Origin of the sequence: Nocardioides endophyticus (genome assembly GCF_039543845.1) — a bacterium.
GTDB classification, from domain to species: domain Bacteria; phylum Actinomycetota; class Actinomycetes; order Propionibacteriales; family Nocardioidaceae; genus Nocardioides; species Nocardioides endophyticus.
The window spans coordinates 283,807-339,038 of record NZ_BAABKN010000019.1; the positions used below are offsets into that span (position 1 = coordinate 283,807).

The 55,232-nt window shown below is 69.8% G+C and carries 61 protein-coding genes (2 of these 61 only partly in view); 36 read left to right on the plus strand and 25 right to left on the minus strand.

All coding sequences use genetic code 11. From position 1 onward, the window contains the following. The 4 genes in view from ABEA33_RS15940 to ABEA33_RS15955 are tightly spaced (at most 54 nt apart) and all read left to right on the plus strand, a layout consistent with a single transcriptional unit that may run on beyond the window. Positions 1-207: the final stretch of a phosphoglycerate kinase gene (locus tag ABEA33_RS15940; RefSeq protein WP_345527810.1), read on the plus strand. It extends 993 nt beyond the left edge of the window; 207 of the gene's 1,200 nt are visible here — the last part of the coding sequence; its start codon lies beyond the left edge, outside the window; its stop codon occupies positions 205-207. Then, a complete protein-coding gene (gene tpiA, locus ABEA33_RS15945; RefSeq protein ID WP_345527811.1) occupies positions 207-1,004 on the plus strand; it encodes a triose-phosphate isomerase in 798 nt (265 codons plus the stop codon). The genes ABEA33_RS15940 and tpiA overlap by 1 nt, the downstream gene beginning before the upstream one ends. Before the next feature lie 30 nt (positions 1,005-1,034). Next, positions 1,035-1,268 (plus strand): preprotein translocase subunit SecG, encoded by a 234-nt coding sequence (gene secG, locus ABEA33_RS15950; RefSeq protein WP_345527812.1) that lies wholly within the window; start codon positions 1,035-1,037, stop codon positions 1,266-1,268. A 54-nt stretch (positions 1,269-1,322) separates the two neighbouring features. Beyond that, a complete protein-coding gene (locus ABEA33_RS15955) occupies positions 1,323-1,682 on the plus strand; it encodes an RNA polymerase-binding protein RbpA (RefSeq protein WP_345527813.1) in 360 nt (119 codons plus the stop codon). A gap of 210 nt (positions 1,683-1,892) precedes the next feature. Here ABEA33_RS15955 and pgl read toward each other — a convergent pair whose 3' ends face one another. The 6 genes from pgl to tkt all read right to left on the minus strand — a co-directional run bounded on the left by pgl (position 1,893) and on the right by tkt (position 10,087). Further along, the gene (gene pgl, locus ABEA33_RS15960) at positions 1,893-2,615 is read right to left on the minus strand and encodes a 6-phosphogluconolactonase (RefSeq protein ID WP_345527814.1); all 723 of its coding nucleotides are present in this window, start codon (positions 2,613-2,615) and stop codon (positions 1,893-1,895) included. After that, positions 2,612-3,523, minus strand: coding sequence for a glucose-6-phosphate dehydrogenase assembly protein OpcA (locus tag ABEA33_RS15965; RefSeq protein WP_345527815.1), 912 nt, complete (start codon positions 3,521-3,523; stop codon positions 2,612-2,614). The genes pgl and ABEA33_RS15965 overlap by 4 nt, the downstream gene beginning before the upstream one ends. Positions 3,524-3,602: 79 nt before the next feature. Next, positions 3,603-5,144 (minus strand): glucose-6-phosphate dehydrogenase, encoded by a 1,542-nt coding sequence (zwf, locus tag ABEA33_RS15970; RefSeq protein ID WP_425577434.1) that lies wholly within the window; start codon positions 5,142-5,144, stop codon positions 3,603-3,605. Positions 5,145-5,152: 8 nt separating this feature from the next. Then, complete coding sequence (pgi, locus tag ABEA33_RS15975) at positions 5,153-6,832, minus strand: glucose-6-phosphate isomerase (protein WP_345527818.1); 1,680 nt, start codon at positions 6,830-6,832, stop codon at positions 5,153-5,155. Then, on the minus strand, positions 6,829-7,935 hold the full coding sequence (gene tal / locus ABEA33_RS15980; protein ID WP_345527819.1) for a transaldolase: 1,107 nt from the start codon (positions 7,933-7,935) through the stop codon (positions 6,829-6,831). Before tal ends, pgi begins: the two co-directional genes overlap by 4 nt. A gap of 49 nt (positions 7,936-7,984) precedes the next feature. Continuing rightward, positions 7,985-10,087 (minus strand): transketolase, encoded by a 2,103-nt coding sequence (gene tkt, locus ABEA33_RS15985; RefSeq protein ID WP_345527820.1) that lies wholly within the window; start codon positions 10,085-10,087, stop codon positions 7,985-7,987. Positions 10,088-10,198: 111 nt separating this feature from the next. Here tkt and ABEA33_RS15990 point away from each other — a divergent pair, with 111 nt between their 5' ends. Further along, positions 10,199-11,143 (plus strand): heme o synthase, encoded by a 945-nt coding sequence (locus ABEA33_RS15990; protein ID WP_345527821.1) that lies wholly within the window; start codon positions 10,199-10,201, stop codon positions 11,141-11,143. A gap of 266 nt (positions 11,144-11,409) precedes the next feature. Here ABEA33_RS15990 and ABEA33_RS15995 read toward each other — a convergent pair whose 3' ends face one another. From ABEA33_RS15995 to ABEA33_RS16005, 3 genes are read right to left on the minus strand one after another with little or no spacing between them, the layout of a single operon-like run. Then, positions 11,410-12,309 (minus strand): COX15/CtaA family protein, encoded by a 900-nt coding sequence (locus ABEA33_RS15995; protein ID WP_345527822.1) that lies wholly within the window; start codon positions 12,307-12,309, stop codon positions 11,410-11,412. Continuing rightward, on the minus strand, positions 12,300-13,067 hold the full coding sequence (locus ABEA33_RS16000; RefSeq protein WP_345527823.1) for an ABC transporter permease: 768 nt from the start codon (positions 13,065-13,067) through the stop codon (positions 12,300-12,302). The genes ABEA33_RS15995 and ABEA33_RS16000 overlap by 10 nt, the downstream gene beginning before the upstream one ends. Further along, positions 13,064-13,915, minus strand: a complete 852-nt coding sequence (locus ABEA33_RS16005) for an ABC transporter ATP-binding protein (RefSeq protein WP_425577435.1) — start codon at positions 13,913-13,915, stop codon at positions 13,064-13,066. The genes ABEA33_RS16000 and ABEA33_RS16005 overlap by 4 nt, the downstream gene beginning before the upstream one ends. Before the next feature lie 117 nt (positions 13,916-14,032). On the opposite strand from ABEA33_RS16005, the gene ABEA33_RS16010 reads away from it, so the two are divergent. From ABEA33_RS16010 to ABEA33_RS16050, 9 genes are all read left to right on the plus strand, one after another. Further along, positions 14,033-14,731 carry a helix-turn-helix transcriptional regulator gene (locus ABEA33_RS16010; RefSeq protein ID WP_345527824.1) on the plus strand — a complete coding sequence of 233 codons (699 nt, stop codon included), beginning with the start codon at positions 14,033-14,035 and terminating at the stop codon, positions 14,729-14,731. Beyond that, a complete protein-coding gene (sufB, locus tag ABEA33_RS16015; RefSeq protein ID WP_345527825.1) occupies positions 14,731-16,149 on the plus strand; it encodes a Fe-S cluster assembly protein SufB in 1,419 nt (472 codons plus the stop codon). Before ABEA33_RS16010 ends, sufB begins: the two co-directional genes overlap by 1 nt. Positions 16,150-16,246: 97 nt before the next feature. Then, positions 16,247-17,428: a Fe-S cluster assembly protein SufD gene (gene sufD, locus ABEA33_RS16020; RefSeq protein WP_345527826.1), complete on the plus strand. Its 1,182-nt coding sequence runs from the start codon at positions 16,247-16,249 to the stop codon at positions 17,426-17,428. After that, complete coding sequence (locus ABEA33_RS16025; RefSeq protein ID WP_345527827.1) at positions 17,425-17,760, plus strand: non-heme iron oxygenase ferredoxin subunit; 336 nt, start codon at positions 17,425-17,427, stop codon at positions 17,758-17,760. The genes sufD and ABEA33_RS16025 overlap by 4 nt, the downstream gene beginning before the upstream one ends. After that, a complete protein-coding gene (gene sufC, locus ABEA33_RS16030; RefSeq protein WP_345527828.1) occupies positions 17,757-18,518 on the plus strand; it encodes a Fe-S cluster assembly ATPase SufC in 762 nt (253 codons plus the stop codon). Before ABEA33_RS16025 ends, sufC begins: the two co-directional genes overlap by 4 nt. A gap of 1 nt (position 18,519) precedes the next feature. After that, positions 18,520-19,791 (plus strand): cysteine desulfurase, encoded by a 1,272-nt coding sequence (locus tag ABEA33_RS16035; RefSeq protein ID WP_345527829.1) that lies wholly within the window; start codon positions 18,520-18,522, stop codon positions 19,789-19,791. Positions 19,792-19,794: 3 nt separating this feature from the next. Then, a complete protein-coding gene (gene sufU / locus ABEA33_RS16040) occupies positions 19,795-20,247 on the plus strand; it encodes a Fe-S cluster assembly sulfur transfer protein SufU (RefSeq protein WP_345527830.1) in 453 nt (150 codons plus the stop codon). After that, the gene (locus ABEA33_RS16045; protein ID WP_345527831.1) at positions 20,240-20,623 is read left to right on the plus strand and encodes a metal-sulfur cluster assembly factor; all 384 of its coding nucleotides are present in this window, start codon (positions 20,240-20,242) and stop codon (positions 20,621-20,623) included. Before sufU ends, ABEA33_RS16045 begins: the two co-directional genes overlap by 8 nt. A 171-nt stretch (positions 20,624-20,794) precedes the next feature. Then, on the plus strand, positions 20,795-21,403 hold the full coding sequence (locus tag ABEA33_RS16050) for an acVLRF1 family peptidyl-tRNA hydrolase (RefSeq protein WP_345527832.1): 609 nt from the start codon (positions 20,795-20,797) through the stop codon (positions 21,401-21,403). Positions 21,404-21,419: 16 nt separating this feature from the next. Here the strand turns inward: ABEA33_RS16050 and ABEA33_RS16055 are convergent, their stop codons facing one another. Continuing rightward, positions 21,420-22,148: a metallopeptidase family protein gene (locus tag ABEA33_RS16055; RefSeq protein WP_345527833.1), complete on the minus strand. Its 729-nt coding sequence runs from the start codon at positions 22,146-22,148 to the stop codon at positions 21,420-21,422. Positions 22,149-22,279: 131 nt separating this feature from the next. Between ABEA33_RS16055 and ABEA33_RS16060 the strand changes: the two genes are divergently transcribed. Then, on the plus strand, positions 22,280-22,642 hold the full coding sequence (locus tag ABEA33_RS16060) for a YciI family protein (RefSeq protein ID WP_345527834.1): 363 nt from the start codon (positions 22,280-22,282) through the stop codon (positions 22,640-22,642). 29 nt (positions 22,643-22,671) lie between these two features. Here the strand turns inward: ABEA33_RS16060 and ABEA33_RS16065 are convergent, their stop codons facing one another. Further along, positions 22,672-22,947, minus strand: a complete 276-nt coding sequence (locus ABEA33_RS16065) for a hypothetical protein (protein WP_345527835.1) — start codon at positions 22,945-22,947, stop codon at positions 22,672-22,674. Positions 22,948-22,983: 36 nt separating this feature from the next. Here ABEA33_RS16065 and ABEA33_RS16070 point away from each other — a divergent pair, with 36 nt between their 5' ends. Genes ABEA33_RS16070 through ABEA33_RS16080 form a run of 3 tightly spaced genes read left to right on the plus strand, consistent with a single transcriptional unit; the run spans position 22,984 to position 26,388 of the window. After that, positions 22,984-23,895, plus strand: a complete 912-nt coding sequence (locus ABEA33_RS16070; protein ID WP_345527836.1) for an ABC transporter ATP-binding protein — start codon at positions 22,984-22,986, stop codon at positions 23,893-23,895. Then, positions 23,892-25,463: an ABC transporter permease gene (locus ABEA33_RS16075; protein WP_345527837.1), complete on the plus strand. Its 1,572-nt coding sequence runs from the start codon at positions 23,892-23,894 to the stop codon at positions 25,461-25,463. Before ABEA33_RS16070 ends, ABEA33_RS16075 begins: the two co-directional genes overlap by 4 nt. Positions 25,464-25,473: 10 nt before the next feature. Next, positions 25,474-26,388 (plus strand): phosphotransferase, encoded by a 915-nt coding sequence (locus ABEA33_RS16080; protein ID WP_345527839.1) that lies wholly within the window; start codon positions 25,474-25,476, stop codon positions 26,386-26,388. A gap of 44 nt (positions 26,389-26,432) precedes the next feature. On the opposite strand, the gene ypfJ is transcribed toward ABEA33_RS16080, so the two are convergent. Continuing rightward, positions 26,433-27,362 carry a KPN_02809 family neutral zinc metallopeptidase gene (gene ypfJ, locus ABEA33_RS16085; RefSeq protein ID WP_345527840.1) on the minus strand — a complete coding sequence of 310 codons (930 nt, stop codon included), beginning with the start codon at positions 27,360-27,362 and terminating at the stop codon, positions 26,433-26,435. Positions 27,363-27,449: 87 nt separating this feature from the next. Between ypfJ and ABEA33_RS16090 the strand changes: the two genes are divergently transcribed. The 4 genes from ABEA33_RS16090 (at position 27,450) to ABEA33_RS16105 (ending at position 32,608) form a co-directional block, all read left to right on the plus strand. Next, on the plus strand, positions 27,450-29,048 hold the full coding sequence (locus ABEA33_RS16090; protein ID WP_345527841.1) for an ABC-F family ATP-binding cassette domain-containing protein: 1,599 nt from the start codon (positions 27,450-27,452) through the stop codon (positions 29,046-29,048). Positions 29,049-29,063: 15 nt separating this feature from the next. Then, positions 29,064-29,849 (plus strand): enoyl-CoA hydratase/isomerase family protein, encoded by a 786-nt coding sequence (locus ABEA33_RS16095; protein ID WP_345527843.1) that lies wholly within the window; start codon positions 29,064-29,066, stop codon positions 29,847-29,849. 9 nt (positions 29,850-29,858) lie between these two features. Continuing rightward, positions 29,859-31,742 carry an ABC transporter ATP-binding protein gene (locus ABEA33_RS16100; protein ID WP_345527844.1) on the plus strand — a complete coding sequence of 628 codons (1,884 nt, stop codon included), beginning with the start codon at positions 29,859-29,861 and terminating at the stop codon, positions 31,740-31,742. A 110-nt stretch (positions 31,743-31,852) separates the two neighbouring features. Continuing rightward, positions 31,853-32,608 (plus strand): SDR family oxidoreductase, encoded by a 756-nt coding sequence (locus ABEA33_RS16105; protein WP_345527846.1) that lies wholly within the window; start codon positions 31,853-31,855, stop codon positions 32,606-32,608. Here the strand turns inward: ABEA33_RS16105 and ABEA33_RS16110 are convergent. Next, on the minus strand, positions 32,494-33,468 hold the full coding sequence (locus ABEA33_RS16110; RefSeq protein WP_345527847.1) for an SURF1 family cytochrome oxidase biogenesis protein: 975 nt from the start codon (positions 33,466-33,468) through the stop codon (positions 32,494-32,496). The two genes, ABEA33_RS16105 and ABEA33_RS16110, sit on opposite strands and share 115 nt — an antisense overlap. A 69-nt stretch (positions 33,469-33,537) precedes the next feature. On the opposite strand from ABEA33_RS16110, the gene moaA reads away from it, so the two are divergent. Further along, positions 33,538-34,530, plus strand: a complete 993-nt coding sequence (gene moaA / locus ABEA33_RS16115) for a GTP 3',8-cyclase MoaA (RefSeq protein ID WP_345527848.1) — start codon at positions 33,538-33,540, stop codon at positions 34,528-34,530. A 149-nt stretch (positions 34,531-34,679) separates the two neighbouring features. On the opposite strand, the gene ABEA33_RS16120 is transcribed toward moaA, so the two are convergent. Both ABEA33_RS16120 and ABEA33_RS16125 read right to left on the minus strand, forming a co-directional pair. Next, positions 34,680-34,898 carry an acetone carboxylase gene (locus tag ABEA33_RS16120; protein WP_345527849.1) on the minus strand — a complete coding sequence of 73 codons (219 nt, stop codon included), beginning with the start codon at positions 34,896-34,898 and terminating at the stop codon, positions 34,680-34,682. A gap of 123 nt (positions 34,899-35,021) precedes the next feature. Next, positions 35,022-35,348 (minus strand): DUF3099 domain-containing protein, encoded by a 327-nt coding sequence (locus tag ABEA33_RS16125; protein ID WP_345527850.1) that lies wholly within the window; start codon positions 35,346-35,348, stop codon positions 35,022-35,024. A gap of 129 nt (positions 35,349-35,477) precedes the next feature. Here ABEA33_RS16125 and ABEA33_RS16130 point away from each other — a divergent pair, with 129 nt between their 5' ends. The 4 genes from ABEA33_RS16130 to ABEA33_RS16145 all read left to right on the plus strand — a co-directional run bounded on the left by ABEA33_RS16130 (position 35,478) and on the right by ABEA33_RS16145 (position 37,839). Beyond that, positions 35,478-35,690 (plus strand): dodecin, encoded by a 213-nt coding sequence (locus ABEA33_RS16130; protein WP_345527851.1) that lies wholly within the window; start codon positions 35,478-35,480, stop codon positions 35,688-35,690. A 140-nt stretch (positions 35,691-35,830) separates the two neighbouring features. Further along, a complete protein-coding gene (fabG, locus tag ABEA33_RS16135; RefSeq protein WP_345527852.1) occupies positions 35,831-36,556 on the plus strand; it encodes a 3-oxoacyl-ACP reductase FabG in 726 nt (241 codons plus the stop codon). A 1-nt stretch (position 36,557) separates the two neighbouring features. Further along, positions 36,558-37,328, plus strand: a complete 771-nt coding sequence (fabI, locus tag ABEA33_RS16140; RefSeq protein WP_345527853.1) for an enoyl-ACP reductase FabI — start codon at positions 36,558-36,560, stop codon at positions 37,326-37,328. A 1-nt stretch (position 37,329) separates the two neighbouring features. Continuing rightward, positions 37,330-37,839 (plus strand): SixA phosphatase family protein, encoded by a 510-nt coding sequence (locus tag ABEA33_RS16145; protein WP_345527854.1) that lies wholly within the window; start codon positions 37,330-37,332, stop codon positions 37,837-37,839. Positions 37,840-37,932: 93 nt separating this feature from the next. Here the strand turns inward: ABEA33_RS16145 and serB are convergent, their stop codons facing one another. Next, complete coding sequence (serB, locus tag ABEA33_RS16150; RefSeq protein ID WP_345527855.1) at positions 37,933-39,159, minus strand: phosphoserine phosphatase SerB; 1,227 nt, start codon at positions 39,157-39,159, stop codon at positions 37,933-37,935. 81 nt (positions 39,160-39,240) lie between these two features. On the opposite strand from serB, the gene ABEA33_RS16155 reads away from it, so the two are divergent. Then, positions 39,241-39,600: a VOC family protein gene (locus tag ABEA33_RS16155; RefSeq protein ID WP_345527856.1), complete on the plus strand. Its 360-nt coding sequence runs from the start codon at positions 39,241-39,243 to the stop codon at positions 39,598-39,600. An 8-nt stretch (positions 39,601-39,608) separates the two neighbouring features. Here ABEA33_RS16155 and ABEA33_RS16160 read toward each other — a convergent pair whose 3' ends face one another. Further along, positions 39,609-40,343 carry a hypothetical protein gene (locus tag ABEA33_RS16160; RefSeq protein WP_345527857.1) on the minus strand — a complete coding sequence of 245 codons (735 nt, stop codon included), beginning with the start codon at positions 40,341-40,343 and terminating at the stop codon, positions 39,609-39,611. Between the two features lie 54 nt (positions 40,344-40,397). On the opposite strand from ABEA33_RS16160, the gene ABEA33_RS16165 reads away from it, so the two are divergent. The 4 genes from ABEA33_RS16165 (at position 40,398) to ABEA33_RS16180 (ending at position 43,674) form a co-directional block, all read left to right on the plus strand. Continuing rightward, on the plus strand, positions 40,398-41,192 hold the full coding sequence (locus tag ABEA33_RS16165) for an ABC transporter ATP-binding protein (protein WP_345527858.1): 795 nt from the start codon (positions 40,398-40,400) through the stop codon (positions 41,190-41,192). 74 nt (positions 41,193-41,266) lie between these two features. Beyond that, a complete protein-coding gene (locus ABEA33_RS16170; RefSeq protein WP_345527859.1) occupies positions 41,267-41,728 on the plus strand; it encodes an NfeD family protein in 462 nt (153 codons plus the stop codon). Between the two features lie 27 nt (positions 41,729-41,755). Beyond that, positions 41,756-42,913: an SPFH domain-containing protein gene (locus ABEA33_RS16175; protein WP_345527860.1), complete on the plus strand. Its 1,158-nt coding sequence runs from the start codon at positions 41,756-41,758 to the stop codon at positions 42,911-42,913. Continuing rightward, on the plus strand, positions 42,910-43,674 hold the full coding sequence (locus ABEA33_RS16180; protein ID WP_345527861.1) for a sulfite exporter TauE/SafE family protein: 765 nt from the start codon (positions 42,910-42,912) through the stop codon (positions 43,672-43,674). Before ABEA33_RS16175 ends, ABEA33_RS16180 begins: the two co-directional genes overlap by 4 nt. A 49-nt stretch (positions 43,675-43,723) precedes the next feature. Here the strand turns inward: ABEA33_RS16180 and ABEA33_RS16185 are convergent, their stop codons facing one another. Further along, positions 43,724-44,080: a DUF4267 domain-containing protein gene (locus ABEA33_RS16185; RefSeq protein ID WP_345527862.1), complete on the minus strand. Its 357-nt coding sequence runs from the start codon at positions 44,078-44,080 to the stop codon at positions 43,724-43,726. A 52-nt stretch (positions 44,081-44,132) separates the two neighbouring features. Between ABEA33_RS16185 and ABEA33_RS16190 the strand changes: the two genes are divergently transcribed. Then, a complete protein-coding gene (locus ABEA33_RS16190) occupies positions 44,133-44,792 on the plus strand; it encodes a nitroreductase family protein (protein WP_345527863.1) in 660 nt (219 codons plus the stop codon). 134 nt (positions 44,793-44,926) lie between these two features. Here the strand turns inward: ABEA33_RS16190 and ABEA33_RS16195 are convergent, their stop codons facing one another. The 7 genes from ABEA33_RS16195 to ABEA33_RS16225 form a co-directional block, all read right to left on the minus strand. Continuing rightward, entirely contained in the window at positions 44,927-45,889 is a 963-nt protein-coding gene (locus ABEA33_RS16195) for an alpha/beta hydrolase (protein ID WP_345527864.1), read from the minus strand. Beyond that, positions 45,886-46,587: a glycerophosphodiester phosphodiesterase gene (locus ABEA33_RS16200; protein WP_345527865.1), complete on the minus strand. Its 702-nt coding sequence runs from the start codon at positions 46,585-46,587 to the stop codon at positions 45,886-45,888. The genes ABEA33_RS16195 and ABEA33_RS16200 overlap by 4 nt, the downstream gene beginning before the upstream one ends. Continuing rightward, positions 46,584-47,297 carry a gamma-glutamyl-gamma-aminobutyrate hydrolase family protein gene (locus tag ABEA33_RS16205; RefSeq protein ID WP_345527866.1) on the minus strand — a complete coding sequence of 238 codons (714 nt, stop codon included), beginning with the start codon at positions 47,295-47,297 and terminating at the stop codon, positions 46,584-46,586. The genes ABEA33_RS16200 and ABEA33_RS16205 overlap by 4 nt, the downstream gene beginning before the upstream one ends. Before the next feature lies 1 nt (position 47,298). Further along, a complete protein-coding gene (locus ABEA33_RS16210) occupies positions 47,299-48,078 on the minus strand; it encodes a 3-oxoacyl-ACP reductase (RefSeq protein ID WP_345527867.1) in 780 nt (259 codons plus the stop codon). Between the two features lie 81 nt (positions 48,079-48,159). Beyond that, positions 48,160-49,518 (minus strand): aldehyde dehydrogenase family protein, encoded by a 1,359-nt coding sequence (locus tag ABEA33_RS16215; RefSeq protein ID WP_345527868.1) that lies wholly within the window; start codon positions 49,516-49,518, stop codon positions 48,160-48,162. Next, complete coding sequence (locus ABEA33_RS16220) at positions 49,518-50,888, minus strand: glutamine synthetase family protein (RefSeq protein ID WP_345527869.1); 1,371 nt, start codon at positions 50,886-50,888, stop codon at positions 49,518-49,520. The genes ABEA33_RS16215 and ABEA33_RS16220 overlap by 1 nt, the downstream gene beginning before the upstream one ends. Positions 50,889-50,918: 30 nt before the next feature. Next, positions 50,919-51,665 (minus strand): FadR/GntR family transcriptional regulator, encoded by a 747-nt coding sequence (locus ABEA33_RS16225; RefSeq protein WP_345527870.1) that lies wholly within the window; start codon positions 51,663-51,665, stop codon positions 50,919-50,921. A 149-nt stretch (positions 51,666-51,814) separates the two neighbouring features. Between ABEA33_RS16225 and ABEA33_RS16230 the strand changes: the two genes are divergently transcribed. The 3 genes in view from ABEA33_RS16230 to ABEA33_RS16240 are tightly spaced (at most 1 nt apart) and all read left to right on the plus strand, a layout consistent with a single transcriptional unit that may run on beyond the window. Next, positions 51,815-53,437, plus strand: a complete 1,623-nt coding sequence (locus ABEA33_RS16230; protein ID WP_345527871.1) for an amino acid permease — start codon at positions 51,815-51,817, stop codon at positions 53,435-53,437. A gap of 1 nt (position 53,438) precedes the next feature. Beyond that, a complete protein-coding gene (locus ABEA33_RS16235; RefSeq protein ID WP_345527872.1) occupies positions 53,439-54,380 on the plus strand; it encodes an LPS biosynthesis choline kinase in 942 nt (313 codons plus the stop codon). Continuing rightward, positions 54,377-55,232 carry the 5' portion of a GcvT family protein gene (locus ABEA33_RS16240; protein ID WP_345527873.1) on the plus strand. 1,559 nt of this gene lie beyond the right edge of the window, so only the first 856 of its 2,415 coding nucleotides appear in the window; its start codon is at positions 54,377-54,379; its stop codon lies off the right edge, out of view. The genes ABEA33_RS16235 and ABEA33_RS16240 overlap by 4 nt, the downstream gene beginning before the upstream one ends.

Sequence of the window (55,232 nt, forward strand, 5' to 3'; positions counted from 1 at the left end):
GCGTTCGCGGCCGGCACCCGGGCCGTCGCCGAGGCGCTGACCAAGATCGACGGCCTCTCCGTGGTCGGTGGTGGCGACTCAGCGGCCGCGGTGCGCGCCCTCGGCTTCGACGAGGCTGCGTTCGGACACATCTCCACCGGTGGAGGTGCCAGCCTCGAGTACCTCGAGGGCAAGACGCTCCCCGGCATCCAGGTCCTGGAGGACTGATGGTCAAGGCAAGCCGCACCCCGCTGATGGCGGGGAACTGGAAGATGAACCTCAACCACCAGGAGGCTCTCGTCCTGGTGCAGAAGCTCGCGGTGACGCTGGCGGACAAGAAGCACGACTACGGCAAGGCCGAGGTCGTCGTGGTACCGCCGTTCACCGACCTGAGGTCCGTGCAGACGCTGGTCGACGGCGATCGGCTGCAGATCCGGTACGGCGCGCAGGACGTCTCGACGCACGACTCCGGTGCTTACACCGGCGAGATCTCGGCGGGAATGCTGGCCAAGCTCGGCTGCTCGTACGTCGTGGTCGGTCACAGCGAGCGCCGGGAGTACCACGCCGAGTCCGACGCGGTCGTCAATGCGAAGGCCCACAAGGCCCTGGCCGCCGGCATGGTGCCGATCGTCTGCGTGGGTGAGGGCCTGGGGGTCCGGCAGGCCGGCGAGCACGTCTCGCACTGCCTGACGCAGGTGGACGGCTCGCTCGACGGCTTCACCGCCGAGCAGGTGGCCGGCCTGGTCGTGGCGTACGAGCCGGTCTGGGCGATCGGGACCGGCGAGGTCGCGACGCCTGAGGACGCTCAGGAGGTCTGTGCCGCCATTCGGGCGCGGATCCGGGAAGTCCACGGGGACGGCGCGGCCGACGCCGTACGCGTCCTGTACGGGGGTTCGGTGAAGGCCGCCAACGTCGGCGGGATCATGGTCCAGGCCGACGTCGACGGCTGTCTGGTCGGCGGCGCGAGCCTTCAGGCCGACGAGTTCGGCGGGATCTGCCGCTTTTATGACATGCCGGTCCTGTGATGACCGCGGACCTGACGTAGGCTCTGCGTCGTGGAACTGACCTTCACCATCGTGCTCATGCTCACCAGTGCTCTCATGATCATCCTGGTGCTTCTTCACAAGGGTCGCGGCGGCGGCATGTCCGACATGTTCGGCGGCGGCGTCTCGAGCTCTCTCGGCGGCTCCTCCGTGGCGGAGCGCAACCTCGATCGCCTGACGATCGGGATCGGCGTCATCTGGTTCGCCTGCGTGGTAGCCCTCGGACTCATCAAGGCCTACGCCTAACTCTCATCGTTCTGACGTCTCGGAGACTCGTAAGACTCGAAAGGGATCACGCTGGTGGCTGGTGGAGGAAACGCGATTCGCGGAAGTCGGGTCGGTGCTGGCCCGATGGGCGAAGCGGAGCGGGGCGACGCTGCACCGCGGCAGGCCGTGACGTACTTCTGCGCTCGCGAGCACCGCTCGGTCGTGCCGTTCTCGACGGAGGCACAGGTCCCGGACTCGTGGGACTGCCCGAAGTGCGGCCTGCCGGCCAGCCTGGACTCGGACAACCCGCCGCCGGCACCCAAGATCGAGCCCTACAAGACGCACCTCGCCTACGTGAAGGAGCGTCGCTCCGACAAGGAGGCCGAGGACATCCTCGACGAGGCCCTCAGCCTGCTGCGCACCCGCCGCAAGTCCGGCGACATCATCTTCTAGCGCCCGTGGTCCGAGCTTGCGAGGGCCAGGACCCAGAAGCAAAGGTTGAGGAGCCGCGCGGGTGAGGAACGACCTCGCGACCGGCGTCTGGAAACCAGAGGAGTCGTGTGCGCAGACGACTCACCCCGTGCGGCGGACGTCGGCCTTGTAGCCGCGTCGGGTAGTCACAGACCGCTCCGGAAATCTGCGGTTGGTGACCACACCGCATGTCTACAACGCCGACGCGGCCTCGCGGTCGAGGAACCAGATCGTCTCCTCGCGGCCGGTGACGCCCGCGGCGGGGATCTCGTGCAGGTCGGCACCGCCGAGGGCGGCGGCGACCGCGGGAGCCTTGCCGGAACCACTGACGAGGAACCACACCGAGCGGGAGCGGTTGAGCGCAGCGAAGGTCAGGCTGATCCGTTCGGGCGGAGGCTTCGGTGAGCCGGTGACGCCCACGGCGATGGCGTCGCTGTCGAGCTGCGGGAAGCCGGGGAAGAGCGAGGCGATGTGGCCGTCGGGGCCGATACCGAGCATCACGATGTCGAACTCGCCGGCACCGTGCTCCCGCAACGTCGAGGCATACGCCGTCGCGCCGGCGTCGACATCGGCCGCGTCGGTGGTCGACGGCATCGCGTGCACCTTGGCGGGGTCGGCACCGACGGCGTCGAGGAAGGCCGCCTGGGCCTGCGCACTGTTGCGGTCGGGGGAGTCGGGTGCGACGAAGCGTTCATCTCCCCACCAGACGACGACCTGCGACCAGTCGACGCCGGAGTCCGAGCTCAGCCGGGCGATCTCGCGGTGGATGCCCTCGGCGATGGTCCCGCCGGTCAGGGCGATCTGCGGGACGGCCCCGGAGGCCTGCGCATCGGCGAGCCGGCTGAGCAGCTCTCCGGCGACGGCGGTGGAGAGGTTCGCGGCGTCCTCGTGGACCTCGATGCGGGGTTCGGTCATGCCTGGCGTCCCATCTTCAGCAGTCGCTTGGCGGTCTCGGCGTAGACGTCGTCCTCGTCGAGGCGGCGCAGCTCCTCGGCGAGCAGCTCGGGCAGGTCCCGGCGCTTGAGCGCGACGGGTCGGTCCGGGTGCCCCGGGGACCTGTACGTCGCGAGCTTGCCGTCCGCGCGTGAGATGGTGATCGGCCCCTCCTTGGTCTCGAGCACGACCTCGGTGATGCCCGGACCAGAAGAGTTCTTGCGGGTGACGGAGACCTTCAGGCGGTCGCCGAGCCAAGCGCCGAGCAGGTCGGCGCTGGGGCTGATCCGCTCTGCGGTGACCGACGCGCCGGTGACCTTGAGGTGGTGCTGGTCGAGCGCGGCGGCGAGCAGGGCGCGCCACGGCGTGATCCGGGTCCAGGCCAGGTCGGTGTTGCCCTTGGTGTACGACGCACACTGCGTGTGGATCGCCTTGCCCTTGCCGCGCTTGGCGCCGGCGGCGTCCGTGATGCGCCGCTGGGCGAGCGCACCGAGAGGATCGTGGGCGGTGTCCTCCGGTGGATCCGTCGGCCAGTAGATCGCGACGGGGGAGTCCGGCAGCAGCAGGGGCAGCACGACCGACTCAGGGTGCTTCACGACCTCGCCCTGGAGGCGGATCAGTGCGGTCTCTCCCGACCAGCCGGCGCCCGCGCCGACCTGGGCGTTGACCTGGGCGGCCCCGCGGGCGTCCCCGAGGATCACGCCGAGCACCCGAGCGGGGTGCTCGTGCGACGCGTGCCGGGCGACGGCCATCACGTCACTGGCGATGTCCTCGTCGACCACGACGACCATCGTCATCACCATGCCCATGGCCGGGCTGCCCGCCTTCTTGCGGGCTCGGACGAACTCGGTGGCGATCGCCGCTGCGTTGGTGCTCGTCAACTCGATCATCAGCGCCTTCTCTCGGGAGTCTCGTCATCGAAGCGGCTACGACCGGGTCGACTGTCGGTGGCTGAGTTCCTAGACATGGCTACGGACGTCTCCAGACTCGGCCGTCTCGGGCCAGCATCGCGTCGGCGGACTTCGGTCCCCAGGTCCCGGAGCCGTAGGTGTCCGGCTTGCCGTTGCCTGCGGCGTCCTGCTTGGCCCAGTGCTCGAGGATCGGGTCCAGGATCTTCCAGGACAGCTCGACCTCTTCGTGCCGGGGGAAGAGCGGCGGGTCTCCGAGCAGTACGTCGAGGATCAGCCGCTCGTAGGCCTCGGGCGAGGACTCGGTGAAGGAGCCGCCGTACGCGAAGTCCATGTTGACGTCGCGGATCTCCATCGCGGTGCCGGGCACCTTCGACCCGAACCTCAGGGTCACACCCTCGTCGGGCTGGATCCGGATCACGAGAGCGTTCTCGGTGAGGTCCTCGGTCGACGACGCGCTGAAGAGCTGGTGCGGTGCCTTCTTGAACACGATCGCGACCTCGGTGACGCGCCGCCCCAGCCGCTTGCCGGTGCGCAGGTAGAAGGGCACACCGGCCCATCGACGCGTGTCGATGTTGAGCGTCACGGCCGCGTATGTCTCGGTCGTGGAGGACTTCTTGATGCCGTCCTCGTCCAGGAAGCCGGCGACCTTCTGCCCGCCGGCCCAGCCCTCGGCGTACTGCGCCCGGGCGGTCGTGAGGTCGAGGCGCCGGGGGAGTACGACGCTCGAGAGCACCTTCTGCTTCTCGATCCGCAGGCTCTCGGCGTCGAACGACGTCGGCTCCTCCATCGCGACCAGCGACATCAGCTGGAGCAGGTGGTTCTGGATGACGTCGCGCGCGGCGCCGATGCCGTCGTAGTAGCCGGCGCGGCCGCCGATGCCGCCGTCCTCGGCCATGGTGATCTGCACGTGGTCGACGTAGTTGGAGTTCCAGATCGGCTCGAACATGGTGTTGGCGAAGCGCATCGCCAGGATGTTCTGCACCGTCTCCTTGCCGAGGTAGTGGTCGATGCGGAAGATCGAGCCGGAGCTGAACACGCCGGCCAGCACGTTGTTGAGCTCCTGCGCGGACGCGAGGTCGTGCCCGAACGGCTTCTCGACGACGACCCGGCGCCACGAGTCGGGGCCGCCGCCGTCGGCGAGCCCGTGCTCCTTGAGCTGCCCGACGACGTTGCCGAAGAAGCCCGGCGGGATCGCGAGGTAGAACGCGTGGTTGCCGTCCGTGCCGCGGGCGAGGTCGAGCTCTTCGATCGTCCGGCGGAGCTGGTCGAACGCGACGTCGTCGTCGAAGTCGCCTGGGACGAACCGGAAGCCCTCGGCGAGCTGCTGCCAGACCTCCTCGCGGAACTCCGTGCGCGCGTACGCCTTCACCGAGTCGTGCACGACCTGGGCGAAGTCCTGGTCGGCCCAGTCGCGACGCGCGAAGCCGACGAGACTGAACCCGGGCGGCAGCAGTCCGCGGTTCGCGAGGTCGTAGATGGCCGGCATGATCTTCTTGCGCGACAGGTCGCCGGTGACGCCGAAGAGCACCAGGCCGCAGGGCCCTGCAATCCGCGGAAGCCGTCGGTCTTGCGGGTCGCGCAGCGGATTGACGTACGTCATTGGGGTGATCATCGGGTGCGGTGCCTCCAGTAGTAGGCGAGCAGGGCTTGGGTGGATGCATCCTGCGCTCCGGCTGCTGCGGTGTCGCCCGCGACCGCGGCCTGGACCTGCTGGGCGAGCTGCTTGCCGAGCTCGACGCCCCACTGATCGAAGGAGTCGATGCCCCAGACCACGCCCTGGGTGAAGGTGAGGTGCTCGTAGAGCGCGATCAGCTGGCCGAGGACGGACGGCGACAGCTCCGGCGCCATGATCGACGTCGTCGGCCGGTTGCCCGTGAAGACCCGGGCTGGCACCACGGCCTCCGCCGTACCCTCGGCCCGGACTTCGTCGGCAGTCTTGCCGAACGCCAACGCCCGGGTCTGGGCAAGGAAGTTGGCCAGGAACAGCTGGTGGACGTCGGTGTCCCCGTCGCGCAGCGGGTACGCCGGATTGACGAACGCGATGAAGTCGGCAGGGATCAGCCGGGTCCCCTGGTGGATCAGCTGGTAGAACGCGTGCTGCCCGTTGGTGCCGGGCTCGCCCCAGTAGATCTCCCCGGTCTCCGTCGTCACCGGGCTGCCGTCCCAGCGGACGCCCTTGCCGTTGGACTCCATGGTGAGCTGTTGGAGGTACGCCGGGAAGCGGTGCAGCAGCTGGGCGTACGGGAGTACGGCGTGGCTCTCGGCACCCAGGAAGTTGGTGTACCAGACGTTGAGCAGCCCCATCAGCAACGGCACGTTCTCGGCCGGCGGCGCCGTCCGGAAGTGCTCGTCGATCGTGTGGAAGCCACCCAGGAGCTCGGCGAACCGCTCCGGCCCGATCGCGATGACCAGCGACGTGCCGATCGCCGAGTCGACGGAGTAGCGCCCGCCGACCCAGTCCCAGAAGCCGAACGCGTTGGCGGGGTCGATCCCGAAATCGGCCACCTTGTCGAGCGCGGTGGAGACCGCCACGAAGTGCTTTGCGACCGCGCTCCGCTGATCGAGGCTGGCATCGCTCGCGGCGAGGCCGTCGAGCAGCCAGGCCTTGCACAGCCGGGCGTTGGTGAGCGTCTCGAGCGTCCCGAACGTCTTGCTGGACACGATGAACAGCGTCGTCGCCGGGTCGAGCCCGGCCAGCGTCGTCGCGGCGTCGGTCGGGTCGATGTTGCTGATGAACCGGCACTCGAGGCCCTCCTGGCGGTACGCCGCCAGCGCCTCGTAGGCCATCACCGGCCCCAGGTCGGAGCCGCCGATGCCGATGTTGACGACCGTGCGGATCCGCTCACCGGTGACCCCGGTCCACGCGCCGCTGCGGACCTGGTCGGCGAAGTCGTAGACCCGGCGCAGCACGTCGTGCACGTCCGCCACGACGTCCTGCCCGTCCACGTTCGGCCGTTCACGTGGCGGCGCGTCAGCCGGCAGCCGCAGCGCGGTGTGCAGCACCGCCCGGTCCTCGGTGACGTTGATGTGCTCCCCGGCGAACATCGCGTCCCGGCGCCCGGCGACCCCGACCTCCTCGGCCAGAGCGAGCAGCGCGGCCAGGACGGAGTCGTCGAGCAGCGACTTCGAGAGGTCGACGTGGAGGTCGCCCGCGTCGAAGGTGAGCCGGTCGACCCGGCCGGGGTCCTGGGCGAACCACCGGCGCAGGTCGGGCTCGAAGTCCGCGGCAAGCGCGGTGAGCTGCCCCCACGCCGCCGTCGAGGTCGAGTCGACCGGCGCGTCGGTCACTTGGCGGCCGCCGCCATCTGGCCCTTCACCGTCTCGACCAGCTCGTCCCACGACTTCTTGAACTTGTCGACGCCCTCGGTCTCGAGCACCAGGAACACGTCGTCGAAGTCGATGCCGACAGCCGCCAGCTGGTCGAAGACGTGCTGCGCTCCGGCGGCCCGGCCGGTCACCTGGTCGCCGTTGATCTCACCGTGGTCGGCGAAGGCGTCCATGGTCTTCTCGGGCATCGTGTTCACGGTGTGCGCGACGACGAGGTCGGTCACGTACATGGTGTCCGAGTAGTCCGGGTTCTTGACGCCCGTCGACGCCCACAGCGGCCGCTGCGGGTTGGCGCCGTCCTTCTCGAGCACGGCCCAGCGGTCGCTGGCTACGACCTCCTCGTACGCCGCGTAGGCCAGGCGGGCGTTCGCCACGGCGGCCTTGCCGCGCAGGGCCAGCGCTTCGTCGGTCCCGATCTTGTCGAGGCGGGCGTCGATCTCGGTGTCGACCCGGGATACGAAGAACGAGGCGACAGACTGGATCCGCCTGAGGTCGAGGCCGTTGTCGCGCGCCGCCTCGAGGCCGGTTACGTACGCGTCCATCACCGCGCGGTAGCGCTCGATGCTGAAGATCAGCGTGACATTGACGCTGATCCCCTCGGCGATCGCCGCGGTGATCGCCGGCAGACCCTCCTTGGTGGCAGGGATCTTGATCAGCACGTTGGACCGGTCGACCGCGGACCACAGCGCGCGCGCCGAGGCGATGGTGCCCTCGGTGTCGTTGGCCAGGTCCGGCTCGACCTCGATGGAGACCCGGCCGTCGGCTGACTCCTCACCTGCGAGCGGGGCGAAGATGTCGCACGCGTTGCGCACGTCCCCGGTGGTGACCTCGAAGATCACCCGGTCGACGGACTCACCCTTCTCGACGAGCTGGGCGACCTGCTCGTCGTACCGCTCGCCGTTGGCGATCGCCGCGGCGAAGATCGTGGGGTTGGTGGTCACCCCGACGACGGCCTTGTCCTTGATCAGGTCGGCGAGGTTGCCGGTCTCGATGCGCTCGCGTGACAGGTCGTCCAGCCAGATGGACACCCCCGCGTCTGCAAGCTTCTTCAAACGATCACTCATGGTGCGTTCCTCCCTTGGAAGACTGTGGGGTACCCGGGTCGACGTGCGTTCAGACGGAGGCCGCCAGGATCGAGTCGTGCGCCGCGGAGACGACGGCCTCTGCCGTCACGCCGAACTCCTGATAGATCCGGGCGAAGTCTGCCGAGGCGCCGTAGTGGTCGATCGAGACGATCCGGCCGCGGTCGCCGACGTACTCGCGCCAGCCCTGCTTCACGCCGGCCTCGACCGAGACGCGGGCCTTGACGATCGGTGGGATCACGCTGTCACGGTAGGACTGGTCCTGGTCCTCGAACCACTCCATGCACGGCATCGACACCACTCGGGCCTGGATGCCCTTCTCAGCGAGTTGGCTGCGTGCCTCGACCGCCAGCTGCACCTCCGAGCCAGTGGCGATGAGCACCACGTCGGGCGCGCCGCCCTCGGCGTCCAGGAGGACGTAGCCGCCGCGGTGCACCTCGCTGGTCTCGGCGAACCCGTCCTCGCCGCGCGGGAAGACCGGCACGTTCTGCCGGGTCAGCGCGAGCGCGGCCGGTCGGTCGTTGTGGGTGAGGATCGTGTGCCAGCAGGCTGCCGTCTCGTTGGCATCGGCCGGTCGTACGACGTCCAGGCCCGGCATGGCGCGCAGGGCGGCCAGGTGCTCGATCGGCTGGTGGGTCGGGCCGTCCTCGCCCAGTCCGATCGAGTCATGCGTCCAGACGTAGGTGACCGGCAGCTGGCTCAGCGCCGCGACCCGCACCGCTCCGCGCATGTAGTCGGAGAACGTGAGGAACGTCCCACCGAAGACGCGGGTCAGGCCGTCGGCCGCGATGCCGTTCATGATCGCGCCCATGCCGTGCTCGCGGATGCCGAAGTGGAGCACCCGGCCCTGGTAGGGGTCGGCCGTCCACTCCTCGACGCCGCCGCCTTCCGGCAGGAACGAGGGTGCCGACTTGATCGTCGTGTTGTTGGAGCCGGCGAGGTCGGCCGAACCGCCCCACAGCTCGGGCATCAGCGGCGCGACCGCGTTGATCACGTCGCTCGAGGCGACCCGGGTCGCGACGCCCTTGGTGCTCGCCTCGAAGGTGGGCAGCGCGTCGCCGAGCCCCTCGGGAAGCGTGCGGTCCTTGAGCCGGTGCAGCAATGTGGCCTTGTCAGGATTGGCCTTCGCCCAGGCGTCGTACCGCTCGTCCCACTCGGCACCCCACGCGGCGCCACGCTGGCTCAGCGCCCGGGTGTGCGCGATGACCTCGTCGGGGACCTCGAACGTCTTCTCCGGATCCCAGCCGAGCACCTTCTTGGTGGCTGCGACCTCGTCGGCGCCGAGCGCGGAGCCGTGGGCCTTCTCAGTGCCCTGGGCGTTGGGCGCCGGCCAGGCGATGATCGTGTCGAGCACGATGAGCGACGGCTTGTCGGTCACCTTCCCGGCAGCGGTGATCGCCTTGTGGAGCGCCGGCACGTCCTCGACGTACTCGCTGCCGCCGTTGGTCCAGTCGACGACCTGCACGTCCCAGCCGTACGCGACGTAGCGGGCCGCGACGTCCTCGGTGAACGCGATGTCGGTGTTGCCCTCGATCGAGATCCGGTTGCGGTCGTAGATGACCGTCAGGTTGCCCAGCTTCTGCGTGCCGGCGATCGAGCTGGCCTCGCCGCTGACGCCTTCCTGCAGGTCGCCGTCGGAGCACAGGGCGTAGACGTGGTGGTCGAAGAGGCTCTCGCCGGGCGCTGCCTCGGGGTCGAGGAGGCCGTGCACGCGGCGCGCCGACATCGCCATGCCGACCGCGTTGGCGACACCCTGGCCGAGCGGGCCGGTGGTCACCTCGACGCCGGCGGTGTGGTGGAGTTCGGGGTGGCCCGGGGTCTTGGAGCCCCAGGTGCGCAGGGCCTTGAGGTCCTCGAGCTCGAGGCCGAAGCCGCCGAGGTAGAGCTGCGTGTAGAGCGTGATGCTCGAGTGGCCGCAGGAGAGTACGAAGCGGTCACGAGCGATCCAGCGTGGGTCGGCCGGGTCGTGCCGCATCACCTTCTGGAAGAGGAGGTAGGCAGCGGGGGCGAGGCTCATGGCGGTGCCAGGGTGGCCGTTGCCGACCTTCTGCACCGCGTCCATGGCCAACACCCGGGCGGTGTCCACCGCCTTCTTGTCGAGGTCGGTCCAGTCCAGGGCAGGGGACTTGCTCACGTGGTTCCTTTCGGGGGGTTCGGCCAATGCCGAGCCTACTCACCCCTGGCGATAGACTCGCACCCGTCCAGTGACCATGAACGGTCCCCGCAAACCCGCCCGAGGTTCCCCGTGACGTACGTCGGCCAGTCGGCCTCTGCTGCCCAGCAGCCAGCGGACGAACGGGCAACCTTCAGGGACGTCGTGGCGGCGTACGTCGGTCTGACCAAGCCGCGGGTGATCGAGCTCCTCCTGCTGACGACCGTGCCGGTGATGTTCTACGCCGCACGAGGCGTCCCGGACCTCGGGCTGGTCGTCTGGACCGTCCTCGGCGGGACCTTCTCCGCCGGGTCCGCCTCGGTCTTCAACTGCGTCTACGACCGCGACATCGACGAGCAGATGCGGCGGACCCGCAGGCGGGCGCTGCCGCGACACATCGTCTCTCCGCGGGCGGCGCTGGTCTTCGGGTTCGTGCTCGGGATCCTGTCGACGGTGATCCTCTACCTCGGGGTCAACCCGCTCTCCGCGCTGCTGTCGGTGACCGCGATCGCGTTCTACGTCTTCGGCTACACGATGCTGCTGAAGCGGCGTACGACCCAGAACATCGTCTGGGGCGGGATCGCCGGCTGCTTCCCGACGCTGATCGGCTGGACCGCCGTCACCGGCTCGCTGTCGTGGACCCCGGTCGTGCTCTTCATGGTCGTCTTCTTCTGGACGCCGCCGCACACCTGGGCGCTGGCGCTGCGCTACCGCGAGGACTACGCCAACGTCGACGTGCCGATGCTCCCGGTGGTCAAGCCCGCCGCCGAGGTCGGCCGCCAGATCGTGATCTACAGCTGGGTGATGGTCGCGACCTCGCTGCTGCTGTGGCCGGTCGCCGACACCAGCCTCTTCTACCCGGTCGCCGCCGCTGTCCTCGGTGGGGTCTTCCTGGTCCAGGCGCATCGGATGTGGGACCGCACCAAGGGCACCGAGAACCTCGCGGTGATCCAGCCGATGCAGCTCTTCCACACCTCGAACCTCTACCTCTCGCTGCTCTTCGTCGCCGTCGCGATCGATCCGCTGATCTCGCGCTAGCGAGGACGCGTCAGCGGACTCGCTGACGGTGGTCGAGCAAGCGGCGTGCCTGAGCTTGCGAAGTCACGACCCGCGTGTCGAGACCCGGTGAGTCGAAAGACAACGCTGGTTCGCCTGTTCTCGGCCGCTCGACGCACGATTTCGACCGTTCGTCGCACGTGACGGAGCCCACAGGCAACCGATCGACGCGCCACCGCGTCAGACAGTGGACGGCGGCCTTCCCCACCACGGGGGTACGGGACGGCCGCCGTCACCAGGCTCTCGACCTAGTGGCGCGGGTCGCCCTCGCGGACCTGGAGGAGCGCGTGCGTCACGGTGGCGGAGATGATCGCGGCGCCGAGCATGTGGAAGCCGACGAGCACCACCGGCAGGTCGGTGAAGTACTGCACGAAGCCGATCAGGCCCTGGGCCAGCTCGACGACCAGCAGCACCACGACCGCCCGTCGTACGGCGGCCGACCGCTTGGTCGCGATGACCGCGAAGAGCAGGCCGACGGTCAGGCCGACCAGCAGGAACACCAGGTCGGCGTGCACCTGGCTCCACTGGAGCGGGTCGAGGCCGTTGCGCTTCGCGTCCTTGTCGCCGGCGTGCGGCCCGGAGCCCGTGACGATGGTGCCGACGTACAGGACCGCCCAGGCGGCAGCGAACGTCGACCACGCGAGGGCGAGCACCGCACCCCGGGGCGGTACGGCGGGGGCCGGCCGGTCGGGCCGCCACCGGAAGAGCACCGCGACGCCGATGATCGCCATCGAGCAGAGCAGGTGGAAGGACACGATCCACGGGTTCAGGTCGGTCAGCACCGTGATGCCGCCGATGACGGCCTGGGCCGGGATGCCGAGCGCGATGACCAGCGCGAGCCGGCGCAGATCGCGACGGCCCGACTGCCAGGCCGCGACGAACGTGCCGATCGCGACCGCGACCAGCACGTAGGTGAGCATCCGGTTGCCGAACTCGATCGCCGAGTGGAGGTCGTAGGCGCCGTGAGGGGTGAAGGACTCGTCCGTGCACCGCGGCCAGGTCGGGCAGCCCAGGCCGGAGCCCGTGAGCCGGACGACGCCGCCGGTGACGACGATCCCGATGTTGACCACGATGGACGCCCACGCCCAGCCGCGCAGCCAGTCGTCGAGGTGCCGCACGCGATGACCGAGGCGGTCGATCACTCCCACTTGAAGGTCCTCGCTGTGAGGACCGTGCCGAGCACGGCCCAGATGATGAGTACGCCGAGGTCGCGCCAGGCCACGCCGCCGTCGATGAAGGCGATGCGCATCGACTCGCCGAGGGCGCCGGAGGGCAGCCACCGGACGATGTCCCCGAAGGCGCCGTACGCGCTGAGCGGCAGCACGACGCCGCCGCCGGCCATGAGCAGCAGGTAGATCAGGTTCGCGGCCGCCAGGGTCGCCTCCGCGCGCAGGACGCCCGCGACGAAGAGACCCAGGCTGGCGAACGCGGCGGTGCCGAGCAGGACGGCGAGAGCGACCCCGAGCACGCCGGGCTCGGGGGTCCAGCCGAGCAGCTGGCCGACCCCGCCGATGACGATGGTCTGGAGCAGCTGCACCATCAGCAGCGCGAGGACCTTGCCGGCCAGCAGGCCGGATCGCGGCAGGGGCGAGCTGCCGAGCCGCTTGATCACGCCGTACCGCCGCTCGAACCCGGTCGCGATCGCGAGTGACGTGAACGACGTCGACATCACCGCCAGCGCGATCACGCCGGGCGTGAAGATGTCGACCAGCGGGGTCGACGACTCGAGGTCCAGCGAGAGGTGCTCGCCGGCGGTCACCCCGCCGACCAGCACGATCACCGGGATCACCACGGCGAGCAGCAGCTGCTCGCCGTTGCGGAGCATCAGCTTCGCCTCCATGCGCGCCTGCGCGACGACCTGCCGGTGCAGCGGAGCCGCGCCGGGCTGGGGCGTGAAGGTGCTCATGGCGTCAGCCCCCGCCCCGTGAGCTCGAGGAAGACGTCCTCGAGGGTGCGAGAGCCGAAGCTGATCGAGCGCACGCCGACTCCGTGCTCGGCGCTCCACCTGTCCACCGACGCGCGCAACGCGGCCTCAGCCACATCCGGCAGCTCCTGGTCGACGACGAGGCGGACCGTTGCCGAGGTGCCTCGGGTCAGCTGCTCCGGCGTGCCCGAGGCGATGAGCCGCCCTCGGTCGATGATGTGGATCTGATCCGCGAGCCGCTCGGCCTCGTCCATGTAGTGCGTGGTGAGCACGACCGTGACGCCGTCGGAGCGCAGCTCCTCGAGGAGCTCCCACGTCGTACGACGCGCCTGCGGGTCCATCCCGGCTGTCGGCTCGTCCACGAACACGATCTCGGGCCGGCCGACGATCGCCATCGCGAGACCGAGGCGCTGCTGCTGGCCACCCGAGAGCCGTCGGTACGGCGTCCGCCCACAGTCGTCGAGGCCGAGCCGCTCGGCGAGCATGCCGGTGTCGAGGGGGTGGGCGTGCAGTCGGGCGATGTGGTCGAGCATCTCCATCGCGCGCACCCCGCTCCAGGCGCCACCGCCCTGGAGCATCACGCCGATGCGGGGGAGCAGGTCACGACGCTGGCGGACCGGATCGAGCGCGAGCACCCGGACCGTGCCCTGCTGTGGGCGTCGGTAGCCCTCACAGGTCTCCAGCGTGGTCGTCTTCCCGGCGCCGTTGGGACCGAGCACGGCGGTGATCGTGCCGCGCTCGACGGTCAGGGAGAGACCATCCACGGCTACCTTGTCGCCGTACCTCATCACCAGTCCGTCGACAGAGACGGCAGGGGAGGCGTCGGGCACGCCCGTCAGTGTAGGGAGAGCATCGGAGTGGCCCGGCTCACGCCCTCCGCCTGAGGTCGGGCCAGGTAAGGGTCGCCTTCCTTGAAGCGATCAAAACAATAAAGGCACACTGGTGTTGTGGAATTCGACGAGCAGCCCGTTCACGGGCACGACCAGACGACGCGTCAGCGCGTCGCGCGGTCGATCCTCGTCAACGGACCTTCGACCGCGGCGGCACTCGCCGAGCGGCTCGACCTCACCCCGGCCGCCGTACGCCGCCACCTCGACCAGCTGATCGAGGACGGCGAGGTCGAGGCGCGTGAACCCCGTCATCAGGCCTCGCGCGGACGCGGCCGGCCGGCGAAGGTCTTCGCGCTGACCGAGTCGGGGCGCGACGCCTTCGACCAGCAGTACGACGACCTCGCCGCCCAGGCGCTGCGGTTCCTGGCCGAGACCGGGGGCGACGAGGCCGTCCGGGAATTCGCGACCCGCCGAGTGGCGTTCATCCGGGAGAGGTTCGAGGGGATCCGAGCAGAGCACCCCGAGCTGGGCTCCGCGGAGATCCTGGCTCGGGTGTTCACCGCCGAGGGGTACGCCGCGACCGTTCGCGACAGCCCCGTGGGGGAGCAGCTGTGCCAGCAGCACTGCCCGGTTGCCCACGTAGCCCATGAGTTCCCGCAGCTGTGCGAGGCCGAGACCGAGGCGATCAGCCTGGTCCTCGGCAGCCACGTCCAGCGGCTGGCCACGATCGCCCACGGCGACGGGGTCTGCACCACCTGCATTCCGAGCAGCAACGTGAAGAGCACACCCAACAAGACGAAGGAGACGGTCAGCTGATGACCACCATCGACGAGCGCAATCCCGAGCTCGAAGGCATCGGGCGCTACGACTTCGGTTGGGCCGACTCAGACGTGGCCGGTGCGACGGCCAAGCGCGGCCTGAGCGAAGAGGTCGTCCGCGACATCTCCGCGAAGAAGAACGAGCCGCAGTGGATGCTCGACCTGCGCCTCAAGGGCCTCAAGCTCTTCGGCCGCAAGCCCATGCCCAACTGGGGCTCCGACCTGTCGGGGATCGACTTCGACAACATCAAGTACTTCGTGCGCTCCAGCGAGAAGCAGGCGGCGACGTGGGACGACCTCCCCGAGGACATCAAGAACACGTACGACAAGCTCGGCATCCCGGAGGCAGAGAAGCAGCGCCTCGTGTCAGGTGTCGCGGCGCAGTACGAGTCCGAGGTCGTGTACCACTCCATCCGTGAGGACCTCGAGGAGCAGGGCGTTCTCTTCCTCGACACCGACACCGCGCTCAAGGAGCAGCCGGAGCTGTTCCAGGAGTACTTCGGCACCGTGATCCCGGTCGGCGACAACAAGTTCGCCGCGCTGAACACATCGGTGTGGTCGGGTGGCTCGTTCATCTACGTCCCGCCGGGCGTCCACGTGGACATCCCGCTGCAGGCGTACTTCCGGATCAACACCGAGAACATGGGCCAGTTCGAGCGGACCCTGATCATCGTCGACGAGGGCGCCTACGTGCACTACGTCGAGGGTTGCACCGCGCCGATCTACTCGTCCGACTCGCTGCACTCGGCGGTCGTCGAGATCATCGTGAAGAAGGGCGGCCGCTGCCGCTACACGACCATCCAGAACTGGTCCAACAACGTCTACAACCTCGTCACCAAGCGCGCGACCTGCGAGGCCGGCGCGACCATGGAGTGGGTCGACGGCAACATCGGCTCCAAGGTGACGATGAAGTACCCCGCCGTCTACCTGATGGGCGAGCACGCCAAGGGCGAGACGCTCTCCATCGCGTTCGCGGGCGAGGGTCAGCACCAGGACGCCGGCGCCAAGATGGTGCACGCCGCTCCCCACACCTCGTCCTCGATCCTGTCGAAGTCGGTGGCGCGTGGCGGCGGGCGTACGTCGTACCGCGGCCTGATCCAGATCAACGAGGGCGCGCACGGCTCCAAGTCCAACGTGCTGTGCGACGCGCTGCTGGTCGACCAGATCAGCCGCAGCGACACCTACCCGTACGTCGACATCCGCGAGGACGACGTGTCCATGGGCCACGAGGCCTCCGTCTCCAAGGTCTCCGACGACCAGCTCTTCTACCTCATGTCACGCGGCATGGAGCAGGACGAGGCGATGGCGATGATCGTCCGCGGCTTCATCGAGCCGATCGCCAAGGAGCTCCCGATGGAGTACGCCCTCGAGCTCAACCGGCTGATCGAGCTGCAGATGGAAGGCGCGGTCGGCTAGTCGCCGACCGCCGTTCACGGTGGTTGAGGTGTGAAGGCCGTCAGGCCTGAGCCCCGGAACCACCGCACAGATCCGAGTACCTAGGAAGACATCCGTAGTGACTGTGACCGACACCGCCCGCGAGAGCGTGGAGTCCGCCCTGGAGCAGGGGCCGCTGTTCAGCCACCTGAACCCGCCCCCGTCGTACGACCTGGCCGACCACCCGGTGCCCACCGGGCGCGAGGAGATCTGGCGCTTCACGCCGCTCAAGCGGCTGCGCGGCATCCTCGACGGCGCGGCGTCCGACGCGACCCTGACCTGGGACACCACGCTGCCCGACGGCGTGACGCTCACCGCGATCACCGCCGACGAGGCGCGTGAGATCGGTGAGCTCGCCCCCAACGACCGGCCGTCCGCGCTGGCCGTCGCCAACGCCGGCGGCGCGATGCTGCTCGACGTCCCGGCCGAGGCCGAGATCGCCGAGCCGATCGTGCTCCGCCTGCACGGTCGGTCGGTCGACGACCTGGTCTGGGGCCAGCTGGTCGTCCGGGTCGGCCGCCACGCTCAGGCGACCGTCGTGATCCTGCACACCGGCTCGGCGCGCTACTCGGCGATCACCACGGTGCTCGCGGGAGACGCGTCCAACGTCAACGTGCTGTCCCTCCAGGACTGGGACGACGACGCGGTGCACCTGGGCCGCGACGCCATCCAGGTCGGCCGAGACGCAGACGTCAAGCACACGTCGATCTCCTTCGGCGGCGACCTGGTGCGCATGCACGCCAACGTCGAGTACGCCGGACCCGGCGGCTCGGCCGAGCTGCTCGGGCTCTACTTCGCCGACGCGGGCCAGCACCTGGAGCACCGCCTCTTCGCCGACCACACCGCGCCCAAGACCAAGAGCCACGTGCTCTACAAGGGCGCACTGCAGGGCCAGGGCGCGCACACGGTCTGGATCGGCAACGTCCTGATCCGCAAGGTCGCCGAGGGCATCGAGACCTACGAGGAGAACCGCAACCTGGTCCTCTCCGACGGCTGCCAGGCCGACTCGGTGCCGAACCTCGAGATCGAGACCGGCGAGATCGAGGGCGCGGGGCACGCGTCCGCGACCGCGCGCTTCGACGACGAGCAGCTCTTCTACCTGCGCTCGCGCGGCGTCTCGGAGAAGGAGTCGCGGCGCCTGGTCGTGCACGGCTTCTTCAACGACCTGATCCGCAAGGTCGGCATCCCGTCGATCGAGGAGCAGCTGCTCGAGACGGTCGAGGCAGAGCTCGCCAAGAACGTGTTGAAGGACTTCGAGTGACCTTCGAACGGGCCTGCGCGGTCGCAGACGTACCCACCGACGAGGCGCTCGGCGTCACGATCGGTGCCTACGACGTCGCGGTCGCGCGTCACGAGGACGAGTTCTTCGCGATCCAGGACCTCTGCTCGCACGCCGCCGTCGCCTTGAGCGAGGGCGAGGTCGCGGACTGCACGGTCGAGTGCTGGCTGCACGGCTCGCGCTTCGACCTCCGCACCGGCAAGCCCACCGGGCTGCCTGCCACCGAACCCGTCGCGACCTTCCCGATCGAGGTCCGCGACGACGCAATCTTCATCGACACCACCACCACCCTGAACGGAGTCACCCCCTCATGAGCGAGCTCATCATCAAGGACCTGCAGGTGTCTGTCGACACCGAGGACGGGCCCAAGGAGATCCTCAAGGGCGTCACGCTGACCATCAAGGACGGCGAGACCCACGCGATCATGGGCCCCAACGGGTCGGGCAAGTCGACGCTGGCCTACTCGATCGCGGGCCACCCGAAGTACACGATCACGGGTGGCACCGTCACCCTCGACGGTGACGACGTGTTGGCGATGACCGTCGATGAGCGAGCGCGCGCCGGGCTGTTCCTGGCGATGCAGTACCCCGTCGAGGTGCCCGGCGTCTCGGTGTCCAACTTCCTGCGTACGGCGAAGACCGCCCTCGACGGAGAGGCGCCCAAGCTGCGCACCTGGGTCAAGGACGTCAACACGGCGCTCGAGAAGCTCAACCTCGACCCGACCTTCGGCACCCGGTCGGTCAACGAGGGCTTCTCCGGTGGTGAGAAGAAGCGCCACGAGATCGCCCAGCTCGAGCTGCTGAACCCGAAGGTCGCGGTCCTCGACGAGACCGACTCCGGCCTCGACATCGATGCGCTCAAGATCGTCTCCGAGGGCGTCAACCGGTTCCGCGCGCAGGAGGGCAAGGGTGTCCTGCTGATCACGCACTACACCCGGATCCTGCGCTACATCGAGCCCGACTACGTCCACGTCTTCGTCGACGGCAAGATCGCCGACCAGGGCGGCCCGGAGCTCGCCGAGGAGCTCGAGGCCTCGGGGTACGAGAAGTACCTCGGCGCGGCGGCGGTCTGACATGACCACGACCCAGCTGGCCGGTCTCCTCCCTGAGCTGGAGGTGATCCGCGGCGACTTCCCGATCCTGGGCCGAACGGTCGCGGGCGGCCTGCCGCTGGTCTACCTCGACAGTGCCAACACCTCGCAGAAGCCGCAGGTTGTCATCGACACGATGGTCGACCACCTGGAGCGGCACAACGCCAACGTCGCGCGCGCCATGCACACGCTGGGCGCCGAGGCCACCGAGGCGTTCGAGGACGGCCGCGACCGGGTCGCCGCCTTCATCAACGCGCCGAGCCGCGACGAGGTGATCTTCACCAAGAACGCCTCCGAGGCGCTCAACCTGGTCGCCAACACCCTCGCCTGGGCTCGCGGCCCGCTGCAGGTCGGCGAGGGCGACGTGGTTGTGACCACCGAGATGGAGCACCACTCCAACATCGTGCCGTGGCAGCTGCTCACCGAGCGGACCGGCGCGACGCTGAAGTGGTTCGGCATCACCGACGACGGCTACCTCGACCTGTCGAACATCGAGGAGCTGATCACGGAGCGCACCAAGGTCGTCACGCTGACCTGGGTCTCCAACATGCTCGGCACGATCAACCCGGTCGCTGAGATCGCCCGCCGTGCTCACGAGGTCGGCGCGATCGTCGTGCTCGACGCGTCGCAGGCCGCCCCGCAGCTGCCCGTCGACGTGGTCGCGTCCGGTGCCGACATCGTGGTCTTCACCGGCCACAAGGTTGTCGGCCCGACCGGCATCGGCGTGCTCTGGGGCAAGCGTGAGCTGCTCGAGCAGCTGCCGCCGTTCCTCGGTGGCGGCGAGATGATCGAGACGGTCCGGATGGAGCGCTCGACGTACGCCGGGATCCCGCACAAGTTCGAGGCCGGCACCCCGCCGATCGTCGAGGCCGTCGGGCTCGGTGCCGCGGTCGAGTACCTCTCCCACATCGGGATGGACGCGATCCACCGCCACGAGCAGACGATCACGGCGTATGCGCTCGAGGGCCTGGCCACCGTGCCCGGCCTGAAGGTGCTCGGTCCGCTCGACGCGGTCGAGCGCGGGGGAGCGATCTCCTTCGAGCTCGACGGCGTGCACCCGCACGACATCGCCCAGGTGCTCGACTCGCGCGGCATCGCCGTGCGCGCCGGCCACCATTGCGCGAAGCCCGCACACGCGCGGTTCGGCGTGCAGAGCTCGACCCGGATGTCGTCCTACCTCTACACGACACCGGCCGAGATCGACGCGCTCGTCGAGGGCCTGGAATACACCCGCTCGTACTTCAAGTTGGGCTGACAGATGAGCACTGAACTCGACAGCCTCTACCAGGACATCATCCTCGACCACGCGAAGCGTCGGCTGAACGCCGGCCTGCGCGAGCCCTTCGAGGTCGAGGTGCACCACGTCAACCCGACGTGCGGCGATGAGGTCACTCTCCGGCTGTACCTCGACGGCGACGTCGTGCGCGACATCTCGTACGACAACCAGGGGTGTTCGATCTCGACGGCTTCGGCGTCGGTGATGAGCGACCTGCTGATCGGCAAGACCGTCGCCGAGACGAAGCCGATCCACGACGCGTTCCTCGAGATGATGCGCGGCAAGGGTCAGGTGGAGCCCGACGAGGACGTCCTCGAGGACGCGATCGCCTTCGCCGGTGCCGCCAAGCTGACCGCGCGCATCAAGTGCGCACTCCTGTCCTGGATGGCCTTCCAGGACGCCCTCGTCCGAGCCCAGGAGGACTCCCATGCCTGACACCCAGCCCATCGCCCACAGTGATCTCCCCGACGTCCCGGAGGCGAGCGGCGGTGTCGGCACGTCGACCGTGTCCATCGACGACGTCACTGAGGCGATGAAGGACGTCGTCGACCCCGAGCTCGGCATCAACGTGGTCGACCTCGGCCTCGTCTACGGCGTGCACCTCGACGAGGACTCGAACGCCGTCATCGACATGACGCTGACCTCCGCGGCCTGCCCGCTGACCGACGTGATCCAGGACCAGACGAACGGCGCCCTCGAGGGCCTCGTCAACGACGTCCTGATCAACTGGGTCTGGATGCCGCCGTGGGGCCCGGACAAGATCACCCCCGACGGCCGCGAGCAGCTGCGGGCCCTCGGCTTCAACGTCTGAGGTCCGGGGTGCTGCGGCGAACGAAGTGAGCCGCAGCACCCCGAGGAGGTTGAGGGAGCCCCGCGGGCGAGCTTGCGAGCCCAATGGGCCGGGAACGTCATGCGGACAGAGCAAGCGGTTGCTCGCACCGTATGACCTCCCAGGGGGTCGAGACCCCCGTACGCTGCGGGCGTGGCCCAGGTGACGGTGCCCCCGGAGCGGTTCGTCCGCTGGGTGGCGAACTTCGAGGAGCGGCATGGCGGTGCCACGCTCCGGGCCGAGGAGGGCGCCCTGTCGGGCCACGCCGCCGACGGCTCGACCTTCCGGGCACACCCGCCCTTCGCGGCGTCGTACGCCGGGGGGCCGGAGGCCGCCGCGTTCGTCGACTCGCTGCAGGTGCCCGATGCCTGGGGGGTGCTGCTGGTGCGCAAGGGCGGGTTCGCGATCGCCCGGCTGGCCGGGACGGCGATCACCGACAGCAAGGTCGGCCAGCGGCACGTGCAGGGGCGGACGAAGGCGGGCGGTCAGAGCCAGCAGCGGTTCGCCCGGCGCCGTGACAACCAGGCGCGGCAGGCCTACGAGGCCGCGGCCGAGCACGCCGCGCGGATCCTCGACGGACTGACCGGGCCGATCGTCACCGGCGGCGACCGGACCGCGGTCGACGAGGTGCTCCTCGATCCGCGGCTGCGGAGGTTGACGGTCGTCGGGCCGTGGCTCGCCGTACCCGACCCCCGCCGCGGTGTCCTCGAGCAGGCGGTCCGGGACGCGTGTGCCGTCCAGGTCGAGGTGCTGAACGCCTAATGCGTGTGCTGGGTGTTCAGGCCCAGCCGAGCTCGCGCAGCTCGGTCTCGGACATGCCCATCGCATGGCCGACTTCATGCACCAGCACGGTCCGCACCCGGCCCGGTACGTCCTCGATCCGCTCGCAGACCTCGACGATCGGGATCCGGTAGAGGGTGATCGTGTCCGGGAGGGTGCCCGGGGCGCGGCCGTAGTGCGAGGTGCGCGGGACGCCGCGATAGAGCCCCAGCAGCAGGACTCCGGGACGACGCTCGGCCTCGGCCTGCTCGTCCTCGACGAGGACAGCGATCTCGTTGACGACGGAGATCACCCAGTCGGGCAGCGAGTCGAGCGCGTCGACGACCATCGCCTCGAAGGCATCGGACGGCACAGCGGCGGGGTCCATGGACCGAGTATGCAGTCCGGCCGAGGGGATCAGGGTGGTCATGGTGCCGACCGACGAGCGTGACGTGGCCGCCCCGCGACCTTGCTGGAGTGCCACTGCCGGCGGCAGACCGGTGATCTCCTGGACGTGCGGCGCACCGACCTGCTGCAGCAGCCGGCGAGCGTACGGCGCGACCGACTCGAAGTAGCGCCGCTGCGCTTCGGCGTACAGCGTGCCGAAGGCGAGGGACGACTTCCCCGAGCCGGACACCCCGGTCAACGCGACCATGGCATCGCGGGGGATGTCGACATCGACGTTGCGCAGGTTGTGCTCGCTGGCCCCGCGGACGTGCACGAAGTGGTCGGTCACGTCGGTGTTCACCCAGGCCCCGTACCCCTTCGGGGCGAAGCGCACCCGAGATCGGCCCGAACGGTGTCGTATCGATGGGTCGCCGTTCGTGGTGAGGTAGGAGGCCGGTCATCGGGACCGTCCCGGATACGAGGAGAAGTGGGATGACGCACTACTTGCTGGCTGTGCACGCCCCGGCCGAGATGGACGAGTTCGGCAACTACGGCTCCAAGGAGGAGATGGAAGCGGCATTCGCCGCGACCGGCGCCTTCAACGACCAGCTCCGCGCGGACGGCTACTGGGTGTTCGCCGGGGGGCTTCAGTCGGCATCGACCGCCACCGTCGTCGACGGCCAGGGTGAGACGCCGCTGATGACCGACGGCCCCTACCTCGAGACCAAGGAGCTCATCGCCGGCTTCTGGGTGATCGAGGCGCCCGATCTCGACGTGGCGCTCCGGCTCGCCGCCGCAGGGTCCAAGGCGTGCCGTGGCAAGGTCGAGGTCCGTCCGTTCGACGGTCTCGCCTGAGTGGAGGCGGTGGGCTCCAGAGACTCACCCTAGAGGCCGAGGTCGCGCTTACGGTCGTCCCACCGCTGGGCCATCGCCGCCAGTTCCTCCCGCACGAACTCCAGGAACGCGACCGAGACGGCCAAGCGGTCCCGGGCGCCCGGGGGAGCGGCCGCTGCGGCAGCCGTGAACGCAGCTTCGATCGCGGCGTACGTGTGGTCGCCCGCGAGCAGGGCCCGCCGCCAAGCGTCGTCGTCGACGACGTAGACGTCGCGGCGGGTGCCGCGTTCGCGTTCGCGACGGGTCCAGCCGACCTGTTCGAGCACCCGGACCGCACCGGAGACCGCTGTAGCGTCGATGCCGTGACCGACGACGTCATCGAGATCAACGCACTGGTGAAGAGGTTCGGAACCGTCACGGCGCTCGACGGGCTGGACCTGAACGTCAGGGCGGGGGAGGTGCACGGCTTCCTCGGGCCCAACGGTGCCGGCAAGTCCACGACGATCCGGGTGCTGCTCGGGCTGTTGCGCAAGGATGGCGGTGAGGCCCGCCTCCTGGGCGGTGACCCGTGGCGCGAGGCCGCCGAGCTGCACCGCCGGCTCGCCTACGTGCCAGGCGACGTGAACCTGTGGCCCAACCTCACCGGCGGTGAGGTGATCGACCTGCTGGGCCGGCTCCGCGGCGGATTGGACGAGCGCAGGCGCAGGGAGCTGTTGGAGCGCTTCGACCTCGATCCCTCCAAGAAGGGCCGCAGCTACTCCAAGGGCAACCGGCAGAAGGTCGCGCTCGTCGCCGCGCTCGCCTCGGACGTCGAGCTGCTCGTGCTCGACGAGCCCACCTCCGGCCTGGACCCCTTGATGGAGTCCGTCTTCCGGGAGTGCGTGGACGAGTTCCGGGCCGAGGGACACTCCGTGCTGCTCTCGAGCCACATCCTGGCCGAGGTCGAGCGCCTGTGCGACCGCGTGAGCATCATCCGGACGGGCAGGTGCGTCGAATCGGGCACGCTCGCCGAGCTGCGCCACCTGACTCGGACGTCCATCACCGCAGACCTCGCCTCGACCCCGGAGGGCCTGTCGAGGCTCCCCGGGGTCCACGACGTGGCGATCGACAACCGCCGGGTGCACCTCGAGGTCGACACCACCGCACTCGACGCCGTCCTGGACGCGTTGCAAGCGGCCGGGGTCCAGTCGCTGACCAGTCAGCCGCCGACACTGGAGGACCTGTTCCTGCGTCACTACGGTGACCGGCTGCAGGGAGCCGAGGGCGAGCGGTGACCGGGACGCGCACCTTCCTGTGGCTCTTCGTGCGCCGCGACCGGTGGCTCTACCTGTGGTTCGGCCTCGGGAGCGCGCTGCTCTACGTCAGCCAGGCGTGGAGCGTCGACGGCCTCTACACGACGCAGGCAGAGTTCGACCGCGCCGCGGCCGGGATGGAGAGCAACGCCGCCCTGATCGCGATGGCCGGCCCGGCCCGGGCACTCAACACGACCGGTGGCCAGGTCACCTGGCAGTCGACCGCGTTCGGCGCCGTGGTGATCGGCCTGATGACGATGTTCATCATCGGTAGGCACACGCGCGCCGAGGAGGAGACCGGCCGCGACGAGCTGCTGCGGTCGGCTCCCGTCGGCCGCTACGCCGCCATGACGGCCGCAGTCCTCGACGCGATGCTGGCGAGCGTGGTCACGGGGGCGCTGGTCTCGGCGGGCCTGATCGCCTACGGCCTGGCCGTGGCCGACTCGCTGGGCCTCGGGATCGGCCTGGCGCTCTGCGGCTGGTTCTTCACCGGCACCGCCCTGCTGGCCGCCCAGCTGACGGCCAGCACGCGCGCGGCGTACGGCATCGCCGGAGTCGTGATCGGCGCGGCGTACGTGCTCCGCGCCATCGGTGACGTCAGCGTGCCGGCGCTGAGCTGGTTGTCGCCGATCGGCTGGTACCAGGCCATGCACGCGTTCTCGGGTCTTCGCTGGTGGCCCGCGCTGCTGCTCCCTGTCGGCGGCGCGATCGCCACGGCCGCGGCGTACGCCGTCTTCGACCGGCGCGACTACGGGAGCGGTGTGATGGCGACCCGCCCGGGGCCGACCCACGCGGGGTGGGACCTGCGCGGCGGTTGGGGGCTGGCGTGGCGGCTCCAGCGTCCGGCCTTCCTGGGATGGTTCGCCGGCCTCGCGGTGTCCGGGCTGTCGTTCGGAGTGATGGGCGACGACGTCAGTGACCTGGTCGGCGACTCCGAGCTCAGCAAGCAGATGATGCTGCAGGGGCAGGGTGACATCGTTGACTCGTTCTACGCCACGCTCTTGGCGATGCTCGCCCTCCTGGCCTGTGGCTTCGCCGTCTCGTCCGCACTCCGTCCGCACGGTGAGGAGGACGGCGGACGGCTGGAGACGCTGCTGGCCACCGCCCTGCCGCGGAGGACCTGGCTCGCCGGCCACGTGCTCGTGACCGTGCTCGGGACCGCCGCGGTGCTGGGGGCCTCCGGGTCGGGCCTCGGGGTGAGCTTCGCGCTCGTCACCGGCGACGGCGGGGCCGTCGGTGAGTACACCCTCGGCGTGCTGTCCTACCTGCCGGCGGTGCTCGCGCTCAGCGGCATCGCGCGCCTCCTGTACGGCGTGGCGCCACGGCTGTCGTCCCTGTCGTGGCTCGCTCTGCTGCTCGCTGCGGTCGTGCTGCTCTTCGGCGAGGTGCTGCGGTTGCCCCAGTGGTTCCAGGACCTCTCACCGTTCGAGCACCTCGCGTTCGTGCCGGCGGAGGACTTCCGGTGGGCGCCGTTCCTGGTCCTGGCCTCGCTGGCCGCTGTCCTGAGTGTCGCGGGCCAAGTCGCCTTCACCCGGCGCGACGTGCACTAGCCTGCCGAGCATGTGGCAGCCCGAACCCGGGTGGCACTCGCTGCCCGGCGGTAGCGGTGCCTCGACGGTTGGTGTCTGGAGGACGGTCCTCGGCGACCAGCCAGTGGTCGTGAAGCGGCTGTCGCGACCCGGTGACGCCGACCCGTCGGAGCTCACCGATCCGCGTCACTTCGCCTACTGGCGCCGCGCCGCCGACGTGGTGACAGCGGCGACCGTCGTCGACACACCCGGCCTGCGCTCGGCCGGCCTGGGTGCCGTCGACGAGGACGAGGAAGGCATCACGATCACCCAGGAGTGGGTGGAGGACTCGTCCAACAGTGGCCTCTTCTCCGCCCGGGCGATGGGGGAGTTCGCCGGCGCCCACCTCGAGGCCGCACCGTGGCTGGCCCGCAACCAGCTCCGCGACCGGCTGGCACGCGTCGAACGGTCCGGCGGCTGGCAGACCCTCGCACGCACCACTGTCGCCGACGTCGCCGACCACCTCTGGAGCCGCCGGGTCGAGCTGCTCGCTGCCGTCGACGCGCTGGTCCAGGTGCCGCAGCACGGCGACGCCGTACCCGCCAACCTGCTCGGCCGTTCCGGCGACGACGTGGTGGCCATCGACTGGGGAACCCTCGGCACCGGCCCGGTCGGTGCCGATGTCGGCTACTTCGCCCTGAGCGCCCGCGAGGAGCTCGAACCGCTCCTCGACGCCTACCTGCTGGGGATGCCCGACGGCCTGGCCACCCGCGACGAGGTGACGCTCGGTGCGCGGGTGACCGCCGTCTACACGGTGCTCAACCGCGCCGAGTGGGCGCTGGCCCGCGCCGCTCGCGGCGAAGGTGCGCTGGCCGGGAAGTTCCGGCACCCCGCCGTCGCGCCGCACCTGCGGGCGCTGCAGCGGCAGTTCCCGCACATCGAGGCTCTGGTGGAGGGGCCGACGTGACGACGCTCGGTCTCCTCGTCTCGTGCTGACCGCCGAACCGACAGTCAGAGCGCCCCCGCAGCGAACGTGTCACACGCCTCGAGCGTGCCCTCGGTGAAGCCGGTCTGGAACCACTTCACCCGCGACTTCGCCGACCCGTGGGTCCAGGACTCCGGGTCGACGTCGCCGCCGGCGGACTCCTGGATCCGGTCGTCACCGACCGCCGTCGCGGCGTCGATCGCCTGCTGGATGTCGTCGTCGGTGAGCTCGGTGATCAGCACGTTGCCGTCCTCATCTTGCGTGCTGGTCGCCGCCTTCGCCCACATGCCGGCGTAGCAGTCGGCCTGCAGCTCGAGGCGTACGGCGTCGCTCTTCGGACCCTGCTGGGTCTTCACCCGGCCCATGGTGCCCAGCAGGTTCTGGATGTGGTGCCCGTACTCGTGGGCGAGCACGTAGGGCTCCACGAAGCCACCGTCCGGGCCGCCGAGCTGCTTCTCGAGGACGTCGTCGAAGAACGTCGTGTCGAGGTAGATGGTGCGGTCCGTGGGGCAGTAGAACGGGCCGACGGCGGCCGTCGCCGAGCCGCAGCCGGTGCCGATGCCGTCCGTGAACGTCTCCACCTTCTGCTCGGCCTCGAACGCCGTGCCGGACTGGTCGGGCAGCGCGTCGGACCAGTAGTCGTAGAGCGAGTTCTCGACCGCGACCCGGGCACAGTCGGCGCTCTTGTTCGCGTCCTCGCCGGTCTTGCAGCCCTCGTAGCGCCCGGTGTCGGACATCCGGCTGGTGTCGTAGTCGCCGGAGGAGCCCCCGGGCAGGCCGCCGCCGGCGAGCATGCTGATCGCCACGATGATCACGATGACGATCACGCCGCCGATGCCACCACCCGCGAGACCGCCGGGGATGGGGATCCCGCCCCCGGCGCTGCGGCTCGCTCCAGAGCGGCCCGCATCGCCCATCCGGCGGGTGTTCAGCCGTGCCTTCGGGTTGAACCGCATTGCCGCTCCTGACGTGCGTGCTACGTGACGGGGGACACCAGCGCCGATGCCCGGTTGGACCGTACCCACATCTACGCTTGAGTCCTCATGATCACCGCCCACAAGCTCGAAGTCCGCGCCGGAGCACGACTGCTCATGGAGGACGTCAGCTTCCGCGTCGCCGCCGGCGACAAGGTCGGTCTGGTCGGCCGCAACGGCGCCGGCAAGACGACGCTCACCAAGATCCTCGCCGGCGAGGCACTCCCCGCTGCCGGATCGGTGCAGGCCACCGGCGACGTGGGCTACCTCCCGCAGGATCCGCGCATCGGCGACCCCGAGGTCCTGGCCCGCGACCGGATCCTCTCCGCACGCGGCCTCGACGACGTCGTACGCCGGCTGCGGCAGTCCGAGGCCGACATGGGCAGCGACGATCCCGCCGTACGCGAGAAGGCGATGCGGCGCTACGAGCGTGCCGACGCCGAGCTGCACGCCGGTGGTGGGTACGCCGCCGAGTCCGAGGCGGCCACGATCGCGAGCAGCCTCGGGATCGAGGAGCGGATCCTCGCTCAGCAGCTCAAGACCCTCTCCGGTGGGCAGCGGCGTCGCGTCGAGCTGGCCCGGATCCTCTTCTCCGGCGCCGAGACGCTGCTCCTCGACGAGCCGACCAACCACCTCGACGCCGACTCCATCGTGTGGCTGCGCGACTTCCTGAAGGCGCACAAGGGCGGGCTGATCGTGATCAGCCACGACAACGCGCTCCTGGAGCAGACCGTCAACAAGGTCCTGCACCTCGATGCCAACCGCGGCGAGATCGACGTCTACAACATGGGCTGGAAGGCCTACCTGACGCAGCGCGAGACCGACGAGAAGCGTCGCAAGCGCGAGCGGGCCAACGCCGAGACGAAGGCCAAGACGCTCACCGACCAGGCCAACAAGATGCGCGCCAAGGCCAGCAAGGCCACCGCAGCGCAGTCGATGCTCAAGCGCGCCGAGAAGATGATGGCCGGCCTCGAGGGGGAGCGCGCCGCCGACAAGGTCGCGCGGATCAAGTTCCCCGCCCCCGCACCCTGCGGGAAGACTCCGCTCACCGCGGCCGAGCTGTCCAAGTCCTACGGCTCGCTCGAGGTCTTCATCGACGTCGACCTGGCGATCGACAAGGGCTCTCGGGTCGTCATCCTCGGCCTCAACGGCGCGGGCAAGACGACGATGCTGCGGATCCTGGCCGGCGTCGACCAGCCCGACACCGGCGCCGTCGTACCCGGCCACGGGCTGAAGATCGGCTACTACGCCCAAGAGCACGAGACGCTCGACGTCGACCGCACCGTGCTCGAGAACATGCAGAGCGCGGCCCCGCAGCTGACCGACACCGAGGCGCGCTCCGTGCTCGGCTCGTTCCTCTTCTCCGGCGAGGACGCGCACAAGCCCGCCAAGGTGCTCTCCGGTGGCGAGAAGACCCGTCTCGCGCTCGCGTCGCTGGTCGTCTCCAGTGCCAACGTGCTGCTGCTCGACGAGCCCACCAACAACCTCGACCCCGCCTCCCGCGAAGAGGTGCTGGCCGCGATCCGCACCTATGAGGGCGCGATCATCCTGGTGACGCACGACGAGGGCGCCGTCCGCGCGCTCGAGCCGGACCGGGTGCTGCTGCTTCCCGATGGTGATGAGGACCTCTGGAACGAGGACTACGCCGACCTGGTGTCCCTGGCCTGACCTAAGGTCTGGGGCATGGACCCGAAGACGCTCGAGGACGCCGGCCTGCAGTACGACGTGACGGGCCCGGTCGCGACGATCACCCTGCACCGGCCCGAGGTACGCAACGCCCAGACCCCCGCCATGTGGCACGCCCTCGCGGCCATCGGTGACGAGCTGTCCGACGACGTACGCGTGGTCGTCCTGAAGGGCGCGGGCGCTGCCTTCTCGGCCGGCCTCGACCGCAGCATGCTCGACCCCAGCACCGCTGGCGAGGGCTCGGTCGTCGCGCTGATGGGCAAGTCCGACGAGGAGGTCTCGGCCGCGATCGACGGGTACCAGCGCGGCTTCACCTTCCTGCGCGACCCGCGCTTCGTCTCCATCGCCCAGGTGCACGGCTACGCCATCGGCGCCGGCTTCCAGCTTGCGCTCTCGTGCGACCTGCGGGTCGTCGCGGACGACGTGCAGTTCTGTATGAAGGAGTCGGCGCTGGGCCTGGTGCCCGACCTGACCGGAACAAAGCCGTTGGTCGAGAGCGTTGGCTATGCCAGGGCGTTGGAGATCTGTGCCACGGCGCGGATGATCGGCGCGGAGGAGTCGGTGGACATCGGGCTCGCGCTCGCCGCCGTACCCGCAGCCGAGCTGGAGGCGACCGTGGCCGACCTGGTGGCGGCCCTGACCGCACCGATGGCCGGCGCGGTGCGTGAGACCAAGGCGTTGCTGCTGAGTGCAGCGGATCGAAGCCTCGAGGACCAGCGTCGGCTGGAGCGCGAGGCACAGACCCGCCGCTTCCGGGAGCTGGTCGCGCTGATGGGCCACTAGGGAGAGACCATGTCGGGGATGCAGGGCTCGGGTGCCGCCTGGCGGCACCTGCGATCGGACCGGAGCATCGTCCACAATCGGATCGAGGGCGGCACCGTACGCCGAGTCTTCGGGTTCGCGCGTCCGCACCGGCGACTGATCACCGTCTTCCTGCTGCTGACCGTCATCGACAGCTGCCTGGTCGTCGTCTCGCCGCTGTTGGCGAAGCACATCATCGACGACGGCATCGTCGGCGGCGACGCCCAGCTGGTGACGATCCTGGCGCTCGCGATGGCGGGCGTGGCACTGGTCGGCGCCGTGCTGTCGGTCTTCGAGGGCTGGCTCTCGTCCCGGATCGGAGAGGGCCTGATCTACGACCTGCGCACCCGAGTCTTCGGTCACGTGCAGCGTCAGTCGCTCGCGTTCTTCACCCGGACCCAGACCGGTGCGTTGGTCTCGCGCCTCAACAACGACGTGATCGGCGCCCAGCGCGCCTTCACCTCGACCCTGTCGAGCACGGTGGCCAGCACGATCTCGGTGGTCGTGGTGGGCGTGGCCATGCTCGCGCTGAGCTGGCAGGTCACGCTGCTCTGCCTGGCGATCTTCCCGCTGATGCTGCTGGTGTCCCGCTGGGTCAGCGGTCGTCTCGCCGGCCTCACCCGGCAGCAGATGGACGGCAACGCCGACATGGGCAACGCCATGACCGAGCGGTTCAACGTGGGCGGCGCGATGCTGCTCAAGCTCTTCGGCCGCCGCGGCGAGGAGGACGAGCTGTTCGCCCGCAAGGCCGCCACCGTGCGCGACCTCGGCATCCGGATCTCGCTGCTCACCCGCATCTTCGCGGCGTCGATGATGGCCGTGCCGGCGCTCGCGACTGCCCTCGTGTACGGCGTCGGTGGTCACCTGGCGGTCGACGACGCGCTCACCGTCGGCACCCTGATCGCGCTCGCGACCCTGCTGCTACGCCTCCTTGGGCCGCTGCAGAGCCTCTCCAACGTCCGGATCGACGTGATGACCGCGTTGGTCAGCTTCGAGCGGGTCTTCGAGGTGCTCGACCTGCCGTCCCTGATCGAGGAGAAGCCGGACGCCGTGACGCTGCCGCGGTCGGCCGCGCGCCTGGAGTTCGACCACGTCGGATTCGGCTACCCGCGTGCCGACGACATCTCGCTGGCCTCCCTGGAGACCGTCGCTCGGAAGGAGTCGCGCGAGGGAGGACCGGTGCTGAACGACATCGGGTTCGTCGCCGAGCCCGGGCAGATGGTCGCGCTGGTCGGCCCGTCGGGCGCCGGCAAGACGACGATCACCCACCTCGTGGCGCGGTTGTACGACGCCAACACCGGCGTGGTCCGCGTCGGCGGCCACGACGTCCGCGACGTCACCCTGCAGTCTCTGGAGGACGTCGTCGGCTACGTCACCCAGGACGCCCACATGTTCCACGACACGATCCGGACCAACCTGCTCTACGCGCGCCCCGGTGCCAGCGACCCGGAAGTCTGGGCGGCCCTGGAGGCGGCCCAGATCGCGGCTTTGGTGCGGGCGCTGCCCGACGGCCTCGACACGGTCGTCGGGGACCGTGGCTACCGGCTGTCCGGAGGGGAGCGGCAGCGGCTCGCGATCGCCCGGCTGCTGCTGAAGGCCCCCGCGATCGTCGTACTGGACGAGGCGACGGCGCACCTGGACAGCGAGTCCGAGGTCGCCGTACAACGCGCGCTCGACGCCGCTCTCGAGGGCCGGACCTCGCTGGTCATAGCGCACCGGCTCTCGACGGTGCGCAACGCCGACCAGATCCTGGTCGTCGAGGCAGGGAGGATCGTCCAGCGCGGCACCCATGCCTCGCTGCTCGCCGAGGGCGGGCTGTACGCCGACCTCTACCGCACCCAGTTCGTCGAGGATCTTCCTCCGACCCACGTCTGAGCGAGGTTCAGAGGTCTCAACACGCCGGTCGCGGCCTCGTTCCTCGCTCGCGTGGCTCGCTCGACCACCAGCAGGGAGTCCACTGCCGCGTCCTCGCTAGGTTTGGTGTCATGGATCTCGAGCTCGCCGACCGTGTCTACGTCGTCACCGGGGGAGCCCGCGGCCTGGGGCGCGCCACCGCCGACGCTCTGGTCGAGGAGGGCGCCCGCGTCGTCCTCTCCGGCCGCAACGAGGAGTCGCTCGCGGCTGCGCAGCGGGTGCTGGGCGATGCGGCCGAGACGGTCGTCGCCGACAACGCGGACCCGGCGACCCCCGACCGGTTGATCCGGTCGGCGCTCGACCGCTGGGGGCGCCTCGACGGCGCGCTGGTGAGCGTCGGTGGCCCGCCCATGGGCTCGGTGGTCACGACTACCGACGAGCAGTGGACCGCGGCGTTCGCATCGGTCTTCCTCGGGGCGGTGCGGGTCGGCCGCGAGATCGGCAAGGCTCTCCCGCACGGCGGCTCGCTGGCGTTCGTGCTGTCGTCGAGCGTCCGGGCACCCCTCGCGGACATGGCGATCTCCAACGGCCTGCGACCCGGCCTGGCCATGGTGGCGAAGACGCTGGCTGACGAGCTCGGTCCAGCCGGTGTACGCGTGAACGGGCTGCTGCCCGGCCGGGTCGGCACCGACCGGGTCGCCGAGCTCGACGCGGCGACCGGTGACGCCGAGGCCGCTCGCGCGGCGGGCGTCGCGACGATCCCGTTGCGTCGCTACGGGGAGCCGGAGGAGTTCGGCCGGGTCGCGGCGTTCGTGCTCTCGCCCGCGGCGTCGTTCGTGTCCGGCGTCATGCTGCCGGTCGACGGGGGCATGCTCCGCGCCCTGTGAGCGTCGCGGGCGGCGCGCTCGTCGGCGTACGCCTTCTGGTACGCCGCCTTGACCGCCTGCTTGTGGGCGTTCTTGGCCGCACGCCGGGACTTGCGCTCGGAGAGGGCGGCCTCGCTGGCGGACGTCTCATCGGGGCGCAGCGAGCGGCGCTCGTCCCAGGCGAGGTAGCCGAACCCGAAGAGTGCCAGGAGCCCGAAGAACCACCACTGCAGCCCGTAGAAGAAGTGCGGGCCGTTGTCGAGCTCGGGCAGCTCGACCGGCTCGAGGTCGGCGGCCGGTCGACCGTCCTCGGTGTCGAGGACGACGAAGCCGCCGTAGACCTCCTGGCCGATGGCCTTGCCGATCCGCTCGCTCGAGATCGACCGGGTTGAGTGGTTGCTGACGTTGGTGCTGTCACCGTAGGCGTCGGCGCGGACCCAGCCCTCGACGGTCACCTCGCCGGTGGGGGGCACGGGTACGTTGGCAGGGCTGGCGCCCTCGTTGTCGGCCGCCATCCAGCCGCGGTCGACGAGCAGGGTCGCACCGTCGGTCGTGACCAGCGGGACGACCACGTCGATGCCGGAGGCGCCGTCACGCGTGCGGTAGCGGACGATCACGGTCTCGTCCGCGTCGTACGTGCCGGTGGCCGTGACCTGGCGCCACTCGTCGTCCTCGATGACCGATCGTCCGGGAGCCAGGACGTCGCCCACGGGAGCGGGTGCGCGGTCCTCGTTGGCGCGGACGACCGCGTTGCTGGCCTTGCGGTCGTCGAGGCGGTGGAACTGCCACTGGCCGAGCCACCAGGCGGCGTAGCAGAGCAGCACGACGACGACTGCGAAGAGCAGCCAACGCCGACTGATGAGAAAACGCCAGGACCGCACGGGTCGAGGCTAGTCGTCCCCGGGGCGGCGTTCGTGGTCGGCCTCAGGCGAGGTCCCTAGACTGTGGTGATGACGACACAGCGCCTCGATGACCGCTTCGGTCGGGTGGCAACGGACCTACGGGTCTCGTTGACCGACCGGTGCAACCTGCGCTGCAGCTACTGCATGCCGGCGGAGGGGCTCGACTGGCTACCGGACGAGTCCGTGCTCACCGAGGACGAGATCGTCCGGCTGGTCCGGATCGGGGTCCAGCAGCTCGGGATCCGCGAGGTCCGGTTCACCGGCGGTGAGCCGCTCGTGCGCCGCGGTCTGGTCGACATCGTCCGGCGCAGCCACGAGCTCGGCGTCGAGACGTCGCTGACGACCAACGCGCTCGGGCTGGCCCGGATGGCCGAGGCGCTCGCCGCGGCCGGGCTCGACCGGGTCAACGTCAGCCTCGACAGCGTCCGTCCCGAGACCTTTCATGCCATCACCCGCCGCGACCGGCTCAAGGACGTGCTCGCCGGTCTCGAGGCGGCCCGCGCGGCCGGGCTGGGCCCGATCAAGATCAACGCCGTACTCATGCGCGGCCACAACGACGACCAGGCGCCCGAGCTGCTGCGCTGGGCGCTCGCCGAGGGCTATCACCTGCGATTCATCGAGCAGATGCCGCTGGACGCCCAGCACGGCTGGTCACGCGACGCGATGATCACCGCCGACGAGATCTTCGGCTGGCTCGAGGCCGAGTTCGTGCTGAGCCCGGCGGTCGAGCCGCGGGGGAGTGCTCCCGCCGAACTGTTCCAGGTCGACGGTGGACCGGGGACGGTCGGTGTCATCGCCTCCGTCACCCGACCCTTCTGCGGCGACTGCGACCGGGTGCGGCTGACCGCCGACGGTCAGATCCGCAACTGTCTCTTCGCCCGCGAGGAGTCCGACCTCCGGGCCGCTCTGCGCGCCGGCGCCACCGACGACGAGATCGCGGACCGCTGGGTGATCGCGATGCGGGGCAAGCGCGCCGGCCACGGCATCGACGACCCGACGTTCCTGCAGCCGGACCGGCCGATGTCGGCCATCGGCGGGTGATCACGAGCGCGTCAGCGGGCGTGATCGTTGGTGGTTGAGCAGCGACCGGGGACGCGTCAGCGGACCTGATGGAGCGTGTCGAGACCCGGTGAGCCGGGTGGCAGCCCGGCTGAGCCTCGGTGGTTGAGACAGGCGCTAACGCGCCTTCCTCAACCACCGATCGTGTGCGGTACGACGTCCTTCAGGAACTGACGCGCGCCCAGGAAGTCGGACAGCGAGCCCTTGTGGTCGTCACAGGCCAGCCAGATCTTGCGGCGGTCCGGGGTGTGCAGCTTGGGGTTGTTCCACAGCAGCTCCCACGTGGCCGGAGCCTGGCAGCCCTTGGCGGAGCAGACGTCCGGCTCGGTGGCCGGCTGGGCGTCCGTCACGGCGTGCTCCTCCTGAAATGTGAAGTGGTGCCAGACAACCACGGGGGAAGCCGTCCGGCACCACAGCGAGCCAGGACGGGGGAGACCCGGCTCGCGTGGATTCTGTCACCCAGTCGGGTGAAGTCAAGGGTGAGGACGATCCTCACCCGAAGTGTCTTGCTTGGCGTCGAGCTCGCGCACGTAGCGACCGTCCGGCAGGTCGATGCCGTCGTCCTTCGTCATCACGGCGTTGGCCATGACGACGGCGACGTACGGCAGGATCAACGCCCCGGCGATCAGGATCGGCCATAGCCATCCGATGTGCGCCAGCGCCGCGATGATGGCCCCGACGAAGCAGAGCGAACGCAGCGTCATCGAGATCAGGTAGCGCTTCTGCCGGCCCGCGATCTCGTCATTGCGGTTCGACGCGGCCGTGGTGATCCGGACCGCCTCGTCACGGTGCGGACTCATCGGCCGACTTCCGTGTCGGCGCAGGTCGCGGGCCATTCGTCCATCGTACGTCGGTAGGGTCGGCTACCGAGGCCTGCCCCAAGCCGTCCCATCAAGCCGTCCACTGCAGGCCCATTATCGGAGGTCATCATGACGAACCGCACCTACCGCGTCACCGAGATCGTCGGCACCTCGCCCGACGGCATCGACGCGGCCATCCGCAACGCCGTCGACCGCGCGGGCAAGACGCTGCGACACCTCGACTGGTTCGAGATGACCCAGGTCCGCGGACAGGTCAAGGACGGCCAGGTCGAGCACTTCCAGGTCGGTCTCAAGGTCGGCTTCCGGCTCGAGGACGACTGACATGGTCTCGACCCGCCGGATGCGACCTCGCGAGCCCGGTCGCACGGCTGCTCGACCTGGCTGCTGGGTCTCGGGCCTCGCAAGCTCAGCCCGAGGCAGCCTATTTCCGTGTACCGGCGGGTAGTCGATAGCGTCGCCACGTGAGCGAACCAGACCAGACGACAACCCGCTCCGTGCTCGTCACGGGCGGCAACCGAGGGATCGGCCGGGCCATCGCGGAGGCGTTCGTGGCGAACGGCGACAAGGTCGCAGTCACCACTCGCAGCGGCGGCGCACCGGAGGGCACGCTCGACATCCGGTGCGACATCACCGATGCGGGACAGGTCGAGGCGGCGTTCGCGCAGATCGAGGAGGCCCACGGACCGGTCGAGGTGCTCGTCGCCAACGCCGGGATCACCGCCGACACGCTTCTCCTGCGGATGACGGACGACGACTGGACCTCGGTGATCGACACCAACCTCACCGGCTCCTTCCGACTGGCCAAGCGCGCCGCCAAGGGCATGCTCCGGCTGCGCCGAGGCCGGATCGTCTTCATCTCCTCGGTCGTCGGACTGCTCGGCTCGGCCGGGCAGGTCAACTACGCCGCGTCCAAGGCGGGCCTCGTCGGCATGGCGCGCTCGATCGCACGCGAGCTCGGCTCCCGGTCGATCACGGCGAACGTCGTCGCGCCGGGCTTCATCGAGACCGACATGACCGGCGTGCTGAGCGACGACCAGAAGGCCGCCATCAAGGCACAGGTGCCGTTGAGCCGGTTCGGCTCGGTGGATGACATCGCAGAGACCGTGCTGTGGCTGACCGGCCCCGGCGCGGCGTACGTCACCGGGGCAGTCATCCCGGTCGACGGTGGACTCGGAATGGGGCACTGACATGGGCATTTTGGACGGCAAGCGGATCCTGGTCGCCGGCGTGACGATGGACAGCTCCATCGGCTTCGCGACGGCGAAGGTCGCGCAGGAGCAGGGCGCGACCGTGCTCATCTCGAACTTCGGGCGCGCGCTCGGCATCACCCGACGGATCGCCAAGCGGCTGCCGGTCGAGCCGCCGGTGCTCGAGCTCGACGTGACCGACGAGGATCACCTCGCCGGGCTCGAGGCGCAGGTGCGCGAGCACGTCGACGGTCTCGACGGCGTCGTCCACTCGATCGCTTACGGCAACCCGGAGACGCTGCTGGGCGGCAAGTTCCTCACCGGCCCCTGGCCGGACGTCGCGCAGGCGGTGCAGGTCTCGGCGTACTCGCTCAAGTCGCTGGCGGAGGCTTCCCGACCGTTGATGGGTCCTGGCGGCTCCATCGTCGGGCTCACCTTCGACGCGACGGTGGCCTGGCCGGCGTACGACTGGATGGGCGTGGCCAAGGCGGCGCTGGAGTCCACGTCGCGCTACCTGGCCCGCGACCTCGGCCCGCACGGCATCCGCTCCAACCTGGTGTCCGCCGGGCCGCTGAAGACGCTGGCCGCGAAGGCGATCCCGGGCTTCGAGGACCTCGAGTCCATGTGGAGCGACCGCGCACCGCTGGGCTGGGACAACACTGACCATGCGCCGACCGCGCGGGCTGTGTGCGCCCTGCTCTCCGACTTCTTCCCGGCCACGACCGGCGAGATCATCCACGTGGACGGCGGCCTGCACGCGATGGGTGCGTGACATGTCCTCGCGTCGCCTGGTGGTGATGCGGCACGCGAAGGCCGAGCAGGACGGCCCGACCGACTTCGAGCGACCCCTGGCCTCGCGCGGACGCCGCGATGCCGAGGCTGCTGGCGCGTGGCTGGCGTCGCAGGGCGTGGCGCCCGACCACGCGCTGGTGTCCGCGGCGCTGCGCACCCAGCAGACCTGGGAGTCCGTCGCATCTGGTGCCGGCTGGACGCTGTCTCCCGACTTCGACCGGGGGCTGTACGCCGCTGGCCCGGAGAGCGCGCTGGACATCGTCCGGCTCGTGCCCGACTCGGCGTCCGTGCTGGTCGTGATCGGTCACAACCCGACGATGGCGGTCCTGGCGCAGCTGCTCGACGACGGCAGCGCCGACGCCGAGGTGGGCGCCTCGATGGCCGGTGACTTCCCGACCAGCGCGGTCGCGGTCTTCTCGTACGACGGCGCCTGGGCCGATCTGGGCGAGGGCACTGCCCGGCTCGAGGCGTTCCACGTGGGTCGCGCCTGAGCGACGTACTCGTCAGCCGAAAGCTCCCGACACGCCGTTGCAGCAGCGGCGTGTCAGCGGGTTTCCCCGGGCAGCCGGGGAAACCCGCATCCCTCAGACCGGCGGCGCCGGCGTCACGATCCCGGCCTCGGCATCGGCCGCGACGATCTCCTCGCGGGAGATGCCGAGCAGGTACATGATCGCGTCGAGGTAGGGGACGTTGACGGAGGTGTCGGCGGCGTCCTGCACCACGGGCTTGGCGTTGTAGGCGATGCCGAGCCCGGCGGCGTTGAGCATGTCGAGGTCGTTCGCACCGTCGCCGATGGCGATGGTCGCGGCCTCGGGCACGCCGATCTCGGCCGCGAACTCACGTAGCGCTGCCGCCTTGCCGGCCCGGTCGACGACCGGGCCGAGGATCCGGCCGGTGAGGACACCATCGACGATCTCCAGCTCGTTGGCGCGGGAGAAGTGGATGCCGAGGTCGTCGGCCAGGCGGTCGACGAGCTGGCTGAACCCACCGGAGACCAGCGCGAACCGGTAGCCGAGACGACGCAGGGTCCGCACGAGTGTCCGGGCGCCGGGCGCGAGCACGATGGCGTCGTACACCTCGTCCAGCGCGCTCTCCGGCACGCCCGCGAGCAGGGCGACGCGCGAGCGCAGCGACTCCTCGAAGTCGAGCTCTCCGCCCATGGCAGCGGCCGTGACAGCGGCGACCTCTGCCTCACAGCCGGCGTATGCCGCGAGCATCTCGATCACCTCGCCTTGGATCAGCGTGGAGTCGACGTCCATCACGATCAGCCGGGTGCCGCGGCGCAGCAGGTTGGCGGGCTGGACGGCAATGTCGATGCCCTGCGTCGCGGCCTCGGCGGCGAGGACGGTGCGCAGCGCATCGGTGTCGACACCAGAGACGTGCAGGTCGATCGCCGTGACCGGGTAGCGCGCCATCCGCTCGATGCGGTCGATGTTGGCGCCCGCGTCGGCGATCCGCCCCGCGACCGCCGCCATCGCGGAGGCCCGCAACGGCGTGCCGATGATCGTCACGTGCGAGCGGCCCTCGCGCCGGGACTTGTTGTCACCGACGCCGCGGTCGATGTCGACGCTCATGCCGAGCGCCTCGGCGGTCTCATCGACCGCTGCGCGCACCCTCTTGGGGTTGCGGGGGGCGGTCACCAGGATGCCGAGGATGAGCCGGCTCCGGAGCACGATCTGCTCGATGTCGAGCACCTCGACGCCCGCACCCGAGAGCGCGGTGAAGACGGATGAGGTCACGCCCGGGCGGTCCTTGCCCGAGAGCGTGATGAGGAGGGTCTCCGGCTTGTCGCCTGGCTGCACGTCAGTCATCTCAGTCGGCAACGCTATCGCTGTTGCCGGTGCACTCGGCGCCGGCGCCCGGATGTCGGAGGCGGGTCGTAGCGTCGGGGCATGACCAACATCCATCACACGATCGACTACGTCGAGCTCAACGTCGGCGCGACGATGGCCCAGACCCGGGCCTTCTACGAGCAGGCGTTCGGGTGGACGTTCAACGACTACGGGCCGGAGTACGCCGGGATCCGGTGGTCCGACGGCGAGGGAGAGGTCGGCGGGCTCAGTGCCGCCAAGGAGGGCAGCCGCGGTGGACCGCTGGTGCTGCTGTACTCCGAGGACCTGGACGCCACCGTCGAGAAGGTCCGCGCGGCCGGAGGAGAGGTGATCGAGGACGCGTACGAGTTCCCCGGGGGGCGCCGCTTCCACTTCATCGACCCGGCAGGCAACGAGCTCGGGGTGTGGGCGTCCAGCTGATGCGTGCCCTACTCCGGCGGCCAGACCTCGGGCGAGCAGGCGGCGACCAGCGCGCGCCTCCCGGCGCGCGCCAGTGGCCGTAGCGCGGCCTCGCGCGCCGCTGTTTCGGCGGCGGTGACGGCACCCCCGTCGTCCTCCAGCGCGAGGTCGACGATCCCGATCGCCTGCAGGCCGCGGGAGGCGAGCTCGACGCACCGGGGCGGTACGCCAGCCGGAGCGCCGACCGGGGCGCGGTGTCGCAGGTTGAGCAGCTCGTCGGCCACCTCGGGCCGCCACCGGGCGACCTCGAGCGCGGCCAGCGAGTTGGCCGAGTCGATCAGGGCACTGCGCAGGAGCCGGTCGGCCTCACCCACGTCGGGCAGCTGACGCCGCGCGGCGGGATGGGCCGTCCAGATCACGGCGGCCCCGGTGCGGTGCGGGACGAGACCGACCCCGGCGTCGGCGGCCACGATGGCCTCGCCGGCCTCCAGGGCGTCGGCGTTGAAGGCCGCTGGGCCGCCGAGACCGACCGGGTCGCCCTCAGTTGGGAACGCCGCCCCCAGTGCCGACGCGCCCGCGAGCCGTAGCCGCCCGAGCGCGGCGACGAGCGTGTCGGTGCTGGCAGCGCCCGGCAGACCGGCCACGGCGTGGGTCGCGTCGTCGCCGAGCACGGCGTCGACCACGAGGTCGGTGACGACGTGGCCGCGTAGCCACGCCGTACCCCACCAGGCGAGTCTCGCGGAGGCTGGGAGCACAGTGGTCACGGCCGGTGAGGATACGCGGTGGAGACTCATCGAGCAGTGGATAGGGTGTGCCGCATGACAGCTGTCCTGGACTTCGCCGATGTCACCATCAGGCGGGGGCAGGCCACCTTGCTGGACCGAGTCAGCTGGCGCGTCAACGACGACGAGCGGTGGGTGATCCTCGGCCCCAACGGCGCCGGGAAGACCACGCTGCTCCAGGTGGCGAGTGCCCAGATCCACCCGACCGAGGGTGTTGCCGGCATCCTCGACGAGGTGCTCGGCGCCGTCGACGTCTTCGAGCTGAGGCCACGCATCGGCATCACCAGCGTCGCGCTCGCCGAGCGCATCCCGCGCTCCGAGCGCGTCCATGACGTGGTCGTGTCCGCGTCGTACGGCGTCGTGGGCCGGTGGCGCGAAGAGTACGACGAGCTCGACCACGAGCGCGCCACAGACCTGCTGACCGAGGTCGGGGTGATGCACCTGGTGGACCGGACGTTCGGCACCCTCAGCGAGGGGGAGCGCAAGCGCGTCCAGATCGCGCGGGCCCTGATGGCCGATCCCGAGCTCCTCCTGCTCGACGAGCCGGCCGCCGGCCTCGACCTCGGCGGTCGTGAGGATCTCGTGTCGACCCTGTCGGTCCTCGCTGCCGACCCGGCGTCGCCGGCGACGGTCCTGGTGTCGCATCACGTCGAGGAGATCCCGCCCGGGTTCACCCACGCCCTGCTCCTCCGTCGCGGCCAGGTCGTCTCGTCCGGCCCGATCGACGAGGTGATCACCGCGGCCAACCTCTCGTCGGCGTTCGGGATGCCGCTCGTGCTCAACCACGAGGACGGTCGCTGGAACGCTCGACGCCGTACCCGGCAGAGGTAGGAGTCAGAGCTGAGTGGCGCCTGGACACCGCCCTGTACGGGAAGCGGATTCGGTGGTGCCACTAGGCTTTGGCCATGGACTGGCTGAGCGAGCACGCGTGGGCGGTCTGGCTGGGGGTCGCCGCGTTTCTCGGCATCGCCGAGCTGATCAGTCTCGACCTCGTGCTGGCGATGCTCGCTGTCGGAGCCGGCGGTGGTGCCATCACGGCCGCGCTGGGCGGCCCCGTCGCTCTGCAGATCATCGTCGCGGGCATCACCGCGATCGCGATGCTCGCCCTGGTCCGTCCCTCTCTGGTCGCCCGGTTGCACCAGGGGCCTGACCTGGTGCTCGGCACCAAGAAGCTGGTCGGCCAGCGTGCGACGGTGACCCAGCGGATGACCGGTCTCGCAGTCGGCCAGATCAAGCTGGCGGGCGAGACCTGGAGCGCCGCGCCGTACGACGAGCACGTCGCGATCGAGGTCGGCGAGACCGTCGAGGTCTTCGAGATCCGCGGTGCCACGGCCTACGTCCATCCCGTCCCTGAGCTCGACAGCTGAACCCCTGAGCGTGAAGAGGAGTCCTCGGTGCCACTCGCCATCCTGATCCTGCTGGCCCTGCTACTGCTGTTCGTCGTGGTGCTGCTCGCCAAGACGGTCCGCATCGTCCCCCAGGCGCGGGCGGGGGTCGTCGAGCGCTTCGGCAAGTACCTGAAGACGCTGCCCGCCGGTCTCAACATCGTCGTGCCCTTCGTCGACAAGGTCCGCTACGTGATCGACCTGCGTGAGCAGGTCGTCAGCTTCCCGCCGCAGCCGGTGATCACCGAGGACAACCTGGTGGTGTCGATCGACACGGTCATCTGGTTCCAGGTCACCGACCCGATCGCGGCGACGTACGAGATCGCCAACTACATCCAGGCCGTCGAGCAGCTCACCATGACGACGCTGCGCAACATCGTCGGTGGCATGGACCTCGAGCAGACCCTGACCAGCCGCGAGGAGATCAACACCGGCCTGCGTGGCGTGCTCGATGAGGCGACCGGCAAGTGGGGCATCCGCGTCAACCGCGTGGAGATCAAGGGCATCGACCCGCCGCCGTCCATCAAGGACGCGATGGAGAAGCAGATGCGTGCCGACCGCGACAAGCGCGCGTCGATCCTCACCGCCGAGGGTCAGCGGCAGTCCTCGATCCTCACGGCCGAGGGCAACAAGCAGTCCGCGATCCTGAACGCCGAGGGTGACCGCGAGTCGCAGATCCTGCGGGCCCAGGCCGACCGCGAGTCCTCGATCCTGAGGGCGCAGGGTGAGGGGCAGGCCATCCAGACGGTCTTCCAGGCCATCCACGACGGCAACCCGGACCAGTCGCTGCTGGCCTACCAGTACCTGCAGATGATGCCGAAGATCGCCGAGGGCGGCGCCAACAAGCTCTGGATCGTGCCGAGCGAGATCGGCAAGGCGCTCGAGGGCCTGGGCTCCACGATGACGGACCTCGCGGGGATCCCGCAGCACTCGAGCGGCTCGAAGACGCGCGTCGACATGGGCAGCACCGAGCGCGCCGCGCTCGGCGGCAGCGGTGCCCTCGCCGACTCGGAGCTCAAGAAGGCCAACGCGGCCGTCGAGGCCGCGATCGCCGAGGCAGCCCAGGCCGCCAACCCACGCGCCGCGGTCCGACCCGAGACGACCGACCCGTCCATCGACCCCGGTGAGGTACCCCCCGCCCCGCCGGAGGAGCCGCCCACTTCGTGAGTGTCTTCGAGATCATCGCGGTCCTGCTCGCCGGGACCGCGGCCGGAACCATCAACACGGTCGTGGGCTCCGGGACGCTGATCACCTTCCCGACCCTGCTCGCGTTCGGCGTCCCGCCCGTCACCGCCAACGTCTCCAACACCATCGGGCTCGTGCCCGGGTCGATCTCGGGTGCGATCGGCTACCGGCGCGAGCTCGCCGGCCAGCGGTCGCGCGTGCTGCGGCTCAGCGTCGCGTCACTGATCGGTGGTACGGCGGGCGCCGTACTGCTCCTGGTGCTGCCGGAGGACGCGTTCACGGCGATCGTGCCGGTGCTGATCGTGCTCGGACTGGTGCTGGTCGTCTGCCAGCCGCGGATCTCTGCGTGGGTGGCCAAGCGGCACGAGGCGGCGGGTGGCATGCCGCACCACGGGACGTGGTGGGTGTGGCCCGGCGTACTCGGCACCGGTGTGTACGGCGGCTACTTCGGTGCCGCCCAGGGCGTCCTGCTGATGGCGGTGCTCGGCACCGGCGTCGACGAGTCGCTCCAGCGGCTCAACGGCATCAAGAACATCCTCGCCGCCGTCGTCAACGCGATCGCGGGACTGATCTTCGCGATCGTCGCCGACGTCGACTGGTGGATCGTGCTGCTCATCGGCATCGGCTCGGTCATCGGTGGGCAGATCGGCGCCACCGTCGGTCGCCGGCTCCCGCCCGTGGGGCTCCGGATTGCCATCGTGGTGGTCGGGACCGTGGCGCTGGTCGTCTTCCTGCTGAGCTGACCGGGACACGCCGGTTGGTGACCAACCGGCAGACCTTGAGGCCCGGAGCTCAGCGCCGGAAGAGCCCCAGTGCGCCCGACGCCATCGCACCGACTGCGGGCGCGATCAGGGTCATGGCGGTCTTGCGGGACACCGAGCCGTCCTGCATGGCGAAGTAGCCGGTGGCGGCGTCCGCGCCGTCGACCAGGATGCCGAGGCCGATCAGCCCGCGTTGGGCCTTGCCCCGGGCGACCAGCGTGACAACGCCCAAGGCGATCTCACGGGAGCCGAAGAGCCGCACCACGTAGGGGACCTGGGGGTTGGTCACCGGGTCGAGCTGGAACATCTTCGCCGCGGCCTGCGGGTTGGCGAGCGCCGCGGCGCCGACCGCGATCCGTCCGAGGGAGAGGCCGATCACAGGGTTCATGGCGTGCACGCTAGCGGTCGCCCGGTGACCGCGCTCATGACAGGCTCGACCCATGGACCTGTACGACGTGATGCGGACGACCCCGGCCGTCCGGGAGTTCACCGACGAGCCCCTGCCCGACCGGACCCTGCACCGGATCCTCGACCACGCCCGGTTCGCGCCGAGCGGCGGCAACCGCCAGGGGGTGCGGATCATCGTCGTACGCGACCAGCAGACCCGGGAGCGCCTCGCCGAACTCAATGAGCCCGCGATACGCCGCTACGTCGCGCAGATCAAGGCCGGCCAGAGCCCGTGGAACAGTCTCGAGCCGCCGATCCCGACCGCAGACGAGATCGCGGCGACCGACGTACCCGAGGCGTTCACGAAGCCTGTGCTCACCGCTGGCGCGGTGCTCGTCGTCTGCGTCGACCTCGGGGTCGTCGCCTCGACAGACCAGGACCTCGACCGGGTCGGTGTCATCAGCGGCGCCTCCGTCTACCCCATGGTGTGGAACATCCTGCTGGCCGCTCGCAACGAGGGCTACGGCGGCACGATCACGACCATGGCCGCCGCCGAGGAGCCGGCCGTCCGCGGCCTGCTCGGCATCCCGGACCAGTACGCCGTCGCGGCGGTGCTCCCCATCGGCAAACCGGTCAAGCAGCTCACCAAGCTGCGCCGCAACGAGGTCGAGGAGTTCGTGACCCGGGAGACCTTCGACGGCCAGCCGTTCTAGTCGCCGGGTGCCGGTCCTGGCGATTTCGCATGTAACGCGGTGTTAGGTGCTCTGGTGACCTCGCCCTTGTTCTAACGGGTTCATAGAGGCCATAACACCGCGTTACAGGGGCGACGTCACTCGGATGCCACCACTCAGTCGACGTACGCCGACGCCCACCGGTCGATCTCGGCGTACGCCGCGGCGCGCGGCTCGGGCAGCGACAGCACGACGTCGTGGCGGGCGCCCTCGATCGCGATGTAGGTGACGTGGCGGCCGATGGCGGTCGCCCACCTCCGGATCTGCGGGACCTCGAGCACGATGTCGAAGTTGTGCACGTCGTCGCCCATCTCCTTGGGCCACCGGGTGCCGCCCGACGAGAGGACGAGGACGGGGCAGTCGACCTCGAGACCGGCCTGCAGCTCGGCGTGACCGCGCCGGATCGCGCTCAGCCACCCGAAGGACACGGGGAACGAGTCGAGCGGCTTCCAGTCGGTGTTGAACGGCCATTCGCCGGCGTGGTCGACGTGCAGGCTGCGCCCGTAGTAGCCGCCCACGGTGCGGGGGATGAGCCGGGTGGGCTGGCGTGCGCCGACCTGCTTGACCACCGAGGTGCCGAGCCCCTGCATCAGCTTGCCGCCCTGCATGTCGAGCCAGGGGGAGTTGAGGACCATGCCGGCGATCGCCGGCTGCCGCTCGTTGGCCCACAGCGACGCGATCAGGCCGCCGGTGGAGTGGGCGGTGAGCACGATGTGGTCGTGGCCGTCACGCTCGGCGATCCGGTGGAAGGCGGCGTCCAGCTCGCCGAAGTGCTGCCGGAGGTCGGTGACGTAGTTGGGTGTCTGGTGCGGCCGCAGCGATCGGCCGTACTTGCGCAGGTCGAGGGCGTAGAAGTCGTAGCCGCGCTTGGTCCACCACTCGGCGTACGCCGTCTGGAAGAAGTAGTCGCAGAACCCGTGGAGGTAGAGCACCGCGCGGCCCGTGGGCTCGGCGGCGCGGCGTACGACGAGCGTCGCGACGACGGGGCCTTCCTCGTCGGGCGGCAGCGTGATGGTCTCGGCCAGGTAGGGCTCACCCAGGACATCGGGAACGAGCTCGTCGAAGACTCCGGTCGTCATGGCCAAATTCTGTCAGGTCGCCGTAGGCGCAGGGCGACCTCGGGGTTGTTGGTGGTCACCAGCCAGGCCCGGCCGGACCGGGTCCAGTAGCGCAGCGACGGCTCGGTGTCGACGGTCCAGACGAGGAGCGGCAGGCCACGCTTCCGGGCGAACCGAGCCACCGCGAAGCGCGCGAGGGTGTGGTGGGCGACCACGACGTTGGCCCTGGAGTGCCGGTAGCGGACGTGTGGCCAGACCTCCGATGCCCGGACCTTGAGCTGCCTCCAGACCGGGAAGCCCTTGACCCCGCGGCCCAGCGAGAGACCCACGAGGAGTGCCGGTGCGTGCACGTCCGACCACGCCCGTACCGCGGCGACCGAGCGGTCGTCGAGGGTCGTGACGACGAGACGATCGGTGCCGAGCCGGCGCACCGCCTCGGCGGTCGCCTCGACCACGCCGTCGTCGGTGAACTTCAGGTCCAGGTGCACCCGGCTCCGTCCGGCCAGCAGCTCCAGCGCCTCGTCGTACGGCACGGCGTCCGGCGGGGCGATGTCGACCGGGTCGTGGAGCAGCACCAGGGAGCCGTCGGCGCAGCGCTGCACGTCGAACTCGATGTAGTCGACGCCGAGCTGGATCGCATGCTCGAGGGCGTCTCGGGTCAGGCACCGGTGGGCGCTGATCAGGACGGGGTCGGGGCGACGGCGGGGGGACAGCCTCATCGAGTCCCAGCGTAGGCGGCGGCAGCCCGGACCAGCCCAGCGAGGAGGCCGACATCGGCGGCCGTCTCCGGATGCCACTGCACGCCGACGCAGAAACGGTCGCCGGACGACTCGATCGCTTCGAGCGTCCCGTCGGCGGCGCGCGCGACCGCGTCGTACCCGGGGTGGGTGCGGACCGACTGGTGGTGGTGGCAGTTGACCGTCAGCCGGTCGCCGACGAGGCTCGCGACCCGAGTCTCAGCGAGCGTCACGACCTCGGTCTCGCCGAACGCGTCGCCGCCGGGAGAGTGCCGCTCGTGGTGCACGAGGTCGGGGACGTGCTGGTCGAGCACCCCGCCCGCGTGGACGGCCATCACCTGCATGCCGCGGCAGACCCCGAGGACGGGCAGGCTGGCCGCCTCGGCGGCGTCCAGCAGGGCGACCTCCCACGCGTCGCGGTCCGGGCGCCAGGCAGCCGTGCGGGGGTGTGGCGCGTCTGCGTAGCGGGTCGGGTCGACGTCGGCTCCGCCGCTGATCACCAGCCCGTCGAGCCGGGCGACCACGGCGTCGGCCGCGCCCGTCTGGCCCACCGGCGGCAGCAGCAGGGGTACGCCGCCGGTCGCCTCGACCGCGTCGGCGTACTGCGTCGGCAGCAGGTCGGCACGCTGCTGCCACACCCCCCACGCCGCGTCCTCGCGGTAGGTGGTCAGTCCGATGATCGGCGCGCCCATGTCAGAGGGGGGTGACGTAGGCCCCGGAGATGCCGCCGTCGACGAGGAACGTGTTGGCGGTCATGAACGAGGAGTCGTCGGACGCCAGGAAGAGCACGGCGGACGCCATCTCCTCCGGCTCGCCGAAGCGACCCATCGGCACGTGCACGAGACGGCGCGCGGCGCGCTCCTCGTCCTTCGCGAACAGCTCCTGCAGCAGGGGAGTGTTGACCGGCCCGGGGCAGAGCGCGTTGACCCGCACGCCCTGACGCGCGAACTGCACCCCGAGCTCGCGCGACATCGACAGCACACCGCCCTTGGAGGCCGAGTAGGAGATCTGGGACGTCGCGGCTCCCATCACAGCCACGAACGACGCGGTGTTGATGATCGAGCCCTTGCCCTGCTCGATCATGTAAGGGAGCGCGGCCTTGCAGCACAAGTAGACGCTGGTCAGGTTGACCTCCTGTACCTTGCGCCAGGCGTCGAGGTCGGTGTCGAGGATCGAGTCGTCCTCCGGCGGGCTGATCCCGGCGTTGTTGAACGCGATGTCGACCGAGCCGTACGTGTCCTTCGCCGTCTTGAACAGCGCGTCGACCTGGTCCTTGTCGGTGACGTCGACGTGGACGTACGTCGCCACGTCGGCGCCCCCGAGGTCGGCCACGATCTCGGCGCCGCGCTCGTCGTTGAGATCACCGATCACGACCTTCGCGCCCTCCGCGACGAACCGCTGGACTGTTGCGAGGCCGATGCCCGAGCAGCCGCCGGTGACGACCGCGACCCGGTCCTGGATGCGTCCTGCCATGTGGGGGTGCTGCCTCTCTGGTGTCGGGTCGTCCGCTTCACAAGCACCTATGGCTAGCGGAGAGGCGGACGACCCGGTTGGTCAATGGGCGATGAAGACGTTCTTCTCCTCGGTGAACGCCATGGGGGCGTCCGGGCCGAGCTCCCGGCCGAGGCCGGACTGTTTGTAGCCACCGAACGGCGTCCAGTAGCGCACCGACGAGTGCGAGTTGACGCTGAGGTTGCCGGCCTCGACACCTCGGGCGACCCGCAGGCCGCGGCCGAGGTCGTTGGTGAAGATCGAGCCGGAGAGGCCGTACTCGGTGTCGTTGGCCTTCGCGACGGCGTCCGCCTCGTCGTCGAACGGCATCACCGCGACGACCGGGCCGAAGACCTCCTCGCGCCAGATCCGGGTCGCCGGGTCCTCGACGGTCACCACTGACGGCGGCACCCAGAACCCGTCTCCACCCGGCGTCGTGCCGGCGAAGGCCACGTCGACCTCGTCGAGGTAGCCACGCACGGCCGAGCGCTGTTGTGCGGAGATGAGCGGGCCCATCTCGCTGGACTCGTCGCTGGGGTCGAGCACGCGCATGCCGAGCACAGCCGGCTCCAGGTGCGAGAGGAACTCGTCGTACGCCGAGCGCTCGACCAGGATCCGGGAGCGGGCGCAGCAGTCCTGACCGGCGTTGTCGAAGACGGCGTACGGCGCGCTCGCGGCCGCGGCGGCGATGTCGGCGTCGGCGAAGACGATGTTGGCGCTCTTGCCACCGAGCTCGAGGGTCACCCGCTTCACCTGGTCGGCACACCCGCGCATGATCTGCTTGCCGACCGCGGTCGAGCCGGTGAAGCACACCTTGCGGACGAGTTCGTGGGTCACGAATCGCTCGCCGACGACCGACCCCTTGCCCGGGATCACGGTGAGCACGTCGGCCGGCAGACCGGCCTCGAGGGCGAGCTCACCGAGCCGGACCGCGGTCAGCGGCGTGAGCTCCGCCGGCTTGAGCACGACCGTGTTGCCGGCAGCCAGCGCGGGAGCGAAACCCCAGCCCGCAATGGGCATCGGGAAGTTCCAGGGCACGATGATCCCGACGACGCCGAGCGGCTCGTGGATGGTGACGTCGATGCCGCCGGCCACCGGGATCTGGCGTCCGAAGAGTCGCTCGGGCGAGCCTGCGTAGTAGTTGAGGCAGTCGCGTACGTTGCCGGCCTCCCAGCGCGCATTGCCCCAGGTGTGGCCGGCGTTGCGGACCTCGAGCTCAGCGAGCTCGTCGATGTGCGCGTCCACTACGGCCGCGAACCGGCGCAGCACTGCGGCACGTTCGCCCGGCGGCACCGCCTTCCACGCAGGGAAGGCCGCGTGGGCCCGCTCGATCGCGGCGTCGGCGTCCGCCGGCGAGGCCAGGGGTACGTCGACGACCGGCGCCGCGGTTGCCGGGTTGATGACGGTGTAGACGTCGCTCACTACAGCCTCTCGAATCCGCGGAAGAGCTCCCAGTCGGTGACGGCAGCGTTGAAGGCCGCCAACTCGACGGCGGCCATGTTGGCGTAGTGGTCGACGACGTCGTCCCCCAGGGTCGCCCGGGCGATCTCGGAGGTGGTGAACGCCTCCCGGGCGGCGGCGAGCGTCGCCGGCACCTTGGGGCGGTCCGAGGTGTACGCGTTGCCGACCAGCTCGTCCTCGAGCTCCAGCTCGTGCTCGATGCCGTAGAGGCCGCCGGCGAGCATCGCGGCCAGGGCAAGGTAGGGGTTGGTGTCCGCGCCCGGGACCCGGTTCTCCATCCGGGCACCGGCGCCGTGCCCGACGAGGCGTACGGCGCACGTCCGGTTGTCGAGCCCCCACGCGATCGTCGTCGGCGCGAAGGAGCCGTCGGCGAACCGCTTGTAGGAGTTGATGTTGGGCGCGAAGAGCAGGGTGAAGTCGGCGATCGTGGCCAGCACCCCGGCGATGAAGTGATCGTAGAGCGGTGTCCGGCCGTCGTCCTTCCAGAAGACCAGCTCGCCGTCCTCACCGCGCAGCGACAGGTGGATGTGGCACGAGCTGCCCTCACGCTGGTCGTACTTCGCCATGAACGTGATCGCCTTGCCCTGCTGGGATGCGATCTCCTTCGCGACCGTCTTGTAGACGACATGGTTGTCGGCCGTGGTGAGCGCGTCGGCGTACAGGAACCCGATCTCGTGCTGGCCGAGGTTGCACTCGCCCTTGGCGCCCTCGACGTCCAGGCCGGCGTCGTACATGGTGTTGCGGATCGCTCGCAGCAGCGGCTCGACGCGCGTGGTGCCGAGGATCGAGTAGTCGACGTTGTACTGGTTCACCGGCGTCAGGTCGTGGTAGCGGGCGTCGTGCGCGGCCTCGTACGTCGTGTCGAACGCGATGAACTCCAGCTCGGTGCCGGCCAGGGCGACCCAACCCCGCTCGGCGCACTTGTCGAGCTGTTTCTGCAGGATCGCCCGGGGCGACTGCACCACAGGCGAGTGCTGACCTGATTCATCGGGAGGCCAGACCAGGTCGCACTGCACCATCGCGGTCGACGGCAGGTGGGTGAGGAGACGGATCGTGCGGTCGTCGAGCACGAACTCCATGTCGCCGTACCCCTTCTCCCACGAGGAGATGGCGTAGCCGCCGACGGTGTTCATGTCGACGTCGACGGCGAGCAGGTAGTTGCAGCCCTCGGTCCCGTGCCGCACGACGACGTCGGCGAAGTAGCGTCCGTGCAGCCGCTTGCCCTGGAGCCGGCCTTGCATGTCGGTGAAGGCGACGACGACCGTGTCGATCTCGCCCTCCTGGATCCGGGCGAGGAGCTGCTCCATCGACAGATGGCGGCTGTTGCGCACGCGGTCTTCCTTTCCCTCAGGTCCTCGGGTCTAGCCCACGAGCCCGCGCAACAACGCGGCCGTGTCGTCGCAGTGCTCTTCCATCACCTTGCGCGCGCGCTCCGCGTCGCCGGTGACGATCGCCTTCACGAGCGCGGCGTGCTGGCGGTCGGAGTGCCCGATGTTGGCCTCGAGCACCGGGATCGCCAGGAGCATCTCGTGCAGCGTCGACTGCACCGAGGTCACCGCCTCGATCACGCGCGGGGAGTCGGCGAGGGATGCGACCGTGAGGTGGAAGCGGGAGTCCGCCTGCCGGTGGGCCGCGGGCCGCTTCGCGACGGCCACGTCCGCGTGCGCGCGCTCGAGCTCGGCGCGTCGGTCTGCGGAGAGCTCGGCGCGGGCGGCGAGCCACGCGGCACCGGGCTCGACGATGCGCCGGTAGTCGAGAGCGTCGAGCCAGTCCCGACGCTGGGTCTGGTCCAGCCGGGCCGCCGCACGCGCACTGGGCGACTTGGCCTTGAGCGTGACGACCGTGCCGCCGCCGCGGCCGCGCCTGGTCTCGACCAGTCCAGCCTCGCGCAGGGCGGCCATCGCCTCGCGCAGGGTGGCCCGTGAGACCTGGAGCCGCGCGGCCAGGTCACGCTCGGCTGGCAGCGTGGTGCCGAGCGGGTAGACGCCCAGACGGATCGCCGTCCCGAGCTGCTCCACGCAGGCCTCGAAGGCGTGGTGACCGCGTACCGGCCGGAGCACCGCCTGGGGGAGCGGGTGCTCCGCCGACGGGTGGGGGGACGCGGTCATGGGCTCAATCCTTGGAGGCTGGGAACGCGAGTGTCAATGACGTCAATGGTCTGAGTTCATACCAATTTAGCCGTTGGGTATGGACACCCTGATCGGCGCGGGTCTAGCGTCCGGTTCACATTCGCACGAACTCCCCGGAGGGCTGTCCCATGCCTGAAGCACACGAGCCGGTGCCGGCTCATCCCGTACCGGAGCTCAGTGACGACGAGAAGCACCTGGCCAAGCTCGGGTACTCGCAGGACCTCAACCGCTCCTGGTCGGGCTTCTCGAACTTCGCGATCTCCTTCTCGATCATCTCGATCCTCGCCGGCTGCTTCACCAACTTCGGCGCCGGCTTCAACAACGGCGGACCGATCTCGATCTCGTGGTCCTGGCCGATCCTCGGCGTCTTCATCCTGATCATCGGGTTCACCATGTCCGAGCTCGTCTCGGCGTACCCGACCTCGGGCGGCATCTACTGGTGGGCGTCGAAGCTCGGTGGTCCAGCTGCTGGGTTCTTCACCGGATGGCTGAACCTGATCGGCCTGGTGGCCGTCACCGCAGGTGTCTCCTACGGCTGCGCGACGTTCATCGACCTCACGATCAGCACCTGGTCGGAGTCGTACGCCGCTGACTACTCGCTGACCCGAGTCTTCCTGATCTTCGTGGTCGTGCTCGCCCTGGCATCAGTGCTGAACATCTTCAGCAGCCACCTGATGGCGATCATGAACAACGTGTCGGTGTGGTGGCACGTCGCCGGGGCCTCGGTCATCGTCCTGATCCTGATCCTCGTGCCCGACCAGCACCAGAGCTTCAGCTACGTGTTCACGGAGCGGTTCAACAACTCGGGGTACGGCGACGGCAGCACCAGCACACTGATGTTCTGGTTCGCGATCGTGCCGTTCGGCTTCCTGCTGACCCAGTACACGATCACCGGCTTCGACGCCTGTGCGCACCTCTCCGAGGAGACCAACGCGGCCTCGATGGGGGCTGCCAAGGGCATCTGGCGCTCCATCTTCTACTCCGTGATCGGTGGCTACATCCTGCTGCTCTGCGTGGTGTTCGCGATCCCTGACGCCGCGGATGGGTCGCCCGACAACGTCGGGGTCGGCGGCGGCGGCGTGGCCTACATCTTCGTGAACTCGCTGGGCACCAACTGGGCGACGTTCGTGCTGTTCATCTCGGCGTCGGCGCAGTTCTTCTGCGCTACGTCGTGCATGACCTCGGCGTCGCGGATGACGTTCGCGTTCAGCCGGGACGGTGCGATCCCCGGCTCGGCGATCTTCCAGAAGCTGACCTCGTCGCGGGTGCCGGCCAACGCGGTCGTCTTCGTCGGGGTCTGCGCCGCCATAGTCACGCTGCCGGCGCTGATCGAGGTCAACATCGGGACGCCCGAGGAACCGTTGATCATCCCGGTGGCCTTCTACGCCGTCACCTCGATCGCAGTGATCGGGCTCTACCTGGCGTTCGCGATCCCGATCTTCCTGCGCTGGCGGATGGGCGACGCGTTCGAGGAGGGCGCGTGGACCAACGGCAAGAAGTACAAGTGGATGAATCCGATCGCGGTGCTCGAGATCCTGATCGTGTCGCTGTACCTGATGTTGCCGTCCTTGCCGGGCGGCAATCCCTTCAGCGAGGCGGACTTCTCGTGGAAGTTCGTGAACTACGCGCCCATCGTCACCCTCGGCACCCTGCTGCTGCTGACGATCTGGTGGCAGACCTCGGCGAAGCACTGGTTCAAGGGTCCGAAGCACACGATCGACGAGGCGGTCGTGAAGGCCTTCGACAACTGAGTTGACCGACATCGAACCTGCACTGGACCGCCTCGCCTGCCTGGCGGGGCGGTCCAGGCGCGTCCAGAAGCTCCCCGGAGGGCTGACCAACACCAACCTGCATGTGCAGACCGACGACGGCGTCGATGTCGTGGTGCGCTGGTCGCACGGCGACGCCGAGCTGCTCGGGATCGACCGGGACGCCGAGGCCTTCAACACCAGGGCTGCGGCGGAGGCGGGTGTCGGAGCCGACGTGGTCGAGTACCGACCCGATCTGTCGATGCTGGTGATCGCCTTCCTGCCAGGCCGGTCGCTGGACAACGCGGACTTCGCCGACCCCGGGGTGCTGGCGCGCGCCGCCTCGGCGACCCGCGCGCTGCACTCCGGGCCGCGCTTCCAAGGGGACTTCGACATGTTCGTCCGTCAGGCGGCGTACCTCACGACGGTGCGTGAACGCGGCTACGGCCTCCCGCCGGGATACTTGGACCACGCCGACGCGTGGGACGCCGTACGCCGGGCTCTCGCCGTACGGGCCGCTCCGACCGCGCCGTGCAACAACGACCTGCTCGCCGCGAACTTCGTCGACGACGGTGCGCGGTGCCGGCTGATCGACTACGAGTACTCCGGCAACAACGACGTCTGCTTCGAGCTCGGCAACACCGCGACCGAGTGTGACTTCACGCCCGAGCTGGTCGAGGCGTACGCCGAGGCGTACTTCGGCACCTTGACCCGGTCCGACCTCGCCCGAGTGCGACTGCAGATGCTGGTCAGTGAGTACGGCTGGTCCCTGTGGGGCTTCATCCAGGCCGCGGCCAGCCCGATCGACTACGACTTCATCGGGTGGGGCACGGAGCGGTTCGAGAAGTCCGTCGCGACCTTCCGGGGACAGGACTTCACGCGGTTGCTGGAGGAGGTGGCGGGTGGTGGCCTCGAAACCACCTCGACGCAGGACGGCCGATCGTGACCGAGCTCCCCGCCCGCGCGCAGGTCGTCATCGTCGGCGGCGGCGTCATCGGCGCCTCCGTGGCCTACCACCTGACCAAGCTCGGCTGGACCGACGTGCTGCTGCTCGAGCAGGGCACGCTGTCGTGCGGCACCACCTGGCACGCGGCCGGCCTGGTCGGTCCGCTGCGGGCATCGGAGAGCGGGACCCGGTTGGTGCAGTACTCCGCCGACCTCTACCAGTCGCTCGAGGCCGAGACGGGGCTCGCCACCGGCTACCGCAACGTCGGCGGGGTCATCGTCGCGCGGACCGAGGACCGGATGGTGCAGCTGCGTCGTACGGCGGCCAGTGCGACGGCGTACGACATGGACTGTGAGCTGGTCTCGCCGGACCGGGCGCACGAGCTGTGGCCGGCGATGCGGGTCGACGACCTGCTCGGCGCGATCTGGCTGCCCGGCGACGGCAAGGTCAACCCGTCCGACGTGACCCAGTCATTGGCCAAGGGCGCCAGGATGCACGGCGCCCGGATCACCGAACGCGTGCGGGTCACCGACTTCACCGTCGAGGACGGACCGGCTGGTCGCCGGGTCACCGGGGTGGTCACGGACCGAGGGACGGTCGAGGCCGAGGTCGTCGTCAACTGCGCCGGCCAGTGGGCCAAGGCTCTCGGTGACCTGGTCGGCGTACCGGTGCCGCTGCACTCCGCCGAGCACTTCTACGTCGTGACCGAGGCGATCGACGGCGTGCACCCTGACCTGCCGATCATGCGCGACCCGGATGGCTGGACGTACTTCAAGGAGGAGACCGGCGGCCTGGTCGTCGGCGGGTTCGAGCCCGAGGCGAAGCCCTGGCGCTCGCCCGACGACCTGCCCT

Coding starts and splice junctions, on each gene's coding strand:
- ABEA33_RS16165 (WP_345527858.1), top strand. CDS start 40,398: ATGACAGCTGTCCTGGACTTCGCCGATGTCACCATCAGGCGGGGGCAG.
- ABEA33_RS16100 (WP_345527844.1), top strand. CDS start 29,859: ATGTCGGGGATGCAGGGCTCGGGTGCCGCCTGGCGGCACCTGCGATCG.
- ABEA33_RS16225 (WP_345527870.1), bottom strand. CDS start 51,665: ATGACCGCGTCCCCCCACCCGTCGGCGGAGCACCCGCTCCCCCAGGCG.
- ABEA33_RS16130 (WP_345527851.1), top strand. CDS start 35,478: ATGACGAACCGCACCTACCGCGTCACCGAGATCGTCGGCACCTCGCCC.
- ABEA33_RS16000 (WP_345527823.1), bottom strand. CDS start 13,067: ATGAGCACCTTCACGCCCCAGCCCGGCGCGGCTCCGCTGCACCGGCAG.
- ABEA33_RS16205 (WP_345527866.1), bottom strand. CDS start 47,297: ATGGGCGCGCCGATCATCGGACTGACCACCTACCGCGAGGACGCGGCG.
- ABEA33_RS16105 (WP_345527846.1), top strand. CDS start 31,853: ATGGATCTCGAGCTCGCCGACCGTGTCTACGTCGTCACCGGGGGAGCC.
- pgl (WP_345527814.1), bottom strand. CDS start 2,615: ATGACCGAACCCCGCATCGAGGTCCACGAGGACGCCGCGAACCTCTCC.
- ABEA33_RS16195 (WP_345527864.1), bottom strand. CDS start 45,889: ATGACGACCGGAGTCTTCGACGAGCTCGTTCCCGATGTCCTGGGTGAG.
- ABEA33_RS16210 (WP_345527867.1), bottom strand. CDS start 48,078: ATGGCAGGACGCATCCAGGACCGGGTCGCGGTCGTCACCGGCGGCTGC.
- sufB (WP_345527825.1), top strand. CDS start 14,731: ATGACCACCATCGACGAGCGCAATCCCGAGCTCGAAGGCATCGGGCGC.
- ABEA33_RS16145 (WP_345527854.1), top strand. CDS start 37,330: ATGTCCTCGCGTCGCCTGGTGGTGATGCGGCACGCGAAGGCCGAGCAG.
- serB (WP_345527855.1), bottom strand. CDS start 39,159: ATGACTGACGTGCAGCCAGGCGACAAGCCGGAGACCCTCCTCATCACG.
- ABEA33_RS16095 (WP_345527843.1), top strand. CDS start 29,064: ATGGACCCGAAGACGCTCGAGGACGCCGGCCTGCAGTACGACGTGACG.
- ABEA33_RS16060 (WP_345527834.1), top strand. CDS start 22,280: ATGACGCACTACTTGCTGGCTGTGCACGCCCCGGCCGAGATGGACGAG.
- sufC (WP_345527828.1), top strand. CDS start 17,757: ATGAGCGAGCTCATCATCAAGGACCTGCAGGTGTCTGTCGACACCGAG.
- ABEA33_RS16200 (WP_345527865.1), bottom strand. CDS start 46,587: ATGAGGCTGTCCCCCCGCCGTCGCCCCGACCCCGTCCTGATCAGCGCC.
- ABEA33_RS16170 (WP_345527859.1), top strand. CDS start 41,267: ATGGACTGGCTGAGCGAGCACGCGTGGGCGGTCTGGCTGGGGGTCGCC.
- ABEA33_RS16045 (WP_345527831.1), top strand. CDS start 20,240: ATGCCTGACACCCAGCCCATCGCCCACAGTGATCTCCCCGACGTCCCG.
- zwf (WP_425577434.1), bottom strand. CDS start 5,144: ATGACGTACGTCAATCCGCTGCGCGACCCGCAAGACCGACGGCTTCCG.
- tpiA (WP_345527811.1), top strand. CDS start 207: ATGGTCAAGGCAAGCCGCACCCCGCTGATGGCGGGGAACTGGAAGATG.
- ABEA33_RS16190 (WP_345527863.1), top strand. CDS start 44,133: ATGGACCTGTACGACGTGATGCGGACGACCCCGGCCGTCCGGGAGTTC.
- ABEA33_RS16155 (WP_345527856.1), top strand. CDS start 39,241: ATGACCAACATCCATCACACGATCGACTACGTCGAGCTCAACGTCGGC.
- ABEA33_RS15965 (WP_345527815.1), bottom strand. CDS start 3,523: ATGATCGAGTTGACGAGCACCAACGCAGCGGCGATCGCCACCGAGTTC.
- ypfJ (WP_345527840.1), bottom strand. CDS start 27,362: ATGCGGTTCAACCCGAAGGCACGGCTGAACACCCGCCGGATGGGCGAT.
- fabI (WP_345527853.1), top strand. CDS start 36,558: ATGGGCATTTTGGACGGCAAGCGGATCCTGGTCGCCGGCGTGACGATG.
- ABEA33_RS16185 (WP_345527862.1), bottom strand. CDS start 44,080: ATGAACCCTGTGATCGGCCTCTCCCTCGGACGGATCGCGGTCGGCGCC.
- ABEA33_RS16035 (WP_345527829.1), top strand. CDS start 18,520: ATGACCACGACCCAGCTGGCCGGTCTCCTCCCTGAGCTGGAGGTGATC.
- ABEA33_RS16080 (WP_345527839.1), top strand. CDS start 25,474: ATGTGGCAGCCCGAACCCGGGTGGCACTCGCTGCCCGGCGGTAGCGGT.
- tal (WP_345527819.1), bottom strand. CDS start 7,935: ATGAGTGATCGTTTGAAGAAGCTTGCAGACGCGGGGGTGTCCATCTGG.
- ABEA33_RS16125 (WP_345527850.1), bottom strand. CDS start 35,348: ATGAGTCCGCACCGTGACGAGGCGGTCCGGATCACCACGGCCGCGTCG.
- sufU (WP_345527830.1), top strand. CDS start 19,795: ATGAGCACTGAACTCGACAGCCTCTACCAGGACATCATCCTCGACCAC.
- ABEA33_RS16090 (WP_345527841.1), top strand. CDS start 27,450: ATGATCACCGCCCACAAGCTCGAAGTCCGCGCCGGAGCACGACTGCTC.
- moaA (WP_345527848.1), top strand. CDS start 33,538: ATGACGACACAGCGCCTCGATGACCGCTTCGGTCGGGTGGCAACGGAC.
- ABEA33_RS16230 (WP_345527871.1), top strand. CDS start 51,815: ATGCCTGAAGCACACGAGCCGGTGCCGGCTCATCCCGTACCGGAGCTC.